The organism is Taibaiella lutea (assembly GCF_008629695.1).
GTDB classification, from domain to species: domain Bacteria; phylum Bacteroidota; class Bacteroidia; order Chitinophagales; family Chitinophagaceae; genus Taibaiella; species Taibaiella lutea.
Genome location: NZ_VWSH01000001.1, coordinates 1,301,091 through 1,358,761 on the forward strand (window position 1 = coordinate 1,301,091; position 57,671 = coordinate 1,358,761).

Sequence of the window (57,671 nt, forward strand, 5' to 3'; positions counted from 1 at the left end):
TTCCATTGCTGCTTTTCCGGCCACACAACTCAATGGATGCCCACCAAAGGTCGTAATATGACCCAATACAGGCTTATCTGCCAAAGACACCATTTTCTCCTGAGATGCAATAAAAGCCCCCAAAGGCAAACCACCGCCCAGCGCTTTTCCTAACAATAGAACGTCAGGAATGATATCAAATTGTGTAAAGCCCCAAAGGCTGCCGGTTCTTCCAAAACCAACCTGTATTTCATCCAGTATTAATAAAGTTCCGGTTTCATCACATCTTTCGCGTAAAGCTTTCATCCATGCTGTGTCTGGAACCAACACGCCGCCTTCAGCCTGTACCGGTTCAAGAATAATACAGGCTGTTTTTGTAGTTATATATCGAAGAGATTCAAAATCATTATGCCAGACATGACGTATATCCGGCAATAAAGGCCTATAAGCATTGCGCCAGTATTCATCGCCAATAATACTTAAAGCACCTTGTGTAGAACCATGATAACTATTGTGACAAGCTAATATTTCCGTACGGCCGGTAACTCTTTTAGCCAGCTTCATGGCTCCTTCCACTGCTTCTGCACCGGAATTGGTAAAGTAAACAGAATTAAGTGTTTCAGGTAAATGCCGTGTCAACAAAGCTGCATATTGCACCTGCGGGCTCTGAATTACTTCACCATAAACCATAACATGCAAATATTTCTCTGCCTGTTCCTTAATGGCTGCTACCACTTTTGGATGGCAATGCCCTACATTGCAAACACTGATGCCTCCAATCAAATCAATATATTCATTGCCTTCATCATCAAACAAACTACTGCCTTTCGCCTTGCTTATGGGCAATGCCATAGGTTCTAAAGATGTTGGCGCCAAATGCTTTTGAAATAATTGCCTGTCGTTCATGCCGGGTATTTTGAGAAATTGTGCAGTTTAAAAAATGTCTTTAAATAATTCAGAAGCTTTTATCAGGCTTTCAGGTTTTCCTACATCCAAAAGCAAATCGCCCGAATGATCTAAACCTGCAATTTTCTCAGTAACGCACAAATCAAGATAAATATCTACTAAAGAAAATTTACCTTGTCTGTTGATTTTTGAAAAAATATCCTGATCCAAAATCTGTATCCCGCTAAAAGCATATTGCTTAACAGAATCTTCCGCTATAGCTGGTTTACGCTCTCCTGTGTTAACATTCTCCCACCCTTTTAATTGCATCTCATCATCGAATAGAAAATAGCGGGAAGAGCTACGTTGCTGAACGGCCAAGGTTACCAAAGTGTCGTTTTTCTGATGTTGTTGAATCATTTCTCTCAGATTTGCATTGGTCAGCATATCAACATTCATCACCAGAAAATCTTTTTCATCTTTAAAGAAAGGAGCTGCTTTTTTTAGCCCGCCGCCTGTTTCCAACACCTCGTCACTTTCGTCAGAAATCTGAAACCTGCTTCCAAAACCATTTTCATGCTGTAATTTCTCTACAATCTGCGAAGCAAAATGATGCACATTCACTACCACATCATAAATACCGAATCTTTGCAGGTTACGGATATTAATTTCCAGAAGGCTATGACCGTTTACAGGTGCCAATGCTTTCGGATGATTATCTGTAAATGGCTTGAGCCGGGTGCCTAATCCGGCAGCTAATAAAAGTGCTTTCATATGTAAGCCGCAAATTTAGTTGAGTAATTCAGAACTTAGTCCTTTATTTACCTAATATTTCAATCAGAAGCATGAAAATCAGTTCCTGAAAGAATTAAAGGTATCGCCGATAGGCCTTATAGAATCATTCCATATTCACGCGTGTATTTTCCTTAATTTTGACGGCTGAAAGGAAATTTTTCAAATTAACAGAATTGCTTTTTCCATGAATGAATACCGTCCGGGCGGATTCCAGATTCTGCCCCCAGTAGTTAAGAATCTTTTGATTATAAACGTATTGGTATATGCTGCAACCTATATCCTGCAAAAAACGCACATTGTCGATTTAGATTATTATCTGGCCTTATTTCATTGGAGTTCGCCATTGTTTAAGCCATGGCAAATTGTTACGCACATGTTTATGCATGATCAGTCAAATATCACGCATTTGCTGTTTAATATGTTTGCGTTATGGATGTTTGGAAGTGCCATTGAGAATACCTTAGGACCCAAAAAGTTTTTAATATTTTATTTCGTTTGTGGCATCGGTGCGGCAATATGCTATTCTTTGGTTTTTACATGGGAAAATGCTGCGGATATCCAATGGTTTCACCAGTTAAGCAATTTGCAACAACACCAAATTGTTGACCAGCTTGTCGCTACAAAATATGGCCCAAAGCAAGCCTTCCCTATGGTCAGTCCGATGTTAGGCGCATCAGGAGCTATTTTCGGTTTACTTTTTGCCTTCGGATATTTATTTCCGGATGCAATGATTTATTTGTATTTCTTCGTCCCAATCAAAGCAAAATATTTTGTTGCGATATATGCAGCTATTGAATTATTCTCAGGCATCAGAAATAACCCGGCAGACAATGTAGCGCACTTTGCACATATTGGCGGTATGATTTTTGCGTATCTGCTGCTTTTGTTTTGGAAGAAATCAAAACGTTTTGTCCGTTATTAAAAATTAAATTTCCAACATCGGGAACTTTAGTAATTCATTAATGTTTAGTAATGAAAATATTCTTGAATTATAAGTAAATTGCTATAGATTTTTTTGAACAGAGATTATGAAAACAGCTTTCAGCAGAGGTAACTTGAATAAATTGTCGAATTATGGTCAAAATGCACTAATGCAGCTTGTTCTTGCATCTGCCATCGGATTTATCCTTTCTTATATTATTTGCGTTATTATTATTGTTATTACACCCGGCCAGCAAATTTTGGTTAATGGTTCTCTTGAAACAGTCAGTTTTAGTAATGTAATCAGTCCGCACATAGCATTACAACCATTTTCAGCATTCATTCATAAACCCTGGGTTTTGCTTACCTATCCCTGGGCGCATACTGGTCCTACTATATTTGCGGCTTTTTTCAACCTGTTAAGCAATATGCTTTGGCTTTACTGCTTCGGTTCTGTAATACAAACATTGATTGGATATAAAGAAATCATTCCGCTTTTCATCTTTTCATATATCCTGAGCGGCTGTATTTATTTAGGCGTTACGGCTATCTGGCCCGATATACCCGGCAGTACAATGGCTTTAGGGGCCCTGCCAAGCATTACAGCTTTTGCAATAGGAGCGATTACACTTTCACCGAAATACAAATTCTATTTAGGAGAAAGATTATCTATTCCTTTATGGGCAATACTTGCCTTGTTTTTATTATTGAATATAGGTGTATTTTCAAATGGAAATTACAACATGCTGATATTGGCAGCCGGTGGGGCTTTAGTGGGTTTTACCTATATTAAATTATTGAAATCAGGTTATCAGCCGGGCGGCATCCTTTATGGTATTTCATCAAAGATTCAAAGCTGGTTTTCACCTGAGGAATACAACGAAAAATATCATCAACGTAAAAGGCAGGAAACTTTCAGGCAATTGCAACCCAAGCCGAAATCCAATGAAGATTCCATCGACTCTATCCTGGACAAAATAAACATGAAGGGTTATGATTCGCTTACTGCCGAAGAAAAAGAGACTTTGATGAAAGCAAGTAAGGAAAGCTAGATATTCCTTGTTATATTTACGGCCGATAAGGCCTATGACAATAGTAAATATAATACAGCTTTTAAACGTTGAAGAAATCCTTTTCATTCCCTAAATTTATCCGCAGTACCTACGTTGCTGTCAATACCATATTTGTTATATGGTTGCTGTTATGCAAATGGGTATCTTTTCACGATCCGAGCAATAGCCCTACCTCATTAAGCCTGATAAGCTTTACCTGCCTCTTTGCAGCCTTCGGTAATGTGGCCTTTATTTTTCTATGGTTATTTACAAAAAAGAAACTCAGGGCTTTATTTTCAATTATTGCTATTGCAATTTGCTGGAGCGTTTGCAGGCCGTTAATCGGTTTAAATTATTTTGGCAGGAATAATATATCGTCTGCAGAAACAACAGGTTTGAAAGTCATGACATGGAATGTACACATGTTTGACCTTGGCGAGTGGACTAAAGACAAGGCTTCTAAAGCAAAAATCCTGAAACTGATTGAAGATGAAAACCCTGATATTCTTTGTCTGGAAGAGTTTTATTGGGATTCAAAAGAACCAACAGAACCTTATACTGATATTCTGCAAAAATTAGGTTATCCGTATGTAAAATTGGTTACCGAAAATATTAACAGAAAAGAAATGATCACTTCTAATGCATCTAAAACTGATATGATAAATGTAGGTCATGCCATTTTCTCAAAATATCCTTTAAGAAATGAACAACACTATGAAATACATAGCGAGAACAAAAAAATGCTCGGTGTTGAGGTCGTAGTTGACAGTAATAACATTTTCTGTTTGAATGTCGTTCACCTGACGTCTGTTGGTTTCGGAAGAAAAGAAATGGATTATATTTCGGATGTAAAACAAAAGGGTGTAGAAGCACAGGATGAAGATCAATCAAAATCATTATTAAAAAAACTCAGGAATGCTTCTGCCAGTCGCGCAGGTCTGGCTAATAAGATCGATTCTTTTAAGAAGACAATGGATTATCCTGTTATCATATGCGGTGATTTTAATGATGTGCCGGGCTCCTATGTTTATAGCAAAGTAAAGGGTGATTTGCGGGACGCATTTGTTGAAAAAGGCGCAGGCTTAGGAAGAACTTACAGAAACATATCGCCCACTCTTCGCATTGATTACATTTTCTACGATAATGAAGCATTACAAATAGAGGGCTATAACAGACCTAATGTTGCCTTATCTGACCACTTTCCGGTAATTGCTAATTTTTCTTTAAAGAAAAAAACAATAAAAAATTGATTAACAACAAAAAATAAGTTTAAAATAATTTTATTTATTTAAAACCCAACGGCAAGATGTGCCGCTTCGTCTATATTGTTGACAAAAGGCATAAAAAGAAAATTATTCATTAATTAACTTTTCATTTGCTGAATAGTATATATTTGCCACCTCAAACCTTAAACGCTTATAGGCTCATACTTTTACAACATTTTTTTAAAATCAATTACTGCGCAAGCACACACGACGCTTTATTGTTTAAAATTGTTGAATCAATCCATATGACAAACAGCCTGAAGCAACATTCAGACCAAGATTTAGTACAGTCATTCCGCCTTGGCGACGAAGCAGCAATAACCGAATTGGTTCATCGCTATCAAAGTAATGTTTATACTTCCATATACATTATGGTTAAAGATAAATATGTAGCAGAAGATCTTTTTCAGGATACATTCCTGAAAATAGTGAACAACATCAGGAATGATAAATATTCCGAACAGGGAAAGTTTTTACCCTGGGCTTTACGGATTGCGCATAATCTTTGTATTGATCATTTCAGAAGAATTAAACAGCAAGTACGGATTACTTTGTCTGACGGGACTGATTTTTTCTCTTTGCTACCGATGAAAGAAGAGAATGTTGAAGAGCGTATCATGCGGCAGCAAACAGAGTTTAGTGTTCAACAAATAATTGATCATCTTCCGGAAGAGCAACGAGAAGTTGTGGTGATGCGTATTTATGGCGAAATGAGCTATAAGCAAATTGCCGAAATTACCGGTGTGAGTATTAATACAGCTTTAGGCAGAATGCGTTACGCCCTTATCAATTTACAAAAAATGATTAATGAATATAAGTTGGTTCTTAGGTAAATCCTTCTTACCATAAAAATATAAAGCGGTTACATTTCAAAATGTAACCGCTTTATATTTTTATGATTGTTTAAATCCAAAAGTAGAATAACAATATATTATTTCACTTCTTCGTAATCAATATAATCTCCATCTACTCTTTTGGATTGTTTTTGCTGTTGCTGTTGTTCCATGTTTTCCATCTTCCTGCGCATTTCGCCCATCTGATGATGCGTCATTTTTGTAATCTTCAGAATCGGCATCAGATATCGATTTACAAATCGTACAACAAAATAAATAATAATTACAAATAAAATGATTCTTACTTCCATGCACCAAAGATACTAATCTTTAAAAATCTCCTGAATTATGAATGTTCTTTTAACATACCAATATTCAATTTGCCAATATGCTTTCTTTATTAAAGAAGGTTGAACGCAGCCCTGATACCAAAGCTAAACTGACTTAAGTAAATCTTCTGCTGCCCCACTGTATTGAAATTTTCATCTTTATATTCCATCAACGAATAGCCAGCATTCGAGTTAGACATTGGCAATGTGGCCTGGATACCCAATGAGAATTTGTTTAGAAATTCATTGTCTGTTTTCTGCCATTTTAAGCCCACGTAAATATTACCCACCACACTTCCGAAAACACCCGGATTACCATAAACGGCGCTTTGAGCAAAATAGTATTTGTAGGTATAAGCCATTTTTCTTTCCGTAACAGTACCACCTGAAACTTTTACCGAATCGCCATTATGACCCAAATATGTCTGCAGACCAACACCTGCTCTCACTTCTATTAAATACATATCCTTAATAGGTCCGAAAATGTAGCCCAATTCAACCTGCGGCTGCACAAAGCTTGTCGGGTTTTTGGTCTTTTCATATTTATTAAACCCTGCTTTAGTTCTCGGTTGATAATCCAATCCGATGCTATCATATTCAGAAGCATATTTATATGCATTAGACATGTGCCCTAAAGAAAAGCCGACTCTTACCGACAATCTATTGCCAATTCCTTTCTGATAATAAATGCCAATGACCGGGACTGTACTGATTGCCCCTTTTCCAGTGTTGGAATATCCAAACGTATTGTGAATCAGGGAAGCGGAAGAACTAAAAGATAAAGAGGTAAAAATTCCTATGTTATCTTTATTGCCGTTAGGATCAAGGCCATAAATACTTTGTGCATCTGATCTATAAAAACTCAATAAAAACAACCAACCTAAAAGGCAATATTTCATTATAATTTATACTTTAATATCAAAATAAAACAAAGTTCTCCACACCACAAAAAAAAGGCAGATATATATAATTAACTATTGTAATTTTTAAGACAACTGCTGCTCCTGTGCCATTGCTGTGGTATACATCTTGTGATAAACGCTTTGTTGTGATAATAAAGTATCGTGTGTACCTTTTTCTATAATAACTCCTTTCTCAAGGACAATAATCTGGTCAGCTTCTCTGATGGTTGAAAGCCTGTGTGCTATTACAATTGCAGTTCTTCCGGCAATTAATTTTTCTATAGCTTTCTGAATTAAAATTTCAGATTCAGTATCTACTGAAGCAGTTGCCTCATCAAGTATCAGTAATGACGGATTGTATAATAACGCACGCGCAAATGACAATAGTTGGCGCTGCCCCTGAGAAAGCATATTGCCGCGTTCTCTGATATTGAAATGATAATTATCAGGCAATTGCATAATGAAATTATGAATATCAAGCAGCTTGCATATCTCAATTACTTTTTCTAAAGTAATTGCATCATTTCGCATAGTTATGTTTTCATAAACAGTTCCGGAAAACAAAAAGACATCCTGTAATACAATGCCTATATGCTGGCGCAGATATTCAATATCATAATCTTTCAAATCATGCCCGTCAATAAGAATTTGTCCCGACTTTATTTCATACATGCGATTCAGTATGCTGATAATAGAAGATTTTCCGGCTCCGGTATGGCCCACCAATGCAACAGTCTGGCCCGGTTGTACTTCAAAAGAAATACCACGTAAAACGGGAACATTCTCTTTGTATTCAAATTCAACGTTCCGGAATTCAACTTTACCTTCCAGTGATTCAGGTTTGAGGTGTCCATTCTCCTGCATAAATTCAGGACTGTCCAAAACTACCAGAACACGCTCTGCTGCCACCAATCCCATTTGCAATGTATTGAATTTATCCGCAAGCATCCTCAACGGGCGAAACAGCAAATTGAGATACATGATGAAGGCAATAATAACGCCTTGCGTAACATGCATATCTAACATTTGCGAAGCGCCATACCAAACTAACAAACCCGTAGAAATGGCAAGAATAATTTCAACTATAGGAAAGAATATGGAATAAGCAAAGATGGCTTTGATGTTGGCATCACGGTGGTCCTTGTTGATTTCAGTAAATTTTTCCTGTTCCCTCTTTTCAGCCGCAAACACCTGTACCACATACATTCCTGCTATGTGCTCCTGCACAAAAGCATTCAGTTTTGCTACTGCATTCCGCACCTGATGAAAAGATTTGTTTACGCTTTCTTTGAAAAAATAAGTTGCGAGAATTAACAAGGGAAAAGCTGCAAGACTTATAAGCGTTAATTTCCAGTCGGTGTAGAACATGATAGCGATAATAGCAATGATAGTCAATACATCTGCAATAATAGAAATAAGCCCTTCGGAAAAAATATCATTAATAGCTTCAATGTCATTGACCGTCCTGGTCGTCAGCGTTCCGATAGGGGTATTATCAAAATAAGACAGGTTCTGATGAATGATTTTCTTAAATACGTCTTGCCTCAGATCATTCACAACCGTTTGTCCAAGCCAGTTTGTAATATACATAAACACAAAACGCAATAAACTTTCTGCCAGTAAGATCCCTAACTGGATAAGCGTTATATCAATCAAAGCCGCCAGCATCTTATGAATAACAAATTTATCAACAGAATACTGAATGAGATAAGGACGTACCGGTGCCAGTACAGCAAGAATTATAGCCAGGGCCAGACTGGTGACCAGCCTTGAACGATAAGGTAATGTGTAAACAAAAATTCTTTTTAACGAAGTAAAACCACCGCCCTTCTTAGGTTCCAAAATAAATTATATTTAAATTGCCAATAAAATAGCTAAACGTTTGCCAATATTTTTCAGGATTCAAATGCAATCCAACAATTCAATATTTTCGCAAACAGGTGCAAAGTTAAGGCTAATTGTGGCATGTATCCGACCGACAATGGCCCGATGAATTCTATCTATATTCATAAGAATTAAGATTACTTTTGCCTGTCCGTATTTTACAATAATTACAATAGGATATTACAAGAACAAATGGCAGCAACGAAAACGAAGAAACCTACTGAAAACACAACTAAGAAAGCACAATCAGCTCCTAAGGCCGGCAAAACTGTTGACCCTGCCATAAGAAAGAGAAATATTCGTCTGGCAATAGGTTTTATTTGTTTGCTGTTGGGAAGTTTTTTCACGCTTTCCATTATTAGTTATTGTTTTACGTGGCAGGAAGATCAAAATAATTTAATATCCTCTCAAGGGGTTTTTAATTTTTTGTTTCATGATAAAAGCCCCGTTGAAAACTGGTGCGGCAGGTTAGGTGCTGCAGCAGCACATTTACTGGTTTTTAAAGGCGTTGGTATTGCATCTCTGCTGTTTACAGTATGGCTGGGAGCCTGGGGCGTCAACCTCATCAATGGCAGTAAAATTATTCAAACCGGAAAATGGATACGCTGGATGGCTTTAGGCTTTTTATTCCTTTGCCCGTTCCTTTCCTTTACGTTCGCATCAGGTTCATTTCCGTTAGGAGGTGCATTAGGCAATGGTTTGGTAAATTGGAGCAACGGCTTTATAGGCAAAGCCGGAAGCATTTTCATGCTGGTAACCGTGTTTTGTTTTTTTGCATTCATTGTATTTCAATGGGATATCAAACCCTTATTGCATCGTGCCAAAAGCCTTATTCCCGCTAAAAGAGTGGACGTAGAAGATGTGCCGTTCAGCACCGATGAAAAGAAAAATAATGAAGAAGCAGAAGAGAAATTTAAGGGATATAAAAATTATCAGCCTGAGCCAGAGGCCAAAGAAGACAAACAGGAGATGACTATTGCGGGCAATAGCAATAATAAGCTAAAAGAACCCGAGTTTGAAATTAACGGATTACAGGCTGAAGAAGATTATGAGCCGGAAGATCTGGAAATGACAATGATTGAAAAACCAATGGAAGAATCCAACAAGACATTGGAAATCAATAAAGGCGGTATTCATTTAGAACTCCCGCAGGAAGCACTTTTCCTGACAGATGAACTTGAAGAAGATATTTCATTGAAGGAGGAAATGCCGGAAACCGAAGAAAATGAAGAAGGTCTTGATTTTGAAATAAAAACCGTGGAAGAACCGGCGAAAGTACCAGCAAACGGAGCACACATCACAGTTCAGAGCGGCGAACCTTACGATCCTTCTTTAGATTTGCCGAACTACAAATTTCCGACTTTAGATTTGTTGGATGAAATGGAGCAAAGCGCTATTTCATTTGACAGGGAGGAATTGGAAAAAAATAAAAACCAAATCATTTCTACCTTAAGAAGCTTTGGTATAGAAATTCAACGTATTACAGCAACAGTCGGCCCAACCGTTACACTATATGAAATTGTTCCTGCAGAAGGTGTGCGTATTTCAAAAATCAGGAATCTGGAAGATGATATTGCGCTAAATCTTGCTGCGCTTGGCATTCGTATCATTGCTCCTATTCCCGGAAAAGGTACCATTGGTATAGAAGTACCCAATACCAATAAGCAGATCGTATCTATGCGCTCTTTGCTTGCAAGCGATAAGTTTGTAAATAATAAGATGAGCCTGCCCATTGCCTTGGGTAAGAAAATTGACAATGACAATTATATTGTCGATCTGGCAACCATGCCGCACTTATTGATGGCCGGTGCCACAGGTCAGGGTAAATCGGTTGGTATCAATGCTATTCTTGTCTCTTTGCTGTATAAAAAACATCCGTCGCAATTAAAATTTGTAATGGTTGATCCTAAAAAGGTGGAACTTTCCATTTACAGATTGATCGAAAAGCATTATCTGGCCATGCTTCCAAATGAAGAAGAGCCGATTATTACCGATACCAAAAAAGTGGTGAATACCGTTAATGCATTGTGTATTGAAATGGATAACCGTTATGAATTATTGAAAGATGGCGGTGCGAGAAACATTAAAGAATACAATGACAAATTCATCAAACGCAGATTAAATCCTAATAACGGCCATAAATATTTGCCATTCATTGTTTTGGTAATAGATGAGTTTGCGGATTTGATTATGACTGCCGGAAAAGAAGTGGAAATGCCGATTGCCCGTTTGGCGCAATTAGCGCGTGCTGTCGGAATTCATATCATCATTGCTACACAACGTCCGTCTGTCAACGTTATCACCGGTATTATCAAAGCGAATTTTCCTGCCCGTATGGCTTTCAAAGTTTCTGCAAAAGTAGACAGCCGAACCATTCTGGATGCAGGCGGTGCAGACCAGCTGATTGGCCGTGGAGATATGCTGGTTTCTCACGGCAGTGAATTATTGCGTATCCAATGTGCTTTTGTTGACACACCCGAAGTTGAAAGAATTGTAGAATTTATAGGTAATCAGCAAGGCTATAGCTCTGCTTTCGAATTACCCGAATATGAAGGTGCGGAAGATGACAGAGTCGAAAAAGAATCGGTGGATTTATCCAAACGAGATAAAATGTTTGAAGAGTGCGCACGTATGGTTGTAAACTCACAAAGTGGTTCTACATCCATGTTACAGCGAAAATTCAATCTTGGTTACAACCGGGCCGGAAGAATTATGGATCAACTGGAAGCAGCCGGAATCGTCGGTGGTGCATCGGGCAGTAAACCAAGAGATGTTTTAATAACTACGGAATATGAATTGGAAAGACATCTGGAGGAATTATTTTAATTTATCAAGTATCAAAGAAGTCAAGTTTTGAAAACTTGACTTCTTTGTATTTTTCAGCTAAATGGATGTCGTTTTAAAAAATTGATTGAATATGAAGCATTTTTTTTCAGTATTGGTTTTGACGCTCTCTGTAATATCGTTAAATGCACAAAATAATTATCCCCGGAATTATTTCCGTAACCCTTTAGATATTCCCGTAAGGCTTGCCGGAAATTTTGCAGAATGCAGGCCCAATCACTTTCATACAGGCCTCGATTTAAAAACCAATGAACAGGAAAATATGAATGTTTATGCCGCAGCAGATGGCTATGTAAGTCGCATATCCATTTCTCATAGCGGTTACGGAAATGCTGTTTATATAACACACCCAAACGGATATACTACGCTGTATGGTCATCTCAATGATTTCTTTCCGGCTTTGCAAACTTATGTATTGAATCAGCAATACAACAAAGAATCATGGAATCTGGATATCAGCCTTACGCCACAACAATTTCCCGTTAAGAAAGGGCAATTCATTGCTTATTCCGGTACGACGGGTGGCAGCACAGGGCCGCATCTGCATTTTGAAATAAGAGATACAAAAACGGAACACGTGCTGAATGCTGCTTTGTTTGGCATTCCTTATGAAGATAATATAGCCCCGGTTGCTAAAAGTATTGCTATATATAATTCACAAAACATTTATGAACAGAGCCTCAAAATATTTCCTCTAAAAAAGGTTGGCAAAATTTACACGACATTGAAACCTGTGGATATTGCAGGAGGTTCAATAAGAATAGCAGTTAAAGCGGACGATTATATGAACGGCAGCCCAAATACATTAGGGGTTTATGAAATGAAATTATACATGGACGATTCGTTGCAAGCCGCATGGAAGCTAAATGACATTGACTTTGACGAAAACAGATACGTGAATGCTTTTGCCGATTATAAATTGAAAGAGGAAAATAAAGGGTGGTATCAGACTTTATTTAAAACATCAGGCAATAAATTGAGCAACTACACTTTTCTCAATAAATATAACGGTGAATTGATGTTAGGTGCTGATAAAAAGCATGCTATAAGGATTGAATTATTTGATGTTTTAGGAAATAATGCTACCATAAAATTTGATGCCGTCAGCAATTTGGCGTTGGCCACCAAAACCGGCAATTGCAATTATTGGAGAACAAGTGAAATACATTCCATAAACACAAAAACACTTTCGTTCCAATGCAATGCTGCCGCTTTGTATGACAATATATGTTTCAAATATTCAGAAGAAGATTCTAAAAAGGGAATTTCAAAAGCAGTGCAGTTAATGAATACCAAAGTTCCGTTGCAAAATGAAGCAATGTTAAAGGTGAAACTCAATAAAAATATATCCGGTTATTTGCAGAGTAAACTTGTATTTATACATCATGTAAAAGCGGCAGCATTGCCCGGCAATAATCCGCAAGATGCTGCCGCTGCAAGCTTCGAAAACGGTTGGGCAAAAGCTTCAATAAAAACGTTCGGCAATTATTATGTTGATATTGATACAACAGGGCCGGCAATTAAGCCTTTGCAAAAAGAAGGCGACTTAGGTACGGCAAAAACTATCCGGTTTACGGTAACGGACAATCTTACTTCTGTACAGAATTTCAGGGCAGAATTGGATGGAAAATGGTTGCGTTTTGTTCGTGTGGGCGATACTTACATTTATACTTTTGATGAACATTGTGATTCAGGTAATCATAACCTGACCGTCAAGGCTTCGGATGAAAATAATAATGACAGTAAGCTTATCTTTACTTTCAGCCGTTAGGTAATATGATGAGCTTCTAAAAACGACTTTTTGAGTATTTAATATCTGAATTTAATTTCCAATTGTGCAGCAAGATAAAATCATTTTAAAATTATTAAGACCGGGCAATCAAAAGATGCGTATGTACGGATCATGGATTGCATTATGTATCGGTTTGCTATTGCTTTTCATTGCAGCCCTTGCCTGGTTTGATTTCCGGAGCATCCTTTCCAATAAAGGGAAAGAAGACAGCATGGCTTCTTATCTGGTAATCGGCAAGAAAGTTACCAATGAAAGCATGATGCGAAATCCCGAAGACAATTTATTTACACAAGCAGACATTGAAGGATTACAGCATTTAAAAAACGTAAATGAAGTTGGTTCGCTCAATTCCAATAACTATCCTGTTTCAGCAAGTATGGGTGGGCATCTTGGATTTTACACTGAAATGTTTTTGGGTTCTGCTGACGATAAATACCTGGACGTATTGCCGGAAGACTGGTCATGGCAATCTGGTCAGCAATCTTTACCTATTATAATGTCCACAGACTTTCTGAATTTGTATAATTATGGTTTTGCGCTGAGTCAGGGCTTACCGCAGCTTTCCCAACAATCCATCAAAGCACTGCCTCTGGAAATATCCATTGCAAGAGGAAAAGAAAAGTATCGCGCTCAGATTGTAGGTTTTACTGACAGAATAAGCTCCGTATTGGTGCCTCAGAATTTCATGGATGAAATGAACAAAAAGTATGGCGTAACTGCAACGCATAAGCCATCCCGTTTAATATTAAAAGTGCAGGATCCTTCTGAAAAAACATTTGTTTCCTATTTAAAAACAAAAGATTATACTACCAATGAAGAACAATTACGCTGGAATAAAATAAGAACCATCGTGCAGGCAATCGTCACTTCTGTCGGAGCAATTGCTGTTATTGTAGTTGGCATGGCTTTGCTTTCTTTTATTCTGTTTATAGAGATAACGGTACAAAAAGCAGCAGGCCACATCCGATTGATGAAGCAAATTGGTTATGCACCGGGTAAATTGAGAAAAATATTGAATCGTTTTTTCCTGCCTTGGGTAAGCTCTGCAGTTATAGTTGCAGCAATCATAGCATTTGGCATTCATGTTTTTATGGTGCAATGGCTTAAAACATTAGAACTTCATTTAAACATCAGCGATGCATGGATTATCGTAGTGTTGGTTCTGGCGTTATTGAGTTTGTTATTTTTATTACTGAGAAAATCTGTAAAAAATATTCTTCAAAAAGTATAATTATCAACTAATAAATATATCTAATCATTTGTCTTACAGAATCCTGTTGCTTAAAGTGACAGAATATTTTTTGTCTATATGCTACCAACTTAGTTCTGCTTTGTATCTGTCTTTTTTAGCGTAATTTTGAATGCCTTTTAATGATATACTATACGTACTGATTTTACGTTATAACTAATATAAAGGGCTCTAAAAAGAATAGGAATGAAAAAATTTATTTTGTGTGTAAGTCTGTTGATGGGATTTAATATTGCTTTGAACGCGCAACAAAGCAGTAGAAGTTTACATCATACAGTCAGTGATGTAGATATTTCCAATCAGGGAATTGCTTCTCAAAAGATAACCCTTACAAGTAATAGCACACCATTAGTAAAATTAGCCAATATACAAACCACACCGGTTGCATCATTGCCTTTAGGTGCAAAAGCTTCCAATAGTTTTGAACCCGATGTTATTCGTACAAGTGAGCGCAAGAAACAATTTGCGTTTATAAATGTCCCGGTATTCAGAAAAGTAAACGGCCAGTTAGAACAGCTGCTGAGTTATGATTTAGAGATAACCGAATTTCAGGACGGAAGCAATAATCACACAGCTCAAAAACCTACAGGCGTTGAAAATTCTGTTTTAGCTTCCGGAACCTGGTTTAAAATTGCAGCGCCGACAAGAGGTGTTTATAAGATCACTTATCAGTTCCTCGAAAGCCTTGGCATTAATCCTGCATCCATTAATCCTAATAATTTCAGGGTATATGGCAACGGAGGCACTGTTCTTCCTGAAAAAGCATCTTCCGAGCAACCGGACGATCTTATTGAGAATGCCATTTATGTAAGCAGCACCGGCAATACATTCGGCACGAACGATTATATATTATTTTACGCTAACGGCCCGATTTTATGGGAAAATGATACCACTAACCATCTTTTTGACCATATATCTAACTACTACGAAAATCAGAGTTACTATTTCCTGAATTATGATATTGGTCAGGGAAAACGTATTCAAACGGAAACCGCTACAGGCAATGCCGATTATGCTGTAACAGGAGTAGATGATTACATGCTTATTGAAAATGACAGCGTTAACCTTAACAGGATTGGCAAAATATGGTGGGGAAACAGGATGAGTTCTTTGAGTTCCGCTTATTTAAGCCAGAATTTCACGCTTAACCTGGGAAATGTTACTGGACAGGTAAAAGCAAAAAGCGCAGTAGCAAGCGACTGTTCAGAATATGCAAATATGGCTGTGAAGGTAAATGGTACTACTGTTAAAACTTATACAATACCTCCCAACAGCTCTAATGTTCCGATTGGAAATGTGTCAGAGCCATATCAATTCACAGCTCCATCAGGAAACTTCAACTTGAGTTATACTTATGGCACTTCAGGTTCAGGAAATGGTTATATCGATTATATTGAATTGAATTATCGCAAATCGTTGCAATTTCAAAATGCGCAATTCAATTTCAGGGATTGGCAGGCATTTTTACAACCTGCGGGTCAGAATGCAGCCTATAATATTCAGAGCGCAAACGCAAATTTAAAAGTATGGGATGTTTCAGATCCATTGAAACCAATCGCATTAAATGGTTCATTTAACAACAATACTTATACCGTTATTCGTCCTACACATACATTGAGTGAGCTTGTGGCATTTGACGGAAGCGATTTCCGGACTCCTGTCAAAATAGGCGCTGTTCCTAATCAGGATCTTCATGGGTTATCACAAACAAACCTGCTTATTATTGCTCCCGATTCTTTTATGGATGCAGCCAATGAACTGGCAGAATTTCACAGGCAGAAAGACAATATTCTTGTAACCGTTGTGCAGGTTGACAAGATCTATAATGAATTTTCTTCAGGCGGACAGGACATTGCAGGTATCCGCAATTTTATCAAGATGTTTTATGACAGAGCACAGGACGATGGTTCAGATATACCTGAAAATGTATTATTCTTTGGCGCTGCCTCCTTTGATTATAAAAACAGAGTAGCTCCGTTTTCCAATTTTGTACCTACCTACGAAACATACGAAAGTATGAATGCAGATGCTCCGTATTCTTCCGACGACTTTTATGCAATACTTGCCGATGGTGCCAGTATTGACAATAATGGTTCAAATGATGTTGCAACAGGACGTATTCCGGCACATAACAGAACCGAAGCCGCGCAAGCTGTTGCAAAAATTAAAAATTATGTAAGCAGCAATTCTTTTGGTCCGTGGAAAAATACGGTAACTTATGTAGCAGATGACAGAGACCCGAATCAGGGAATGAACCACATGGGAGATTGCGAAACAGTAAGCGAATTTTTTGTTGACAGCACTCCGGTGTACAATGTTTACAAAATATACTCAGATGCCTATCAGATTGTAGCAACTCCAAGTGGCGGGCGTTATCCGATGGTGAATAAAGCAATTGACGATCAAACCTATAATGGCACCTTCCTAATGAGTTACAGCGGGCATGGAAGCCCCGACAGATGGGCTACTGAGGCTATCTTAACCTCTGACGATTACGGTAACTGGACCAATATCAACAAACTTCCTGTTATGGTAACGGCCACCTGCGATTTCGGAAGATTTGACGACCAGGTACATCCTTCAGCCGGAACAAAGCTGATGCTGCAACCTACCGGTGGTTCCATTGCGATGATTACCACAACGCAGGCTGTTTATCAAAGCCAGAATACTGCATTAAGCCAGCAATATGTAAATGCCCAGTTCACAAAGGATAGCAATGGTAAATGGAGGACGATAGGTGAAGCATTAAGAACAGCAAAAAATGCATTTACATCCGGATTCTCCAATAACCATAAATATGTTGTACTTGGAGATCCCGCTTTGAAAATGGCAATGCCTGTTCATAATGTGGAGACAGTAAAACTGGAATTTATTAACGGTAATGTGCTTACCCCTACAGATACGATCAAAGCATTAGGCCGATACTTGTTATCCGGAAAAGTTACGGACGCTAACAATAATATAATTACGGATTTTAACGGACCGGTTTACATAACCATTTTTGACAAAGTAAAAAGAATTCACACCGTAAATAGCGAACAAACCGGCCCCGGCTCCACTCCTGAATTCGATCTTCAGACAAACATTGTTGCCAAAATGAAAGGAACAGTTGTCAATGGGTTATTTTCTGCTTCTTTCGTAGCGCCGAAAGATATCAATTATAATTATGGCAATGGAAAAATTAGTTATTATGCTAATACACAAAATACTGATGCAGCAGGCATAGACAATCATTTTACGGTCGGAGATTATAACCATGATGCTGTTGATGACAACACGCCTCCTGTAGTAAAGCCTTATATTGACAACGATAAATTCAGAGATGGAGGCGTTACAGATCCTAATCCTTTGTTATACGTTAAACTTTTTGACGAAAACGGTATTAATGTATCAGGTACTTCCATCGGACATGATTTAGTAGCAATTTTGGACGACGATGTTCAGAATCCTTTTGTGATGAATAATTATTATGAAACAGTCCAAAATGATTTTAGCAATGGTTATGTAAATTTTCCGATGTATAATTTACCTGAAGGAAAGCATACACTGAAAGTTATTGCCTGGGATACGTATAATAATTCAGGAGAAGGAACCGTTACATTTGAAGTAAAAAACAAGGACAAAGGTTTTATAAGTGATATTTATAATTACCCGAATCCTGCATCGGATTATACTACTTTCGTTTTCCAGCATAATCAGAAAGGAGAAGAAATGGATGTTTCTATATTGATTTATACGGCAAACGGCAGATTGATTAAAACAATTAAACAACATATTTTGCCTGATGCGAACAGGACTGAAATACCCTGGGATTGTACTGCAGACGGTCTTCCGTTGGGAAGAGGCCTTTACTTTTACAAATTAAATGCAAAAACTACTGAAGGAAAAACAGCAACCGCATACCAAAAGTTAGTTTTATTGCGTTAATCATAATATTTCATTGGTAGTGCATATTTTGTTTGTGCTACCAATGTCCAAAAATTACTTTGAATTATTATAATATCCTTATCTTTGCCCCTCCCAAAAAAGGGGGTTATTTTAAAAACAACTACTCACACAGCCTATTGTAGCAATACCTCTACACTTTTAAAATTAAAATTATTAACTAATAAGAAGAAGAATGGCTAAACGCATTGCAGTTGCCGGGTTAACGGTTTTGTCCGGTTTGATAGGGTTTCAATCTTTTGCACAGACAGCTTTGGACGGTAGAGTTGGTGCTATTACCACCGCAGTTCCTTTTTTACGTATTTCGCCTGATGCCCGCAGCGGTGCAATGGGAGATGTAGGTATTGCTTTATCACCTGATGCAAACGCTCAGTATTGGAACGTAGCCAAGTTGGCAATGAGTCCGAAAGATGCCGGTATTTCCGTAACATATACTCCATGGTTGAAAGATTTGGTGCCCGATGTGTTTTTGGGTTACATATCTGCTTACAAAAAACTAAATGCCACCAGTACTATCAGTGGTTCATTAAGATATTTCAACCTCGGTAACATTGATTACACCAATGACCTTGGCTTTAATACAGGAAGCGGAAAACCAAGAGAATTTTCTTTTGATTTCGGTTATTCTATCAAGTTATCGCCAAATTTATCTACAGGTGTAACATTACGTTATATATCATCAAATATTGCTGCAGGCGATCCTAATCCGGGTACAGTTTACAGCCCGGGTAAAGCATTTGCTGCAGATATCGGAATTTTCTACACCAAAACACATGAGATTACCGAAGACCGTAGCGGTACTTTCAATGCAGGTGCAGTATTATCTAACGTAGGTTCTAAAATCAGCTATTCCCAACAGGAAAAAGATTTTCTTCCTATTAATTTAGGTATCGGCGTTGCTTACACTTATAAAGTGGATGCATACAATAAAATCACGGCTTCGCTGGATTTAAACAAGGCGTTGGTACCCGCTCCGAGATATTACCTGACTGTTAATGGCGAAGATTCAACTGCAGGCTATATTCCTAATGATGGTATTATTTCCGGCATGTTAGGTTCATTTACAAAAGCGCCTCCGGGTTATGGTACAACTGTTTCTCTTGGTGGTGAATATTGGTATCAGGATCAATTTGCAGTAAGGGCGGGTTATTTTTATGAAAACAAAAACAATGGAGACCGTCAATACTTTACCTGTGGCCTTGGAGTGAAATATCAAGTCTTCGGTTTGAATTTCTCTTACCTGATTCCTTCAGGTTCAGGTGTTGCAAGAAACCCATTGTCAAATACGCTACGTTTCTCTTTATTGTTTGATTTCGACAAACTGGCTTTTTCAAAGAAAACATCGGACGAAGGTTAATCCCTTTGAATTATTAAATTATAAAAAAGCCTTCTTTACGATATTTGTAAAGAAGGCTTTTCTATTTTTGCCTAAATTTTATATTTAATACAATCATTATAAAAAAATAAATTACGGTCATGCAAATTAGAATTGGTAACGGCATTGATTTCCATAGGCTTGAAGAAGGCATCCCTTTCTGGTTAGGAGGCGTAAAGCTCGATCATCATAAAGGAGCAGTAGGACATTCAGATGCGGATGTTTTACTTCATGCTATTTGTGATGCTATGTTAGGTGCCTGCGGACTTGGAGACATAGGAGTACATTTTCCGGATACGGACATGCAGTATAAAGGTATTGACAGTAAAGTTCTTTTACGCCGTAGTTACAACCTTGTAAGAGAAGCAGGTTACTGGATTGGCAATATTGATACGACGCTTTGCCTGCAGGAGCCAAAGATCAAACCATATATACCTAAAATGATTGAAGCAATTGCTTCAACGTTGGGCATTCCACGTGCGGATGTTTCTATCAAGGCTACTACTACCGAGAAATTAGGGTTTGTTGGAAGGGAAGAAGGCGTAATGGCCTATGCTACTGTTTTGTTAACTAAACACTAAATCTTTTTACAGATATATTCATTCATTCTTGTTTATTCCGTAAGAATCTAAAAAAGCACTCGCATAGATTTTTACGAAATAAACGCTTTTAATGATGCGCTTCATGAACGTTGTGATGCATCCCGGCAATACCGCCACTTACAGCAAACTTCATTGCTTCTGCCGCATTCATGCCCTCTACAGGTTTTACTTCATCAATTGAAACGATAATAACCCAGCCGGAAATAGCATAAGAGTGCGGCAGATAAACTGAAACTTTATCCGGTTGACCCAAATCGGTTAAATCATTCTGGGTTAAAAACCCGATACGCCATATTTCAGGATTGGCATTGGTACGCACCCAAACCGGATGGTTGAATTTCTTTTTGTCGCCCACAAAAGAATCCATTACATCTTTAACGGAAGAATAAATATGTTTGATGCCGGGCGTATGTTCCAACAGATAACTGAAACCTTCTACCAGCCAACGGCCAAAAAAGAAACGTGTTCCCGAATAACCAACTATAGTAATGAAAGCTACAATAATAAGGAAACCTATGCCCGGCGCTTGTTCTGAAAACCAGGGCAACATGCCGTCCAAGCCTCTGAAAACGAAGATAATAGCATAAGCAGTTATACCTATCGGACCTAAAATAACTATGCCCTGAAGAAAGGAACGAAACAGGAAACCGGCAATTCGGCGCATGAAATGAATATTTAAAAATACAGTTATAGGAAATTGCTAAGCCAATATTAACGCAGGATTTATTATTTTTGTCAATTATTTTTCAGCTACAATATTGAAATGGCAAAATTAACTTCTTTTATCTGGTCGGACAACCCTGAACCACACAAAGCTCGCACTAAAGAGATTATTCAAAAGCATCCTGAAATCAGAGGCCTGATCGGACGTAATCCTTACACTTTTTTAGTTATTTTATTGTGCGTTGCTGTCCAGGTTGGCCTTGCAGCGGTAATCTATTCGTATAATCTGCCTTGGTGGGCTGTTTTTGTGGTATCCTACCTCGTGGGTGCTTTCGCTTGCCACACTTTGTATGTGTGTGTACACGAATGTTCGCATAACCTTATTTTCAAAAACAGGACTTTAAATATTATAGCAAGCCTGATTGCTAATTTGCCGCAGGTTTTCCCAAGCTCTATTTCTTTCACCAAATACCATCTGAAACACCACTCTTTCCAAGGTGTAGAAGCGGTTGATGCCGATATGCCTTTCCGTTGGGAGGCCAAGCTTATCAATAATGCTCCGGTTGGTAAAACTTTATGGTTGCTATTCTACCCTGTGTTTCAGGCATTGCGCCCGTTGCGCCTGACCAAAGAAATCAAAATCTTTGATGCATGGACAGTGGTAAACTGGCTTATCCAGATCGTTTTTATGGTGGCTATTTTCAAATTCCTGGGCGTGAAAGCAGGTATTTATTTAATAGCAAGTTTCTTCTTTTCTATCGGCCTGCATCCGTTGGGCGCACGCTGGGTTCAGGAACACTTCCTTACACATGGCGATCAGGAAACTAAGAGCTATTACGGACCTTTGAATACTGTAAACCTTAACGTTGGTTATCATAACGAGCATCATGATTTCCCTTCTGTTCCATGGAATAAGTTACCAAAAATCAGAGAGTTTGCAGGGCATTATTATAATACTTTGGGCTACCATACTTCATATACTGTTTTGTTGTTTCAATTCTTGTTTAATAAAGAAATATCGGTTTATTCGAGAGTCGCGCGCGACAACAGAGGTAAAAAGAAAGTAGAAAAAACCAATGCGAAAGACGTGGTTTTAGATAGTAACGATTAATTCTAATATTGAATAAATATTTTAAAAAAGAGACCTGTTTGGTCTCTTTTTTGTTTTGGCATTTATATAACCTAAGAAAAAGCAAAGGGATACCTATAAAAAAGCAATGGGGGTACCTAAGAAAAAGCAAGGCACTACCTAAGAAAAAGCAAGGTACTACCTAAGAAAAGGTAAGGTGATACCTAAGAAAAAGTAAGGTACAACCTAAGAAAAAGCAAGGTATTACCTAAGAAAAAGCAAGGTACAACATAAAAAAAGTAAGGTACAACATAGGAAAAGGTAAGGTACAACATAAGAAAAGGTAAGGTACAACCTAAGAAAAGGTTAGGTTATACCTAAGAAAAAGCAAGGTACTACCTAAGAAGAAGTAAGATACTACCTAAGAAAAAGTAAAGTACTACCTAAGAAAAGGTTAGGTAAGCTGTATTTTGAACATATACTATCTAATTGGTTCATTAATAAAAAATCCCGACGCATCAAAGACGCACCGGGATACTGTTCACTCATCCTTAATCAAAAATCGTTATTTCCACCAGGCCCATTTCAGGCCAAGCGTCACCCAACGTCCGGGCATAGGAACTGCCGCAGCTTCAATGTATTGAACATCGGTAAGATTATTAACCTCAGCATAGATATTGAACCTTTGAATCGCATACGAAACTTTGGCATCCAGCAGGAAATAATCGATATAATTAACCCTTTGCTGATAACGGCCTGCAAGCGTTATGTTCAGGGTATGGAAAAATTCAAAATTAGCATTGGCACAAACCTGATTCCTTAAATTCTGCAATGCGTAGTTAGATAATTTTGCATCACCGTCAAGGCTCTGGCTCCCTTTTGATTTTACATCAAGATAAGAATAAGAAAACCCTGTGATGATAGCAACCTTAGCATATTTGGCATCCTCGCTTCTCCATCTGTAATCTACAGCAAAGCTAATCCCTTGCGTGTTTATTTTCTGGTAATTTACTGTGGTCCAGGGGTCGGTAATAGTATCTTTTACCCAATCAATAAAACCTTCTGTACGACGGTTAAAATAACTGATGGAAGCATTCAATTGCTTGTCGTTATACTTCAATCCCCCTTCTACATTATAAGAATATTCAGGCAGCAGATTCGGATTGCCGATATTGGCCGGACCTTTATAATAAAGGTCCGTATAAGTTGGCAAACGTTGACCCACCCCTGCATTTGCAAACACACGTAATCCGCTGTAAATACGGTACCCGGCATCAATACCCGGCATTACTCTCCAGCCAAAATCAGAATTGTAATTCGCATAAGCGCCTATGTTGACCAATAATCTTTCTATTTTATTGAAACTATATTCACCAAAAAAACCATAGTTATCCCTGTTCCTTTTTCCGAGACTGTTACTGTTTATTTTATCGTTCCTTAACTCAAGCCCTAAACCGAAATCACCAATGTCTGTATTAAAAGTATTATTCAACTCGGCATCAATCACATTTGTTTCATGACGGTTGTTATATACTGCAGGTTTCTGGCGTATATAGATATAATCATCATTATTGTAACGATAGCTCACTCTCGGCTTGATAGTCCAGTAAGGCGTTGCCTGGATAGTTGCACCGATACCTGCAAGACCGGTCTGTACCGTTTCTTTTGATTCTTTATCGCCGGGCGCAGAATAGAACGCATTGGCACCAAAACTATTATAAACAAAGCCTCCCATAAGCTGAAGGCTTACAGCTTTGCTTAGAGTTGTCTGGTTCTGGTAATAAACCTTGTCGTTATTGAAAGCGGTATTATATCTGTAACCCGAAGCCTGTTGCCTGCTGAAAGACAATAAATGCTGTGTATAATCTCCTGCAAGGCTCGCAGAAACCTCTGCACCATAGCCGCCAAAGAGCTTACCATTACTGGTATCTTTATTAAAGCTGCTTCCGGCATATACATTGGCCATTATCCCGGTTTGTGTCGGTTTCTTTGTAATAATATTGATAGCGCCGTTCAGTGCATTCACACCATAAATCCTTGCCGCCGGACCTCTCAGCACTTCAATCCTGTCAACGGCACTAAGCGGCACAGGTATATTCATCATATTATGCCCCGTTTGCGGGTCACTGATTTTAATACCGTCTATTAATACCAGGGTTTCGTCAAATGTTCCTCCGTCAATGCCTATATCCGCCTGTGTTCCCCAGGGGCCGCGCTGACGCACATCCACACCGGCAACATAGGTCAGCAATTCATTGACAGACTTTACCGGAAGCGTTCTGATAATGCTTTGGTCAAGGATAGTAATATTCCTGTTTTGCTTGGCAAAAGGAATCTGCAACCTGTTTTCCTGAATGGTAATTTCATTCAGCGGCTGGATATAATACTTTAAATCCGAAGAAGTATCTGCAGGCCCGTTAGAATACAAGCTATCATCTTCGCCCATCACAGGATTATCATATTCCGGGTCATCATCGGTCTTGATGGGTATTTGTGCATGAGCCTGCTTTATTCCGAAAACAGAACAAAATAATAATGCTGTAAAAATGTATTTCATTTCTTTTTGATTGTGGGGCGCAAAGTTAGCCGGCTTTTACCGCTAAAAAAATTCCGCCGGATGCAAATATATTAATATATATTCTGAAGTATGTTTTATTTGCTCTTTAGATAGCATTGCTAACTAAAATGAACAGAACAATTGGTTTTTCATTCAATTTGCACGACTTTTGCGCTCCGGTAGTTAGCATTGCTACCTTTTACAAATAACCGCTATTTTACAAATCATTAACCATTGACATGGCAAAAACCGTATTTGAAAAAGCGTTTCTGCAAAAAGACATTAATGCCATATTGGTGTTAAGCTTGGAGAAACTAAACCAGTCTATTGACGACCTCTTGTGGCGGCAGGCTATGGAACACGGATTAAGTCCTTTACAAATCCGGTTATTGCTCATAATACGGCACAAAGCCGAAATATTTACAGCAAGCCAGTTAGCTGCTGAACTGAATGTGGCTAAAGCGACTATAAGTGTAGCCTTAAAACCATTGATAGAAAAGAAACTCATCTTAAAAAGAAAATCGGCAACAGACAACAGGGCTTCTGCACTGAAATTAACGGAATGGGGCGAACAGATTGCACATATTGCAGGTTTCTATTTCGAGCCTTTATATCAGTTAATAGTTCCCATTGACAAGTCAGAAAAAGAATTGATGCTAAAGAATATATCAGGAATTTTGGGGAAACTGAACGCTTTGAAAAAATAATAGAAAGCTTTCTTTCATGAAAAAAAGGATCCGGTATAAAAAAGGGATGTTACAACCGTAACATCCCTTTTTTTATTGCTATAATCTTCAATTTACTTCAGAACAACTTTTTCTGCACTACGCTCACCTGTATTTTCATTTACTACCTGAATCAGGTAATTACCTCTTGCAAAAGATCCAACCTGAATATTGGTTTGATCCTTAACTTGTCCGGACCATACCTGTTGACCGATTATATTGTACATTACAAGCTTAAGAGTTGTACTGGCAGTTTTATTTGTAACGGTTATCTGATTGTTTGCAGGATTCGGATAAATGGAAACATTGCTCACAGCGCTGACTTTCGGAATGCCTGTAACGGTTCCGTTAATCAATATTTTGCCTTTGGCAATATCAAAATAAGCATTACCCACGCCTTTCACTTTTACTCTGCCTTCAGTTGAGTAACCAACATCAGCAGGCACTGTAAATGTGTATGACCCTGCAGTTCCATTTGCATTTGAAACCAATAGCTTAGGGAAAGTAACACCATTATCATAAGACAGATAGATATTTACCCAGTTACATTTTACAGAATCAGGCACAGTAGGCTGATCTTTCGGAACTACCCATTTTACTGTTTTTGTTTCGCCCGGATTCCAGGTTTCATCTGCACTTGGTTCAGTTGCACGGAAATCATGTACATTCGGGTCTGTTTTAAGATAAACAGTATTATCCATAAAGCGGAAGGTACCCCAACCTTGATAGATACTTCTTACAGACAATTTAAAATTAATATCACGGGAAACTTTCGAAATTCTTTGTCCTGCTCCTGTTGCACCGTCACCATAAGTACTGGCATTAATATTAGTATATTCAGGATAAGAACGAATCCTGCTGGTAGTAGGATAATAAGATTTAAATAATGGCCCTTTTGCTGCGCTGGCTGCATTGGCTTCAACCGGATCCGGTGTAGCAACAGCATCCAAAACATCCCATTGCTCCCAGTTAAACAATACAGATGTTTGAGTGGGGTTGGTAGGCGCCGTAACTATCGGTGCTGTTAATTCAAACGGCGTATTTCTTGGTATGTAAAAAGTATCTTTGATATCAGGAACAGTAATCGGGTTTGTGCCTGTAGCAGTTGTACCGCAACTTGAGCCCTGGCCGGCAAGGAAATTGCCGATTTCAAGTAATGAACTTACATGGAAATAATCATCTGAAGGTCCTCCGACATTATTAGGGTCGCATAAGCCTGAATAAGACATGGTGCTGATACCACCGCCCGGTTCATAAGCCGTAGCATCTCCGCGATTACCGTTACATCCACCTGTATTTGCACTGAATGTATGATTGGATCCAAATTGATGTCCCATTTCATGCAATGGCACGTGTATATCATTAGAACCACCGGAAGAGCTGGTACCTCTTGCTTTTCCGCCGCCACATACAGCACTCAACTGTGCAAGACCGCCACCGGCTGTGCAAAGAATGTGCCCGATGTCATAATTGGCATCGCCAATGACATTTCCGATTGTAGTGTTAACTTCTCCAATCAGACAGTTAAGATTGTTATTGCAGGCATAAGGATCTGTTGTAGGATCAAGGAAAATGACAGCATCGTTGTTTCCTATAAGATTCATAGAAACAGAAAATTCTCTTTCATAATATCCATTGATACGATCTACAGTGACACTCATTATGGTCAGAATCTGAGATACGGTAGGATTGGCGCCTCCTACAGCTATAGCATATTCACCGGTACAGCTTAATGCCAAACGATAAGTATGACGCACGGAACCATTTACTTTATTCCCGGTCACGCCATCATCACCTGTATTTATTTCCGTCGGAATTCCATTATCAGCAGGTTTTATCTGATCTGCTTCCGTAACCATGCATGGCACTGACTGGATGGTTGAATAAAAATCTTTTTTATAATAAGCAACGTAATAACCGTCAACATCTTTGTTATAAGCGTCAATAAAGAAGGTATTTGCGCCGTTATAAACCAATGCGCTGAAACCAAACATGGTATATTCTACTTTGGCGGTAACAGAAGGATCATCATCAGAAACTGCAGTAAAAGTCTGAATATCCGGGTATTTATCCGCCAATGCTTTTTCCATCATCGGAGTTTTCCAGATATGAAAATTCATAAACTTATGATCAGGAGTGGGAATGATTATCGCTTGCGCCTGATTTGGATCCGTACCTACATTGGAAAGGAAGCTTTTCATTGCATTCTGATCCAATGAAAAAACAGTGTAATCTCTTGTGGTTACTGCCAGTGCATGACGTGACGGAGGTGTTTTTCCGTCAAAATTTTGCCAATAGTTGGTTGCCGCAAAGCTTTGGCTACAAGCAAGCACCATTAAGCCCGCCGTAACTTTTATGAATAAATTTCTAATCATTTTGAATGTTACTTTTTTATGCTGTAATAACCTTAAGTATGAGAATATAACAATAGCAAGATAGCAAATTATTAATAAAAAGTTGGGTACGAGGCATATTTTTTAATTATCCATAAAGTCATCCAGATCCCTGCGCTGCAATTTTGTAGGCCTCCCTACTTTGCTTAATCGCTTTCCTGTATAGAAACTTGATGCCTGACTTTTATTAAAATCCAAATCTTCTTCGGGAGTCAAATCTTCATAAAAATTAATAGCCTCAGAATATGCTTTCCGGTTATGCAATAAGCCCGTTACTTTTATAGTCCATTTTCTGTCAGGAGTCCTTATGTCATATTGTTCACCTATATGTACTTGTTTTGAAGCTTTTACTGAATTTTCATTCCATTTAACTCTTCCGCTATCACATGCATCTGCAGCCTGGGCCCTCGTCTTAAATATCCTGATAGCCCATAAATATTTGTCTATTCTTAATTTTTCGTTTTCCATTGTTTAAGATTTTAGATTTGGAATTGGGAATTTCAAATCATGCATCCAGTTTCCAGTTAATTTCAGCCTTGCCTTGTTGTTTCAATAGCTTGTTAGTCTTACTGTATGGCATAGAGCCGAAAAAACCCTGCGCCGCAGAAAACGGAGAAGGATGTGCAGACTTTAGAATGAAATGTTTGCTTGTATCTATCAAAATCTCCTTTTGCTGTGCAAATCTGCCCCAAAGCAAGAATACTACACCTTCCAGCTTATCAGAAACAGTTTTAATAACCGCATTGGTAAATTGCTCCCAACCTATCTTGGCATGCGACATGGGTTTTGATGCTTCAACAGTTAAAGACGCGTTCAGCATTAAAACGCCTTGCTTCGCCCATTGCTCCAGATATCCATGACCCGGCGGGGCTATGTTCAGGTCTGCCTTCAGTTCTTTGTACATATTCACCAAAGAAGGCGGGACAGTAACCCCTTTCTTTACCGAAAAACTAAGCCCGTGCGCCTGGCCCTCACCATGATATGGGTCTTGTCCTATGATGACCACTTTCACTTTTGAGAAAGGAGTCAGTGTAAAAGCGCTGAAGATATCAGGGCCCGCAGGATAAATGATTTTACCTGCTTTTTTTTCGTCTTTTAAAAACTCAACTATCTTTTCGAAATAAGGTTTATCAAACTCATCTTTGAGCGCTTCGCCCCATTCCGGTTCAATCTTTACATTCATAGTCTCTTAATAATTATTTTCTGCCGAAGGCCTGACATCAATGACTTTCATTTGAATACTTTTATTGCCGTTCCAGTCGTTTTCATCCAAAGTATATAAAATATCAAATGGCTGACCTGAAGCAATAATATCATATTTATCTGCCATTCCGAAACCGATTCCGGAAATCGTCGCGCCTTTATCCTGCTCTATTACAAAGCGGATATGCATTTCTTTTACTACTCTGGTATATCCCTTATAATTGCTTACGTTTCTGCTTATGAATACAGGCCTTAAATTGGTCGGTCCAAACGGTTCAAACTGACGAATAATATTATAAAAACCGTCATTAATGTCCTTCAATCGTAATTCGGCATCAATTTCAATAACAGGTTTCAATGATGTTGACTCTATCGTGTCGCATACCACCCGCTCAAATTTTTCCTGAAAAGCGATAAGGTTTTCAGGGCACAAAGTCATACCCGCGGCAAAAAAATGGCCGCCGTAATTTTCCAGCAAATCACCACACTGATGAATTGCTTCATAAATATTAAAGCCGTTTACAGATCTTGCCGAACCCGTTACCTTACCATTAGACTCTGTCAGAACAATCGTAGGGCGATAGTAATGATCTATCAACCTCGAAGCTACTATGCCGACAACACCTTTATGCCAATGAGGTCTGAAAAGCACTGTGGACATGTGGCTTGACATTGCAGTATCATTTTGCAAAATGTCCAGCGCTTCGTCCGTCATATTTTTATCTACTTCCTTTCTGTCAAAATTATCGGAACAAAGTATTTCGGCAAGTTCCCTTGATTTTACCGGTTCTTCTTCAATAAATAATTCAATGGCCTTACGCGCATCATCCATCCGGCCTGCCGCATTGATACGTGGCGCAATGATGAACACAAGATCGGATATAGTAAAATTGCGGGTAACGCCTGCTATTTCTTTTATGGTTTTTAGCGCCAGAGATGGATTTTCATTTGCACGTATAATACCAAAAGCCGCTAATATCCGGTTCTCGCCATCCATCGGAACAATATCTGCGGCAATACTTGTAGCAACCAAATCAAGATATCTTTCGGTAGTTTCAGCAGGCAAATCTCTATGCTGTGCAATCGCTGAAATAAGTTTATAACCAATACCGCAACCGCTTAATTCTTTAAATGGGTACGCACAGTCTGTCTGTTTAGGATTTAATATAGCAAGAGCTTTCGGGATTTGCGTTTCATCCGGAGTATGGTGGTCGCAGATAATAACATCTATTCCCAGACTGGCGGCATAATCAATCTTATCTGCCGATTTAATGCCGCAATCCAAAGTTATCATCAGACTTACACCCTGTTCAATGGCAAAGTCTATTCCTGCTGTGGAAATGCCATAACCTTCGCGATAACGGTGTGGTACGTAAAACAATATATTGGCACCGGGATTTGTTTTCTTCAAAAAGGAAAATACCACCGCAACAGCCGTAGTACCATCTACATCATAATCGCCATAAACCATAATAGTTTCATTGCGCTGAATAGCTTTTCCTATACGCTCAACAGCAATTGCCATTCCTTTCATCAAAAAAGGATCATGTAATTGGCATAAAGCAGGACGAAAAAATGATTTTGCGCTTTCGTAATCTGCAACTCCTCTGAATGACAATAATTTGCAGATAACAGGATGAATCTTCAATGCCTCCGCAATTACGTCCGTTATCTGTTCATCTGCCTGCTTTATCTTCCAGATTTTAGTCATGTGATTTGTCTTTATGGCGCTTCTTTTGCCGGTCGGGCTCTTTTAAATTAGGTTTAAACGTTGTTTTAAGCCTCTTACTACTTCATTACACCATCAATCGGCGCTTGTCCATCCTGAAGGCGCAATACAGGAATGGCATCCTTAACGTACTGATACATACCATTTTCCCATTTCAGGCCATCCATCTGTCCTGTGGGAATATAAGTGCCTTTTCTGTTGGGTTCTGTCACTTCGGAAGCGATGCGGTTGTAAACAATCATTTTTTTGTCGGCATCATAATTCAAATATACCTGCGCTGTCTTTTTATATTCAAGAATAATCCTTTGAGGCTTTTCCATCCTGCCGGTCACCTGATTAGGCAATGAAAAAATAGGCGCACCGAAGCTTACGCCATCCTCATTGACATTCAATACATCAATCATTTTTTTATTGCTGCCTAACCCATTGGAATTGAATCCGAACAGTAAATACACTTTTTGTCCGTTTACATTCTGATCCATTATCCTGTAAATTTCATTGCCATACCAATGCTTATTATCCAATGTTTTTGTAGCTATATCATTGCCAAGTTCAGAAGCTGCATCCAGTAAAGGATAATATTTAGGTTGTTCCGAGTCCATCTGAACAACGCCATAATACCTTCTGATTTCTGTTGTGGGAGCTATCAGCCAATTAAATATGCGAAAGGTTTTGTCTTCGGAATAAAGGATGTGGATTTTTGCTGCAAGTCTCGTAAAAGGGTAATTGAAGGAATTAGGTATTTCCAAAGCATTACGCAGGAATTTGGTAAACCTGACACAATAATCAATTTTATAATCCGGAATGGCATTCATCATAGAATCCGCCATCACCAGCAGGGAATCTTCTATACCCGACAATTGAGCGGTTGCATCTGCATCTAATTGCGGTTTACCGGCATAAGAAGGGGTTACAAAGATTCCAACTAAAAAAAAGAATATAATAAGGACAAATTTACATTTCGCCATAGCCGTAATATATTTTGAACAATTTTAAGCGAGGTAAAGTTAAGGCAAATATCTCAGCGAAAGAAGGGCATAATTACCTTAGACAATTTCATTGTTTTGGCTCTTCTGATAGTTTAGTTTTCCTACATATTCAGGCAGGATAGTATTCTGCTTAAAACAATAAAACTTTTTAGAATAGCTACGCCAACTTAAAAATAAATTTCAATGTCTTTTTAACATAAGTTATCAAAAGTTTATTTTTTTATAATTATCTTACTCCTGAAAACATATCATCAAACCAAATTTCAAATGGGTTCTACTTTTAATTTACGTCTATCTTGTTTGCTTTTTTTACTATTGATTAGTAATATATCGCGGGGCCAAATGCCTTCTTGTGGCACCAACTCCTTAATATATTATATAACAGGCAGCACAATTTATAATTGGAACCCTGCTTTGCCTTTCTCGGCTACCAATCCGGTGCCTAACAGCATTGCGCCTCCTGCCGGTGCCAACTCACTCAGTTTTTGCGAAAATATTAATGATCCCACTGCCCCATCTCCAACGTTCTATACTGTTGTAAATGGAAATTATACCTATTATAATGGCACTACCTGGGTAAATACAGGCCATGTTTCCGGTTCAATCAATATTGGTGGCGGAGGTGGTTACATTTATGGTATGGTTGGCGGCACAAGCCCCGGGGGATTAGGCATTAATCATTATGACGGCACCGGGAATGCTACATTTTTGGTAGACGTTCCTAATTATAATGGCGGAGGACCTGCCGATTTACAGGCGGAGAGTCCTGACGGCAGCTTTTACGTAGTAAAAATAGCAAGTCCGGCATGGTTGAGAAAATACAGCAGCACCGGAACTTTAATTCAGGAATGGACTATCATCGGAGGACCCGGTACGGGAGCCGGAGGTGGCTTTGCTGTTGTTAACAATACACTCTATTCACTTTGTTTAGGTGCCGGGCTGTGGAGCGGTCCAATCGGAGCCACAACAATTAACCTGACCGAAATCACAGGTGTGCCGGCTACACTCACAGCTGCACTGGATTTTGCCGCCTGTTCCGGATCCCTCGCTCCTTTGGACGCCAATGATACATTATACTTCTGTAACAATACAGGAACCGTTACCGCAAGCGGAACCGCTTCTTATTCCTATAATGTATTAAACGGGAACGCAACCCTTACAGGTAGCGGCCCTAATTATAATGTTACATTATCCACGGCTTCTACTGTCCTGTTGCACTCTACTGCTGTTGCAAACGGCAATACTCATAACCTTACAGATACTTTTCTCATCATACCGCCACCTGTCATAGATGCGGGCCCTGATGATACTTTGATGGGATGCGCTGCATATACAGGCCAGTTAATTGGTACAATAACAAATACTGCGCCGTGGGTAACCTACAATTCTATGTGGACACCTGCCGCTACCATTACAACCGGAGCCAACACACTTACGCCTACGATACAACCAACCGCAACAGGATATTATGTGCTGACAGTCAGCACCGGTAGCGGAAATGGCAATTGCAGTTTAAGGGATTCTGTAAAAATTACAACTATCGACAGAACGGTAACTACTGATTTCAGCTACAATATTACCAATGGCTGTGTGGCTGATACGGTAGTATTTACAAACAACTCCCAGCATGCAACACACTATACCTGGAACTTCGGAGATGGTTCTCTTCCTGACACCACAACAAACCCTACACATATTTATACGACACAGAATGTTTATAATGTCAATCTCGTTGCGGGCAACGGCACCTGCAATGCCAACGTAACAAAATCTGTTGATGTGCAACACCCTCTTGCCGCCATGTTTAATACAGACAAAGATTCCCTTTGTGAAGGCGGTACCATTGTTTTTACAGATGCATCCACCGTAACCAAACAACCGGCCCAATATCACTGGGATTTTGGCGATGGGGGGTCTTCGGACATGATGAGCCCTACATATACCTATAACTCGGCAGGTTCTTTTCAGGTAAGACTGATTTTAAACGACGCTATTCCTTGTTATGACACTGCTTATCATACCATTACGGTTGATTCTATCCCGTCGCTGAGTCTGCAACTCGATAAACGCAGTATTTGCGCAGGTGAGCTGGTTAACTATAACGCAGTTTACAGTCAACAGGGCATTAAAGGATTAGTATGGGATTTTGGTGATGGTACGGTATTCAGCAATACCAATAATGTAAAACACGCTTTTGACCGTGAGGGCACATTTTGGGTAAATCTTTCTGCCGATTACCGCATCTGTCCCGATTTAAATCTTTCGGATTCTGTAGTTGTTCACCCTTACCCTAAAGTTGACCTTGGTCCGGACACTACTCTTTGCCTGCATGGAAATCCAATACTGCTTGCCAATCAGGTTCCTAATTCCGGCAATGTAAGGTACCAATGGAATAATGGAGATACCACCGCAACCAGCATGATACAACATGATGGTATCTATCAATTGACCGTCAGCAACAGTTTTGATTGTAGTACCACCGATGAAATTGAAATTAAAAAAGATTGCTATACCGATATTCCTAATTCTTTCACACCAAATGGAGATGGCGTCAACGATTATTTCTTCCCCCGCCAATTATTATCACAAGGTGTTGTCGGCTTCAGCATGCAGGTGTTTAATCGCTGGGGACAAGTAATATTTGAAACAGCCAATGCAAATGGCAGGGGATGGGATGGCAAGTTCAATGAAAAAGAACAGCCACAGGGAGTTTATATTTATCAGATACAAGTAGCACTAAAAAACGGCAGATCTGAAAACTATAAAGGTAATGTTACACTAATCAGGTAATTTTTCAGCAAAACAAATCATAAATTAAAAAAACATAGAGAGGCTGTCCTGTTTTGGGCAGCCTCTGTTATTGTTATGCGATTAGATAATTGGTAAATCTTCAAATTCAATACCTTTGCCCGAACCATTTCTTTAATCATTCCCATGTCCGTTGCTCCAGGTATAAAAAAGTTTTTCACCACAGAACTATTAAAATGGAATATTGAGGAAAACAACCGGCAATTACCCTGGAAAAACGAAAAAGACCCTTATAAAATCTGGCTTTCCGAAATCATATTACAACAAACAAGAGCCGAACAGGGAAGGCCTTACTACGAACAATTCATTTTACATTATCCTGAAGTGCAGCATCTGGCAAATGCGCTGGAGGATGAGGTATTCAGGCTTTGGCAAGGCCTCGGTTATTACAACCGTTGCAGAAACCTGATTGCAGCAGCCAAAACTATTACACAACAATATAATGGCGTTTTCCCTGAAAACTATGATGAGATATTGGCGCTGAAGGGCGTTGGACCATATACTGCAGCTGCAATAACATCATTTGCATTCAATCTTCCCTATGCCGTTCTGGATGGAAATGTTTACAGAGTCTTATCACGTTATTTTGGCATTGACATACCCATCGACAGTACAGAAGGTAAAAAGTATTTTCAGGATATGGCATCTGAACTTCTGGATAAAAAACAACCGGCGGCTTTTAATCAGGCGATCATGGATTTTGGCGCTTCTGTATGCACACCGCAATTACCCGATTGCGAACACTGTCCTTTGCAGAGCAAATGCATTGCCTTCAGGCAAAATATGATTTCCTTATTGCCGGTAAAAACGAAGAAACTTATTATTAAAGAACGGAATTTTGACTACCTCGTCCTTACAACCGAACACGAAGTTTACATTCAGCAACGCAGCCAAAAAGATATTTGGCAGGGACTTTATGAGTTTTACCTGATTGAAAATGAAAAAAATTATCAGGAGACTTCCATCTGGCAACAACTGAAACCTTATATTCAGCAAAACATTGACATTGAGTTTGAGAACAGGCAAAAGCTTACACATCAACTCATTAGAAGTAAATTCCATCTTATCCTGCTCAAAGCCAGGCCATCATTTCTGACGCAGGGTATTTGGGTTGAAAAAGATTCCTTAAAAAATTATCCGTTTCCAAAGACAATTCTTTCTTTTTTAAGCAGAAAAAAGTATTTTTAGATTCCCGATAAGGCGATATTACAGGAGTTAACTATTTATTCATGCCGATATGACTAAGCAAATTTAACCGCTATAAAGCCATTGAGTTTGCCGGAATAACAATAAAAAAGTTAAACGGATAGTATTGACCGATAAGGGTAAAAGAAGATTTTGTAAACAGATAAATAGATTCAACAATGAGAGGTGTTAACAAAGTAACATTGGTGGGCAATCTTGGTCGCGATCCGGACGTTCAGTATATTGAAGGTGAAATTCCGGTAGCAAAATTTCCGCTTGCTACTACTGAAATGAGAAAAGAAAGGAATGGCAATGTGGTTTCTGAAACGGAATGGCATACAGTTGTTTTATGGCGCGGGTTAGCTGAACTGGCAAGCAAGTATTTACACAAAGGCAGCCTCGTTTATATAGAGGGGAGATTGCGTACACGCAGCTGGGAAGACAAAGATAAGAACCGCCGTTTTCAGACAGAAATCGTAGGTGAGAATCTGGTAATGCTGGAAAAACGCCGTGACCATGACAACCACAGCGCAGAAGTACATACCGAAGCTGTAAAAACCATTACGACAGACGACCTTGATTTCGGGTTCACGAAAGACGAAGACGACATGGGTACTAATACATCTTTACCGTTCTAAGTTTTTATCATCCTTAACAACAAGCACCTTATATTTGCCGCAACTTTACTACAACGGGATTTAACTCACATTATGAATGACTTTTTACCGGCTGTTTATTTACAGGCCGCTCCGGTTATATTGCCCGCAACGCATGTTACCGGATTCATCATACTGATATTAATCTTATTGTTTCTGGCAGCCATAGCGGCCGGAGCTGAAGTGGCATTTTTTACATTGAAGGTAAAAGATATCAATTATCTTAAAACAAAGGAACAACCCGGTTCCCGTCAGGCTATTCAACTACTGGATGATCCGGAACTATTATTCTCTACCTTGCGTGCATCAAAATATACATTGGCCGTAGCCATAATTCTGGCATGCAATTATATGACCAAGATATTTTTACCGCCTCAGAAGAACCTTCTCTTATCGCTTGCAGTAAATCTTGTCGGCATCACATTTCTACTATTACTCTTTGCAGAAATCCTGCCTAAAGTATATGCACGTCAAAACAATGTACGCCTCGCACTTTTTTCGGCGCCTATTGTAAAAGTAATGTTCAGCATTTTCAGGCCAGCTGCCAAAATGCTTACTGACTCCAATGAATACAGTAACCGTAAGAAAGCCCAGAAGAAACTATTGGAAATGGACAGCCGTGAGTTTGAAGAAACCATCGAACTAAGCATGGGCCACACCGCTACCAAAGAAGAAGTCGAAATCTTTAAAGGCATTATGAAGTTCGGTAGGATTACCGTGAAGCAAATCATGCATCCGAGGCTGGACATCAGCGCTATCAGGGAAAGCTGGCTTTTTCCGAAAGTAAGGGAAAAGATATTAGCTGCCGGCTATTCGCGCATGCCCGTTTATAAAAACAACATTGATGAAATTGCGGGTATGGTTTACACCAAAGACTTTTTGCCTTATACCGAAATAGAAGACTTCGACTGGCATTCATTAATCCGTCCTGCCTATTTTGTACATCAGTATAAATTGATTGAAGACCTGCTGCATGAATTTCAGGAAAGCCATAATCATTTTGCCATTGTGGTAGATGAATTTGGCGGCACCTCCGGCATCGTCACGCTGGAAGATATCATGGAAGAAATTATAGGCGATATCAAAGATGAATTTGACGAAGAGGAAATGAATTACCGTAAAATTGATGAAGAGAATTACATTTTCGAAGGTAAAATGCTTATCAATGATATGTGCCGCGTGATGGGTGTTTCATTTGAAACATTTGAAGATGTGCGGGGAGAAAGCGATTCACTGGCCGGGCTTGTGCTGGAAATTTCCGGAAAATTCCCGACCGTCAATGAGAAAATCAGTTATGGCAAATATGATTTCACCATTCTTTCCATTGAAAAGTTAAGGATTGGCAGGGTAAAAGTGGAAAAAGCGAATTAATATATCAAGACGAAGAATTACCATACAATATTACGGCTGCAGATGTGGCCGTTTTTTTTATTTCAATCAATGCACTGCTATGAACCAAAACGCAGCAACATTTCTGGCTAATTACGAAGACGTTGTTTATGAAAACGCCATGCATCTGCGCGCGCTTTTGCTCGATAAGTTACCAGGCATAACAGAGCAGGTTGATATCCCTGCAAAAATGATAGCTTATTGTTACGGTCAGAAATACACTGAATTAATCTGCACCATCATTCCCTCAAAGAAAGGTTTAAAGCTCGGCTTCAACAGGGGCACTGAATTGCCTGATCCAAATAATTTACTGGAAGGCAACGGAAAGATTTCGCGCTATGTAGTTATCCTTGATAAGGGGATGATAGACTAAAAACCATTGGAAGAAATGCTTACGAAAGCTTTAGAAGCTTATAAGGAAAGAATAGATACTAAATAGTTTTAACCCCCTATTTGTCGCGCCGTGTCTCATTGCATCGCATTTTACCTCACTGTCGTGAGCAATCACAAAAGGTCATGCTTTAGATTTGACAACTTTTCGAAAGTTGTCAAATCTTTTAAAAAAATCATGTCTATATTGAGACGAGAACTGATATCGGCAATGTCCTGGACGATAAGTCGCTTCAATTCTGCTAAATGTCCATCCCAATAATGGGAAATCAAAAGAATAAGAAGGGCCGTCCAATGTTTTTTGGACAGCCCTTTTTAAAAAATATATTTAAACATTAATCCTTTTTCACTGCTCTGTTTTTCTTAGCCTTATCCATCCAAAGCAATAATGCTGGCTGCAGCGTAAGATTGAAAACCATTGCCAGTAATAAGGTTAACGATGTGAGATAGCCAAGCGATTTGGTACCGTCAAATTCGGAAACAGCGAAAACAGCGAAACCTGCAATCAATATAAACGAAGTGAAGATGATGCTTAAACCTGTATCGCGGATACTACGGCGAACCGTCATTTCTATATCTTCATTATGTGTGGACAATTCCTGTTTAAAATTTACAAGGAAACGTATCGTTACATCGACCGTAATACCAAGCGCCACACTAAATACCAATACAGTAGATGGCTTCAACGGAACGCCCAACCAACCCATTACCCCTGCCGTAATAAGCAAAGGCACAATATTCGTTATAACAGCAATCAATACAATTCTCCAGTCACGGAATAATACCACCATACAAACCAGTATCATGGCAAAAGCCCATATTAAACTGTCTCTCAGACTGTTGATGATAAAACGGCTGCCTTCCAGGAAGGTAATGCTCGTACCCGTAAAAGTCAGTTTATAATCAGCCGTATCGAAAAGCGCCAATGCCTTTGGCTGAATTTCATTCAACAATTTTGGCATCGCAACAGAACCGATATCGGCTACATTCACGCTTAACCTCAGGCTTTGAATATTGGTATCTACATAAGAGAAAAGCACTTTATTCAACTGATTTGGCGAATTATTGTCCCTTTTGCGCAAAGCGCTGATAAGCATGGGGCGAATGCCTCCGAATTGAATTTCATCCGGCAGGCTGTAATTTTCCACACCTCCTCCAAGCATACCTTGTTTTACGAATTTTATGCCTTTAATAAGGTTCAGGCCACCACCTATTTCAGGACGGCTTTCCAATAAGGTTGTCAACGAATCTACCTTCTGCCATGTTTCAAGTGATTTCAATGCACCGTATTTCTTTTTCGTATCAACAATGATTTCCAGAGGCATTACACCTTTAAAATTCTTTTCAAAGAATTTTAAATCGGTATAAATCTTATCGGAATGCGGCAAATCATCCACAATATGCCCTACTGCTTTAAGGCGCAACATGCCGACAACAGATGCAGCACAAATAAGGATGGTAACGGTGTATAAAAGCTTACGGTTATGAAAAACCAATGTGGTAAGCGAATCCAACAGGCTGTTCATCCATTTGCTTTCAAGATAGCTCGTATGGCGTGTATTGGGTGCAGGAAGGAAACTGTAAACAGCAGGAATAAATACAAGTGAGATAAAGAATAATCCCATAATATTCAAACCGGCTACAAGGCCGAATTCTTTCAGGATTACGCTTTTTGTAAAATAAAAAACACCGAAGCCAATGGCCGCCGTAAGATTGGTAAATAAGGTAACGATACCCATTTTACCTACCATGTTTTTAAGAGAAGGTATCTTGATACCCAGTTCACCAAATTCAGTATGGTATTTATTAAGGAAGTAAACACAGTTGGGAATACCAATAACCACTACCAATGGCGGAATAACGCCTGTAAGCAATGTAATTTTATACCCAATCAGCCCTAATGTTCCGAAAGACCAAACCACGCCGATTGCCACAACAATCATGGAAGTCAGGACCGCTACAATGGAACGGAAGAATATCAACAAAATGACCGCAGTCAGTGCAAAAGAAAGCAGCAGGAATATCTTCAACTCATGCTGCACCTTATTAGCCATTTGAGTACGGATATGAGGCAGGCCCGAATAATGCACTTCGGTATTGTATTTCTTACCGAATGCGTCGCCCAATTCTATAATTTTATTGATAACACGGGTACGGTCTTTGGAAGCTAAAGAATATTTGCTGATGCCGATTGCCATTACGTAAGCATGCGTCTGCGAGTTGTACAACAATCCTTTGTAGAATGGCATGCTCTCAAAAATACCTTTCAGGCTGTCCATATTCACATTGCTCAAATCCTCGGGAAATATTTTCTGAACGCCGATTTTTTTTACGGTATCAGGTACGATTCTTATTGCTGCGGGAACACCAAGAACATTTGTAACGGAATCTATTTTGGAAATATCATGTGAAAGTGTTGCATAATCTTTAAACATTGCCGGAGTAAAAAGCTGTGGCGATTGCACACCCAGCATCATGGTAGAACCATCTTCACCAAACATCTGGCGGAAACGCTGATAATCCTGATACTTGGGATTGTCGGTAGGAATAGCACTGGTAAAATCATAACTCAACTCCACCTTTGATGCAAAATAACCCATTACACCGGTAATGGCAAAGAGAAGTACTAAAAGGATAATACGAAAACGAAGAACGAAATCAGCAATACGTTGCCACATAGAGGAGCTTTAAAAATTGTGCTAAACTGCTATTCAACCAATAAATTATAACGAGCGGGGCTACATTAATAATCAGGATGACATTTAAGTTAATAAAAAGTTCAAATAAGACCGCAAAAGTAATATGATTTGGGTGATTTCTGATACTATTTTAGAAATCAACTGTGTTCTTAGTTGTTTTAAAGCAAGGTATCCATTTCTTCCGGTTAGGTTACCGGACCTCAAAACACATGTTCATGCATTTGTTAATGCAATTTGCTTATATCGGCATTGTCGTATTTTTATCTCCTTTTAAAATATACCAAACCAAAGCCATGAAAAAAAAGCTGTTTCTTGCCGGCTTATTAATAAGCCTCTTTTCCATAAATGCGAAAGCCTCGATTGTATATGTAGATAGCAGCCATGTTGGCGGCGTACAAACGGGAACCTCCTGGGCCAATGCTTTTTCCAGTTTCCAAAGCGGCATTGATGCTGCCAATGCAGGCGATAGTGTCTGGGTGGCAAAAGGCACTTACATTCCTGCAACAGATAATTCATTTATCCTGAAACCGGGTATCAGAATATTTGGCGGCTTTCTTAACTCTTATAATAGCTTTGCCCAACGCAACTGGCAAACCAATATTTCTCTTTTAAAGGGTAATGGCACCAGTGTTGTGCAGAATAATGGCAACAATGCTATGCTTCGGGTTTATCTTGACGGATTTTCCATAACAGGCGGCGCATCCAATATCATTAACAATGAAGGCTTTGGTGCAGGCATTTACAGTACAGCCCCGCTGCAGGTTGAAAATTGCAATATTAACAGGAATGCAGTAGCTACGCTTCCTACAGCATACTTAGGATCTGTATATGGCGGTGGTATTTACAGCGCAGGCAATCTGATAGTAAAAAATAGCATTATTGCCGCCGATTCCGCTAAATCACCTTCCTTTGTCAATGGTGTAAAATCATTCGGAGGCGGAATATATAATGCTGATTCGTTACAGTTAATCAACTCCACTATTTCCGGAAACATTGTAATTTCAGATTCATCCAGAGGTGCAGGCATTTACAATGCAAGCGTGTTGAGCATTACAGATTGCAACATTATAAATAATTACGGCAGTTCTACTTCTACATTTACCGCAACATACGGAGCCGGTATATTTAATGCCGGAACATTATTTTTAAGCGGAGGCGTTATATCCAATAATACAGCCAGCAGCAGTTCTACCACTACAGCTTCATCTTCACATGGCGGCGGCATCTTCAATCAGGGAATTGCAAGCATTGCCGACAGCTGTATTATCAAGAAAAACACAGCTTTCAATGGCGGTGGCATTTTCAGCAGCGGCAGCTTATCTATTGAAAGCTGCAAAGTAGATTCTAACCGCGCCTGGGAATACGGTGCAGGAATCAGCAGCAAGGAATGGCTTATGATAGTTGGCACGAGTATTTCCTATAATTCCATATTAGGTTATTATTCATCATACGGCGGAGGTATAGCCAACTACGACACGCTTTACATGAATGGGTGCCAGGTTATTGGCAATCTTAGTTCTTCTTCTAATTATTATGGATTGGGCGGAGGTATATTCACTAATAAACTATTGACTATTTACAACAGTATAATCTCAAACAATAAAGACACTTCCACTTACGGTTCTTATGGCGGAGGTATCAGTAATTATGGAGCACTCGAAATTTTTTCAACTCAGGTTTCAAATAATGTTGCAACCAATCATTATAACAGTTCCAACGGCGGTGGAATTTATAGCAAATGGATATGTATTACAGGTGTAGTCGCTGACATTTCAAATAACAGGAGCGATAATGGAGGAGGAATGTTTATCGATTCCGTTCAGGGAGCGCCTCAAAGCATGCTTATAGATAAATTTACTTTTACCGGTAATAAAGCAAGATTTTCAGGAGGCGGAATGTTCAATAAAGATATTACTTCCCAATCCAAAATCAGTGAGTGCATTTTCAGTGCAGATACAGCAAAGAACGGTGGCGGCATCTATAACCTGAAAGCATCGCCCGATATGATAAATATGTTGTTCTCAAGAAATATTGCAGATACATTCGGAGCTGCTGTTTACAACAAACAATCTTCGCCGAAAATCATAAACAATACCATGGCTCTCAATGTGGCAACCGTTGATGGTGCAGGCATGTACAATGTAACGAGTTCAAATCCGGTTGTTGACAACACTATAATCTGGGGGAATAGTTCCGGAACACTCAACACAGGCGGTTCATCCATGACCAATAAATATAGTTTAATACAAGGCCTGGCGGCAAACACGGCCAATCATACCATCGATGGTTCTGTCGATCCATTATTTACAGATACTTCTGCGGGAGTAAACAACTATCAGTTACTGCCGGGGAGCCCCTGTCTCAACACGGGAAACAACAATGCATTGCCGACAGGATATGTTTTTGATATCGGAGGGAACGCCCGTATCAGTGGCGCTTCTATTGACATGGGCGCTTATGAATTGCCCATTACTCCGTTTGTGAATCTGGGACCGGATACGGTATTATGTGCGGGTACTACATTGATACTGGATGCTCTGAACTACGACTGCACTTATTTATGGAACACAGGAAGTACGGAACGTACATTAGCGGTAACAACAAGCGGCACTTATTTTGTAACGGCTACAAGCAATCTCGGCTCTTCTACCGACACTATTGTAGTTACTTTCAACCCTGCGCCTGTAGTGAATTTAGGTAATAATATTACGGTAACTACAAGCTCCTACACATTGGATGCCGGAAATCCGGGGGCTGCTTATTTATGGAATACAGGTGAAACCACACAGACAATTACAGTAAACTCAAGTGGCAATTACAAGGTAAGAGTTACCAATTCAAATGGCTGTAGCGCAAGTGATTCCATTAATGTAACGTTCCAGACCACGGGCATCGGATCGGTTTCGAAAAATGCAAACAATTTAATCATAAGCCCTAATCCCGCAACGGATGCTATGACAATAGATATCAGCAATGCTATGACGCTTTTACATTCATCCATAACTATGACGGATGCAACAGGAAGAATCGTAAGAACTTTTGCTATAGAGAACAAAATACAGGCATGTCCGCTAACAGGAATTGCGCCGGGCATGTATTTTCTCAGAACTATTGATGGCAGTAGCTTTAAAATTATAAAACAATAGGAAACAACAAATAATTATAGTAAATAAAAGATAAGGCATCGCAATTGTGATGCCTTCTTTTATGTTGGTTAACGAATCTTGCCATTAACACTAATTAACCTTGATTATGAAGCAAGGCCCATTCGTTACGCTACTTTTGTCAGCAAATGACATTTACTGACATCTTTAAAAGAGCCTTATTATTTATTTGTATACTGAGTGGTATGATCGTTCATGCCCAGTACAACATTCAGGGAGACATTACCGATTCGCAAAACAATAGAATCGGTAATGCTGTAATACTGTTATTAAATGCGCACGACAGTACTTTAGTTCAAACGTTTATTACTGATGAACAAGGCCGTTACTTAATAGTAACGGATGATATAAAAAACAAAATAATAAAGGTAAATGCATTGGGTTTTTCGGAAGTATTGCAGCCGATTGAAGATATTACGAGCGGGAAACAAACACTGAATTTCACATTAAAACCTGAAGCAGGTAAGCTATCTGAAGTTGTAGTGACAGGTACAAAGAAAACTTTTGAGCGAAAGATAGACAGGATTGTTTTCAATGTAAGCAAGGACATCACAACGAACGGAGAGAATGCTCTGGAAGTAGTAAAGAAATCGCCGGGCGTTATAGTACGCCAATCGGATAATACAATCAGCCTGGCAGGAAAGGGTTCAGTAAGTGTTATGATTAACGACAGATTGCTGCAACTTTCTGGTGAAGATCTTATAGCTTATTTACAGGCTATTCCGGCAGACAATATAGACCGCATTGAAGTCATTACGGCTCCGCCCGCAAAATATGATGCATCGGGCAATTCGGGCCTGATAAATATTGTTTTAAAACGACAGAATAAAAATGGCATCCAAGGCAACATACGCGCAGGTTACGAACAGGCATCTTACGGCAAAGGCATCGCCGGTGGTGACATAAATTACAGAATAGACAGACTTAATGTTTATGCCAATGCAAATTATACAAACGGCGCGAATCATAACAATGAACGATTGGCTACGCCTTATCCTGAGCAAATATTCAAAGTACATGATGATTATAAAAAAATAATGAAGCCTTTGCAATATACCGTAGGAGCCGATTACAATCTTAATAAGAAAAGCGTTATAGGATTTCAATGGAATAACACAATTGTAAACAGAAAAGATATTTCAAACAGCGGTATTGAAGTATATCATTTACCTGCAATGATGCTGGATTCCACTATGTTGACAAAGGGTGGCAATAGCACAAGGAACAGCAATAATCTCTTGAACCTGAACTATACTTTCAACATTGACACCAGCGGAAAGAAAATATCTTTTGATGCCAACAGTTTATGGTTTGATGGTAATCGCAGCAATGATTTTGAGACGACTAATTATTATGATGCCTTTAAAACACCAACCGGCATATATAGCCACAATAAAACAACAGGAAAACAAACCATACAAATCAAGACCATACAGACCGACATTGAATTGCCTTATCAATGGGTTTCTTTATCAATAGGCGGAAAGTTAAGTTTCATTAATAACCAAAGCAATAATGCCTTCGGGTACATTGATGACAATGGCTATCATGAAGACCCTGATATTTCAAACGGTTTTGATTATAAAGAAAAGGTACAGGCACTTTATATGTCAGCACAAAGAACAATCAACAAATGGTCTTTTCAGGCAGGCCTCAGAGGAGAATTTACACAAACAAAAGGCTATTCCAGAAACCTGAATCAAACCAACATTAATCAATACTTCAATTTATTTCCGACAGCCTTTGTACAATATCAATTGAATGATGATAATATCTGGAATATCAACTATAGTAAGCGCATTAACAGACCGGGTTACAGAAGCCTTGACCCATATAGATCTTATGCCACGCCTTATCATTACAGCGAGGGCAATCCTTTCCTGCAGCCATCTTTCAATCATAATTTTGAATTGAATTACACTTTCAAATCCAACTATTCGTTAAGTGCATTTTATCAATACGAAAAAAATCATTTTTCGGATGTATGGATGATTGACGAAACAAATAATATTACTTCAAGTTTTACTGAAAATTTTGCTGATGCCATCTCTTACGGGTTGAACGGAATGGCTTCGATAAACCCGTTTTCGTTTTGGGATGCCCAGATACAGGCTGGCCTCCAGATACAGGAATTACAATCCAAAATCTATACAGCAACAGAACAATCTTACAAAAACACATCTTACTATATAGGATTGAATAATGCTTTCAAACTAAATAAAGCTAAAACGTTACTGGCAGAATTGAATGTTTACTATTTAAGCAAATACAGGGAAGACTTTCTTGAGATAAAACCTTTAGGGAATGTTGATGCAGGATTGAAAGCGCTGCTGTTTGATAAGAACTTAAGTATAAGCCTGAACGCTTCTGACATCTTAGTAAGCCAGAAAGCAAGGGGCGTGCACATTGTTACAGGACAGGTAATCGACAATTATTTTGACACTCGCAATCTCAGGCTGACTTTGCAATATAGGTTCGGCAACAACAGAATTAAAAGTAAACGTGAACGTAACCTGGGCATTGAAGAAGAGAAACAACGCATGTAAATCCGTTATTCCTTTACAAATTTGGTATCATTTCCCGCTGCGTCGCAGCGAGAAAGTGGGAAATGGGTCTATTTTAGATTGAGCAATTAAATGAAACAAAAAAAAGAAACCTCTGTATAGAAATACAAAGGCTTATTCTTAAAACAGAAAAATTAAGAAAATCGATCAAGGTTTATTCCTGTCAATCATTTCCTGCAAGTTGCGCCAGTCGTAGTAATGAAATACTTTCCCATTACTCATTGCAACAAACATGCCTTCCGGAAATTGATTGTTCAAGTGAATATTTGTAACATCAGAACCATCGCTTTCAATGGTAGAAACAGGAATTTCGGCAATAAGGTCATGTGCATTTTTGTTATTCGGGTTTCCTTCTCTGCGGTAAACCATGAAAGTGTTTTTTTGCTGGTTGGATACCAATATATAACCTGTACTGTCAGATGTTTTATAAATGGAAATGCCTTCATGATCAGATACAAAGCCAGTTGTAGCGAATAAGGATAATTCCTGGTTTCCTTTTTCGGGATCGGCGTAATACTTATGTACGCCATAAGTTTCATCTGAATAATAAACATAACCCATTTCGTTATCGACAGCAATGGATTCTATTTCTTTCTTGCCACTGTATTTACCAAACTTACGCACCAATGTTCCTTTAATATTGCCTGTACCGTCATCTTCCAGTTTATACTGATAAAGATAACCATCGGCCGGACCGGTCTTTCTTCCGACTATTGCAAATATAGCATGGTCTGAAAGACGCGTGTATAAAGCAATTCCCATCGGCGCCTTATCTGTTTCATCAGCAAAAACATCTAATCCGCCATTATCAACCGGCTTCATGTCAGGAACGCTGTACATTCTCAGGTTATTGGTTTCGCGTTCGGTAGTTGCAACAAAATCCGTAGCCACACCATTGAGCATTATCCCATAAGCAACGTCCACATTATTCGGACGTTTAAGGTCGGTTACTTTATTTACTATTTTACCATTAAGGTCAAATACATATAAACCACCGTTAGCATCTTTGTCCGTACCTATTATCAGGCTTTTTGAGGTATCGTTTTTATTAATCCATATACATGGATCGTCTGTATCATAAGCTGTCTGATCTGTTACTATGGAAGGTTTCAAGGCAAGGGTATCAATATCGTTATTCTTGCCTTCGGTGGAACCTTTAGTAGATGTTTTACAGGCCACATTGAACAAGCTCAATATGCCGATTGTAAAAACTAATTTCTTCATCGGGAATCTTTAAAAAATTTAAATAGTGGAACCGGAAAGAGATTACTTCCGGCTGTTATACCGGAAGCAATCTTGTATTAAGAATTAATTAGTACCCCATGCACCAATGTAATTAGCCGGTGCAGGAGATGTATAAGTAGATCCGTTTCCGAAGCTAAGGCCTGTACTTACGAAGAAAGATGTAAAGTTTGTCTTGCCATGACCAACTGCAGGAGAGCCTGATTGCAAATGGAAATCCCATGAAGTATTGAATGCTGCGCTGCTCATATCATTGCTCAGCGGGAAATTGACAAACTTAGGATCATTAGCACCGACAACTGTAGAGATGATATCGTCAACACCTGTTATAATATCTTCTGAAGGCTGGAACTGATCAACAGTAGTCTGATTATAACCGTAATACAAAGTGTTTCCAAATTTTGAAGCAGCGTTCTCTGTATTTGTTTTATCTCTTTTGATACCGTAACGATCGTTTACCAATAAGTTGTTGTATAATTCAACAATTACACCTTTTTCCACCCAGATAGAACCGCCTTTAGTTGTTGCTCTTCTCCAGCCACAGTTAATGATGGTATTGTTATAACCGTAGATGTATGCGTTGATTGGACGATCACCTGAATTGGAAAGTTTTAATGCATTGGTATTCGGGCTATAAACTGTGTTGAAAGCAACATCGGCATGAACACCTGATTTGATGTTGATAGCATCACCGTTATCAAGGCCTGTTGTATAAATAGTGTTATGGTCAACAATTACACTACCACCTTCAATGTAAAAACCATCTTCACCAAAGTTACGAACAGTACAATGTGTAACTACAACTTTACCTGTACCGCCATACCATAATACAGGAACACGGTCACCTGCTTCTGCTTTATAAAATTGAGCATTTACTGAAGCAGAGGCTTCTGTTGTAACATTTCCACCTTGTTCGATAATGCAATGATCCAGAAGGATTTCTCCGCAGGTAGGACCACCCATTATACCACCCCATTTCATGCCCCATGTACTTTTCTTATCATCATCAACCGTAAAAATAACAGGTTCGGCATCGGTACCTACTGCATATAAATTACCTTTTACAAGGAATTCAGGTTTTGCCGTAGTATCGAATATTATTTTAGCGCCGGCTTCGATAGTCAATGTTTGTCCTTCAGGCACTATAACATCACCTGTGATATGGTATGTTCCGTCTTTAGCCCATGTACCTGATACGTTTCCGGAAAGAGCTGTATCAACCGGATTAACAGGATCCGGGTCAGGTGTTGTTTTGTCTTTTTTACTGCAGCTTGTCATCAATAAAGTGGCAGCTGTAATGGTCGTTAAGAATAATGGTAAAGTTTTCATTTTTGCTTTTTTAGAATAAATGTTTGTGATTTTGTGTTTATATTATAATTTATATCGTAAGCCTATTAAATAGGAGCGTTGATAATAGTCGCGTTGTACAAGCGTATTGTCTTTCAGGTCTTGTCCGGGTGTATTGATATTTGATTTCTTAGGATCATAATTTGTCTTTCCTTTAATGAAGGTTTCCATCGGTGTATTCAGAATGTTGTTGACTTTGGCAAAAACCGCAAAGCCGTTATGAAATGATTTTTCCATTGAAAAATCCATTTGTATAAAAGCTTTCTGCCAGATATCCCTGTCAATAAACTGCGAAACGGTTGCAATTCTTGAACCTGTGTAATTGCCTGCCAACTGGGCGTCCCATCCATGTTTTACATCTTTGTAAAGCAGCGATAAATTAGCAATGTGTGCTGCCTGACCGTAAAGCGGTCTTGTCTGTTCCGGATAAATATTATGAGTGCCGGGAGAACCATCTGTATTGGCAACACGTTGTGCTTTGGTAGTCGTTATGGCTGAGTGAGTATAGGTATAGTTTCCTTTAAAGCCTATCTTATTGAAGAACTTTACGAAATCAAGTTCCAGCCCATAGTTATTTGCAGTACCGTAGTTGGCGGGACCATAAAATTGGTCTTGTCCGCGGATAGGGTCGATTTGCAAAGTGAACTCAATAGGATTCTGGATGCGTTTATAGAATGCACCTAACAGGAAGCTTTCTCCGGCATGAGGAAACAATTCATAACGCAGATCCACATTGTCTGCTACGGCATGTTTCAGGTTGTAATTGCCTCTTTCCTGATAATCTTCATTCACTATTTTGTAAGGAACTATTTCAGCAAAACCTGGACGATTAATACCTCTGAAGTAAGTAGCACGTAGATTGGCTTTTTCATTCAATATATATTTGAAGTTCAGTGACGGCAATACATCTGTATAAATTTGCTTGCCATCAGGATGATCTTCTGTGATTGGGGGATACAACATATTGTAACCCTGATCTGTATGCTCTACCCTTACGCCGCCTACCAATTCGATACGTTTGGTATAAATATTAAACTGAAAATAACCTGCTGCTATCTTTTCGGATGCCTGATAGGTCAATGCAGAGTTTACTGCACCGCCCGGGGTCGCAACAGTCCATTCAATCTGGTTGTAAGCATCAAAATCCGTACCATAACGCGCAAATTTATCAGCGGGGTTAAAACTATAATTGTTGAAGAAATTATCGCGGGCTTTATCTCTGTAGAGACCTCCTATTTTCAATTCAACAGGTATGTCTTTTATAGATTGCTTATAAGTAAGGTTAAGGTATCCGGCAATGTCGCGGTCGGAATTATGTTCCCATCTGCGTGTCATACCGGAAGGGAAGGTGACGTATTGCTGATCATGCAACTCAAAACCGCTCAGGGAAACTTCTGTGTTTTCGGGTCTTTCATTTGTGGCTTTGGAATATACAGCCGACCAATCGACCTTGAATTTATCAGTGAGCTGATGCTCGCCCTGCAAGGTGCTGTTGTATATATGCTGATTAGTCACCCTGGAACGTGTACTGAAACCAAGCGTAAAAGTATCTCCGCTTTGCCCGTAGCTCAATTCCTTACCGACTTCGTCTCTCACCTGAATATTGTTCAGGCCCATATAGGCATTATACCATTTCAGTTTATTACGGCTGTTCAGCCTGTAATCCAGTTTTACGTGCAGGCCGCTCCTTGTTTGCTGTTCAGAAAAAAATCTGTCACTCTTTTTGGTGATGCTTACAACACTGTAAGTATCCACCGTTTCCTGATCATATAATGTGCTGCTTGCCCCACGATAAGTGTTTTGATAACTTCCGGCTACGATTATGCCGAATTTGTTATTGAAATAGCGGTTACCGAATGAGAAACCTCCAATAAGATTTGGCAAAGGTTTTTTGTTGGTATAATCTAATGGAGCTGAAGGAAAGTCGGTGGGTGCAGCCTGATACCTTTTACCGTTAATTTCCCAGGGGCTTGAGCTGTTGATGCCGCCGTTGTCGAATCCTTTAAAATCGTGGTCAAAAAATAATTCGCTGTAGCCTGTGGCAAGGTTTGCAGAAAATGACAATTGATTGGGAGCATCTTTCATTACCATATTGATGGCGCCGCCGATTGCATCGCCTTCCTGAGATGGCACCAGCGATTTATATACTTCCAGTCTATCGAGTAATTCTGCCGGAAAAAGATCGAGCGGAACGTATCTGTATTTGTTATCAGGACTCGGAATTTTCACACCATTTACCATAGTGTAGTTATATCTTTTATCCATGCCTCTCAAAATGGCGTGCTGTCCGTCGCCATTACTGTTACGTTCGATAGAAACTCCGGAAACGCGTTGTATTACATTAGCAACTGTAATGTCGGGGGAGATTTGTATGGCTTTTGCAGAAACAATGTTCATTACCTGATCGGCCTTTTGTTCCATCCTGCGTGCGGTTTTTTCACTTCCGCCGTCCCTTTTATCACCAATAACCACTTCATTCAACTGATGATCTGTTTTTTCGCTCATTGCTATTTCCAGTATCAACGGCTGTTCTCCTTCTATATGAATGTCTTGTTCATAAGGCGCACTGTTTATATAGGTGACTACCAATATATAATCGCCATCGGGAATTTCATTCATTTCAAATGAACCATCCAGTCCTGCAACGGCATTGTAATTGTCATGATCTTTAATATAAATGGTTGCACCAACCGCGGTTTCACCATTACTTTTTTCTGTTACCTTACCCTTGATGCTGCCCGCCATACATACTTGCGAGAGCAACATAACTGAAAGAAGAAGGTATAAAGATGACCTCATGATTGCGTTTGATTTTTTGTTGACGCAAAGGTGAATTGATTACTGAGGGAATGCAAATTTCAGGGGTTAACAAAAAGGAAGCAGCGTTACAAACGACGTGAACCAAGCGTGAACAATAGCAACTTTATTACTTCAACTAATTGATTAACAAAGCATTTGGTTGTAACAAAAACGTCATTAACTAATTGTTTCCGTAACATTACCTGAATATTACCTAATTGAGCGCCTGCAAAAAAGAGCTTAAATTTTCGCCCTGATCAAGGTTTAATTTTTTGCGTAAACGATACCGTGCAACTCTCAAACTATCTAAGGAAATACCCAAAATAGTAGCCATATCATTGGAGTTGAGGTTCATTTTAAGCAATGAGACGAGCCTTATTTCAGAAGCGGTGAGGTCGGAAGCATATTGCTTCAGATTATTAAAAAAGGAAAAGTGAATCTGCTCAAATGTATTGCTGAATTCTTCCCAATATTTGTCGTTATTGAAGTTTTGGTTGATTTGCTGAATGATTTCGCGTATCGGTTTTTTCTGGTCGCGCTTATCTTCTTTGGCCATAACTTCTAACCTGCCTTTAAGGTTTTCCAGCAAATGGTTTTTCTGGATAATGTGCAAAGTATGGGTACTCAGTTCTTTTGTTTTGGTATCGATAAGTTGCTTGAGGGTTTCTTCTTCCAGATCGCGGTTCTTTATTTCTGCAAAAAGCTTTTCCCTTTCCAGTTGCCTGTTCAGTATTTCTGTTTTAAGCTTTTCTTCTTCCAGTGTTTTTGCTTTTAATTCTGCTTCATTAAGCTTGTTTTGCGTTTCTAGCATTTCACGTTCACGGTCGTGTACAAATTGTTCGTTTTTTATTTTAAGGCGTTGCCTGCTTATAATGGCTATTCCCAGGACAACCAATAAAACAATAACAATGATTACAGAAACGGTTACAATAATATTAATACGTTTTTCAAGTTGGAGTTTGCTAATTTCTTTATCTTTTTTATTGATATCATATTGTACTTGCAGGAATGCAATCTGATTATTGCTTTCTTCGGAATAGATTTCCAGCAATATTTTACGACTCAGTTCCAGATAATAAAAAGCGCTGTCGTTGAGGTGCATTAAATTATATGCTTTACCGATATCGCGGTAAGCGGAACACATCTGATAACGATCTTTGTAAAGCTGGCTAAGTTGCAAAGCTTCCCTGCTGTACTGAAGACCGGTTTTAAAATCTCCTGTTTTGCGATGAATATCACCGATATTGTTCACAACTTCAATACGGCCCAACTGATTGCCTGCTGCGACATATAAATCATTTGCCTGACGGAAAAAGCTCAAAGCGGCGTCGTATTTTTCCAAATCTTCATCAATGCTTCCGAGGTTTTCGTATATTTTGGCAAGGCCGCTTTTATCATCTATGGAACGGTAATGCTGCAATGCGGTATTCTGATAATATAAGGCGCTGTCGTATTGTTGCTGTTTCTCAAATAAATGACCTATTCTGCCATAGGTTTCTGCAATTCCTTGTTGATCACCGAGTTTTTTAAATATTATTATTGCTTTTTCATATTGCTCACGGGCGTTTTTCATATCCTTATTGTAGTAAAAAAGAATGCCCATTTCATTGGCGTTGTATGCAACATGTTTATATGCTTTCAGGTTTTCAAACAGCTTATCTGCCTGAAGGTAATATTCGAAGGATTGGTCGAAATGACCGAGATGATAACATAAACTACCTAATTGCTGCAGGGTAATGGCGGCATTGAGTTTGTTTTTCTCCAGCAGTTGCGCGGGCAATGCGGTTTTTAGCCTTAAAAATTCACTGCTTACATTGGTATGCGGATTATTTTCAAAACGCTCTATATGTAGTTCTTTATCATCCTGGGCACGCACCAGACAAGTGAGACAAAGCAGAAGGATTAGGATTGGTAATGAATTCTTAAACATAATTTAATGCATTATTTTCCATAAAATCAGGAAAACGGATAATGCAAAGAACGGAATTCAATATTATGTAAAGGTTAAGAGGGGATGACTGTATTCAGGCTATTGGGTTCTTAAAGGTTTTAGCAGATATTCAAGGCCATTGAGCTTTATTTCGTACATGGTTTCCAAAAGCATACCGAGTTTACCTTTGGGAAATCCTTTTTGCCTGTACCATACAAGGTAAGGTTCAGGTAAATCGGCAATGACTCTGTCTTTATATTTACCGAAAGGCATTTTGAAATGAACGAGTTCGAGCAGGATTTCGGAATTCATGGGTTAAATAAAGCAGTTATATCAATTATAAATTAAACAATTCAATCAATAGCAGACAGAGGTTATTGAAATGCTTCGTGCCTCATCATTCTGCCTGGGCGTTGAATTTTTCGGTATGCACCTTAAAACTTCCGCACAGGTCTTGCATCTTTACGCATGCACGTTAGAACTTTCCGCACAGGTTTTGTAGCGATTATTCCAACTCTGTCACTGAATCACTGATTTCGTAATAAAACCAATCTTCAAACAAATCAATATTAAGAGGTTTCGGCCATTTTGCCTCATTGTCTGTGATATTTTCCAACTCGGCTTTAAATATTTGCTTAAAATACTTTTCTAACAGCAGGTCAGGATCATCAAATTCAACTTTAACAAGATAGGTACTTGATTCTCCCAGCATATTTTCTTCCATTGGTAGCTCGGGGAAAATTTTATTGTTCCAGTCAATGAATGGCTTCTTGTAGGAAATTGTAATGGCGCTTTTATATATCATTCTGTGTTTTTCGGATTGTGTTTCTAAATAATAAATGGCAGGTTTCAGTTGACATTCTTTTCTGAGAATTTTACAATTTAACTGTATTCCTTTTTATCCATGATAGAATATCATCAAAAGAGATTCTACCTGAAGCAATTTCTATAATTAAATTATATAAATCATCGCCAAGGTCTTTCAATACTGGATTTTACGCCTTCGATGTCTCTGATACCCGATGCACCGCCATAATCAGTAATACTCAATTCATGCAGTAGCAGGATATCCTTAATATCAATCATTCTGCCAGGCGTTTAAGTACGTCGCCATATTCCTGCTTAATAGCAGCATAATGAGAGGCCAAATTTGCTTTTTGTTTATCGTTTTCATTCAGATGAGAAAGATAATCCAATACTTCTTTGAGTTCATCTTCCCGTTCTATAGCTTCAATCTGTTTGATAGCTAAAGCTTTCATTTCTTCAACACTCATAAATTTATTCTGTTTGAGTCAAAATTAATCAAAAAAGACGTGGTTCTCACCACGTCTTTCAACTCTTATTTAATAAAGATGGATTTTACCGCTCGTTATTGTCAATGGGTTTTACCTATTGTCGATGGGTTCTACCTATCGCTTTTTTTGTCTTCCACCCTTTCAGGGTTCTTAAAACCAGCTTCCGTTAAATGCATCATTTACTTTTTCAGCATTCTCCGTTCTGTTCTTTCTACGTTTAACGTCTCTTCTATGACGTATCATTGTTATAATCATAAGTATTGGGAAGGCCAAAAATACAAGTAGAGAAATCATTATATTTCCGCCCATAATTGCGATACCAATTGCCATTACCGGGAAAAAGATAGCACCAAAACTTACCCATTTGCCTCCAAAATGCCTGCGCATCGGCCTTCTCAATCTTTCTGCAATCAGATACATTCCGGGCACCATAATCAATGTCATAAAGAACGCGAATGCAAGACCAAAGATGATGGTCCATGAAAGCGGTTTCCAGAACGTTACGTTGTCTCCGCCAAAGAATATATGCGGATTCAATTCGGAGAAGAGTGTAACGAAGTTGATGTTGAAACCAACTGCAAGCGGTATCAATGCAAGGATAGCTGCCAATGCTGTAAGCAATACCGGAATGATACGTGTCTTACCGGCTTGTATCAAGGCTTCACGAGTCTTCATGCCTCGGCCTCTCAATTCGTCTGCAAATTCAATTACAAGAATACCGTTCTTCACAACGATACCTGCCAGACCTACAATACCGATACCTGTCATTACTACGGAAACGGTCATGCCTGTCAATGCAAATCCTAATAACACACCGATTACACTGAAGACAATTTCCATAAGGATGATTACCGGTTTGCTCATTGAATTAAATTGGATAGCCAGAATAAGAACGATCAATAATAATGCAATTGCTAAAGCTTTACCAAGGAATGCTCCTGTTTCCGCCTGTTGCTCACCTTCACCTGTTTGCTTGATGGTTACGTTATCAGGTTTTTCTTTAAAGGCGGCTATTTCTTTTGCCAGTTGTGCATTAACGGCAGTCGGCGTATATCCTTGTGTCAATAATACATTGGAGGCAAGTGTAATAACCCTTTTCTGGTTTTTACGTTTTACGCTACCTAAAGTACTTGTATAATCCACGTTTACCAATGAACTGATAGGTATGCTTTTAAATTGACCTGAAGCCATATCCAGAAAGCTCACTTTAAGGTTCAATAGGTCAACAAGGTTATTTCGTTGGTCAGACTCATTACGTAACTGGATCTTGTATTCATCTTCGCCTTCTTTTACTTTGGAAACTTCTCTTCCGAAAAGGGCGGTACGGATGGCCATACCTACTTGTGCAGTTGAAACGCCTTCTGTCATAGCGCGTTCCCTGTTAATGGTAAGGCTGATTTCCGGATTACTTAAATCCACGTCCATCTTTAATTCTTCCACACCCGGAGTCTGGATAGAATCAAGATAGTTTTTCAGTGAAACGGCGGTCTTAATCAAATCGTCAAAATCCTCACTTGCTATTTCAATATTAACCGGCGGGTCTGTAGGCGGACCGTTTTGTTCTTTACTTACAGATATCTGCGCACCGGGAATACCGCTCATTGCATGACGGATAGAATCCAGATATGGCGCCGTTAATGTGCCATGACGTTTTTCAAATTCCACAAAAGAAACCTGAATACGGCCTAATTCCGGACGGGTACTTCTGTCGCCGCTTTGAGGGTCGGAAGCACCAATCGCAACGTTCGTGATAACACTTTCTACAACCGGGTTCTTTTTCCTTTTACCATCGGGCTGCATAGTCATGCCCAGCACGTTGTAAACTTTGTTTTCCAGCGTGCGTGTTATGGAATCCGTATATTCAACTGTTGTTCCTACAGGCAGTTTGAGATAAACATAAATCTGATTGGGCGCGCCGTCGGGGAAGAACACAACGGGTACTTTACGTGCACCAAAGAATATGAATGAAAATATAAGCAAGCCTACTGTTCCCAATAATAAATGAACAGGTCTCCAACCATTCAATGCCCAACGCAAGAGGTTCTCGTAATGGCTCATAATCCAGGGTAGCACTCTGTTCTGGAAAGCATGTATCCATCCGTCAAGCACATATTTATTCAATACCACGAGGAGCGAAAAGAATATCATCATGTTACCGAACAGGAAGAAGTTAGCGCCTTTGGAAACGACTTCTGCACCGGGCGTTTCAGCTACAGCAGGACC

Annotated in this window: 40 protein-coding genes (2 of these 40 cut by a window edge); 19 read left to right on the forward strand and 21 right to left on the reverse strand. The window is 39.1% G+C overall.

The window, feature by feature from the left end; genetic code table 11:
* A protein-coding gene (locus F0919_RS05655; RefSeq protein ID WP_150031733.1) for an aspartate aminotransferase family protein crosses the window boundary here: on the reverse strand, positions 1 to 885 show its 5' portion. Its footprint begins 336 nt before the window's first position; the window shows 885 of its 1,221 coding nt (coding positions 1–885); the start codon lies at positions 883 to 885; the stop codon falls past the left edge of the window.
* Between the two features lie 27 nt (positions 886 to 912).
* Positions 913 to 1,638 carry a nucleotidyltransferase family protein gene (locus tag F0919_RS05660; protein WP_150031734.1) on the reverse strand — a complete coding sequence of 242 codons (726 nt, stop codon included), beginning with the start codon at positions 1,636 to 1,638 and terminating at the stop codon, positions 913 to 915.
* Positions 1,639 to 1,843: 205 nt separating this feature from the next.
* Between F0919_RS05660 and F0919_RS05665 the strand changes: the two genes are divergently transcribed.
* From F0919_RS05665 to F0919_RS05680, 4 genes are all read left to right on the forward strand, one after another.
* A complete protein-coding gene (locus tag F0919_RS05665; protein WP_150031735.1) occupies positions 1,844 to 2,581 on the forward strand; it encodes a rhomboid family intramembrane serine protease in 738 nt (245 codons plus the stop codon).
* A 169-nt stretch (positions 2,582 to 2,750) separates the two neighbouring features.
* On the forward strand, positions 2,751 to 3,632 hold the full coding sequence (locus F0919_RS05670; protein ID WP_190277278.1) for a rhomboid family intramembrane serine protease: 882 nt from the start codon (positions 2,751 to 2,753) through the stop codon (positions 3,630 to 3,632).
* A gap of 68 nt (positions 3,633 to 3,700) precedes the next feature.
* Positions 3,701 to 4,882, forward strand: coding sequence for an endonuclease/exonuclease/phosphatase family protein (locus F0919_RS05675; RefSeq protein ID WP_150031737.1), 1,182 nt, complete (start codon positions 3,701 to 3,703; stop codon positions 4,880 to 4,882).
* A 260-nt stretch (positions 4,883 to 5,142) separates the two neighbouring features.
* Positions 5,143 to 5,730, forward strand: coding sequence for an RNA polymerase sigma factor (locus F0919_RS05680; RefSeq protein WP_150031738.1), 588 nt, complete (start codon positions 5,143 to 5,145; stop codon positions 5,728 to 5,730).
* Between the two features lie 98 nt (positions 5,731 to 5,828).
* Here the strand turns inward: F0919_RS05680 and F0919_RS18410 are convergent, their stop codons facing one another.
* The 3 genes from F0919_RS18410 to F0919_RS05690 form a co-directional block, all read right to left on the reverse strand.
* Positions 5,829 to 5,972 carry a hypothetical protein gene (locus F0919_RS18410; RefSeq protein WP_190277279.1) on the reverse strand — a complete coding sequence of 48 codons (144 nt, stop codon included), beginning with the start codon at positions 5,970 to 5,972 and terminating at the stop codon, positions 5,829 to 5,831.
* Positions 5,973 to 6,130: 158 nt separating this feature from the next.
* A complete protein-coding gene (locus F0919_RS05685) occupies positions 6,131 to 6,958 on the reverse strand; it encodes a hypothetical protein (RefSeq protein WP_150031739.1) in 828 nt (275 codons plus the stop codon).
* Positions 6,959 to 7,045: 87 nt separating this feature from the next.
* Positions 7,046 to 8,803 carry an ABC transporter ATP-binding protein gene (locus F0919_RS05690; RefSeq protein WP_235903461.1) on the reverse strand — a complete coding sequence of 586 codons (1,758 nt, stop codon included), beginning with the start codon at positions 8,801 to 8,803 and terminating at the stop codon, positions 7,046 to 7,048.
* Positions 8,804 to 9,037: 234 nt separating this feature from the next.
* Here F0919_RS05690 and F0919_RS05695 point away from each other — a divergent pair, with 234 nt between their 5' ends.
* From F0919_RS05695 to ispF, 6 genes are all read left to right on the forward strand, one after another.
* Positions 9,038 to 11,671 (forward strand): FtsK/SpoIIIE family DNA translocase, encoded by a 2,634-nt coding sequence (locus tag F0919_RS05695; RefSeq protein WP_150031741.1) that lies wholly within the window; start codon positions 9,038 to 9,040, stop codon positions 11,669 to 11,671.
* A 91-nt stretch (positions 11,672 to 11,762) separates the two neighbouring features.
* Positions 11,763 to 13,460 carry a M23 family metallopeptidase gene (locus F0919_RS05700; protein WP_150031742.1) on the forward strand — a complete coding sequence of 566 codons (1,698 nt, stop codon included), beginning with the start codon at positions 11,763 to 11,765 and terminating at the stop codon, positions 13,458 to 13,460.
* Between the two features lie 64 nt (positions 13,461 to 13,524).
* Positions 13,525 to 14,712: a hypothetical protein gene (locus F0919_RS05705; RefSeq protein ID WP_150031743.1), complete on the forward strand. Its 1,188-nt coding sequence runs from the start codon at positions 13,525 to 13,527 to the stop codon at positions 14,710 to 14,712.
* A gap of 204 nt (positions 14,713 to 14,916) precedes the next feature.
* Positions 14,917 to 18,657, forward strand: coding sequence for a type IX secretion system sortase PorU (gene porU, locus F0919_RS05710; RefSeq protein ID WP_150031744.1), 3,741 nt, complete (start codon positions 14,917 to 14,919; stop codon positions 18,655 to 18,657).
* Positions 18,658 to 18,850: 193 nt separating this feature from the next.
* Positions 18,851 to 20,032, forward strand: coding sequence for a type IX secretion system outer membrane channel protein PorV (porV, locus tag F0919_RS05715; protein ID WP_150031745.1), 1,182 nt, complete (start codon positions 18,851 to 18,853; stop codon positions 20,030 to 20,032).
* A gap of 119 nt (positions 20,033 to 20,151) precedes the next feature.
* Complete coding sequence (gene ispF / locus F0919_RS05720) at positions 20,152 to 20,631, forward strand: 2-C-methyl-D-erythritol 2,4-cyclodiphosphate synthase (RefSeq protein WP_150031746.1); 480 nt, start codon at positions 20,152 to 20,154, stop codon at positions 20,629 to 20,631.
* Positions 20,632 to 20,719: 88 nt separating this feature from the next.
* Here ispF and F0919_RS05725 read toward each other — a convergent pair whose 3' ends face one another.
* Entirely contained in the window at positions 20,720 to 21,316 is a 597-nt protein-coding gene (locus F0919_RS05725; protein ID WP_150031747.1) for a DUF502 domain-containing protein, read from the reverse strand.
* 99 nt (positions 21,317 to 21,415) lie between these two features.
* Here F0919_RS05725 and F0919_RS05730 point away from each other — a divergent pair, with 99 nt between their 5' ends.
* Positions 21,416 to 22,426, forward strand: a complete 1,011-nt coding sequence (locus F0919_RS05730) for a fatty acid desaturase (RefSeq protein ID WP_150031748.1) — start codon at positions 21,416 to 21,418, stop codon at positions 22,424 to 22,426.
* Positions 22,427 to 22,949: 523 nt separating this feature from the next.
* Here F0919_RS05730 and F0919_RS05735 read toward each other — a convergent pair.
* Positions 22,950 to 24,941 carry a TonB-dependent receptor plug domain-containing protein gene (locus F0919_RS05735; RefSeq protein ID WP_150031749.1) on the reverse strand — a complete coding sequence of 664 codons (1,992 nt, stop codon included), beginning with the start codon at positions 24,939 to 24,941 and terminating at the stop codon, positions 22,950 to 22,952.
* A gap of 239 nt (positions 24,942 to 25,180) precedes the next feature.
* Between F0919_RS05735 and F0919_RS05740 the strand changes: the two genes are divergently transcribed.
* Positions 25,181 to 25,648: a MarR family winged helix-turn-helix transcriptional regulator gene (locus F0919_RS05740; protein ID WP_150031750.1), complete on the forward strand. Its 468-nt coding sequence runs from the start codon at positions 25,181 to 25,183 to the stop codon at positions 25,646 to 25,648.
* A 92-nt stretch (positions 25,649 to 25,740) separates the two neighbouring features.
* Here the strand turns inward: F0919_RS05740 and F0919_RS05745 are convergent, their stop codons facing one another.
* The 5 genes from F0919_RS05745 to F0919_RS05765 form a co-directional block, all read right to left on the reverse strand.
* Positions 25,741 to 28,041 carry a reprolysin-like metallopeptidase gene (locus F0919_RS05745; RefSeq protein WP_150031751.1) on the reverse strand — a complete coding sequence of 767 codons (2,301 nt, stop codon included), beginning with the start codon at positions 28,039 to 28,041 and terminating at the stop codon, positions 25,741 to 25,743.
* A 102-nt stretch (positions 28,042 to 28,143) separates the two neighbouring features.
* Entirely contained in the window at positions 28,144 to 28,527 is a 384-nt protein-coding gene (locus F0919_RS05750) for an RNA-binding S4 domain-containing protein (RefSeq protein ID WP_150031752.1), read from the reverse strand.
* 37 nt (positions 28,528 to 28,564) lie between these two features.
* Positions 28,565 to 29,242 (reverse strand): uracil-DNA glycosylase, encoded by a 678-nt coding sequence (gene ung, locus F0919_RS05755; protein WP_150031753.1) that lies wholly within the window; start codon positions 29,240 to 29,242, stop codon positions 28,565 to 28,567.
* A 6-nt stretch (positions 29,243 to 29,248) separates the two neighbouring features.
* Positions 29,249 to 30,973: a single-stranded-DNA-specific exonuclease RecJ gene (gene recJ / locus F0919_RS05760; RefSeq protein WP_150031754.1), complete on the reverse strand. Its 1,725-nt coding sequence runs from the start codon at positions 30,971 to 30,973 to the stop codon at positions 29,249 to 29,251.
* A 77-nt stretch (positions 30,974 to 31,050) separates the two neighbouring features.
* Positions 31,051 to 31,959 (reverse strand): hypothetical protein, encoded by a 909-nt coding sequence (locus F0919_RS05765; RefSeq protein WP_150031755.1) that lies wholly within the window; start codon positions 31,957 to 31,959, stop codon positions 31,051 to 31,053.
* A 363-nt stretch (positions 31,960 to 32,322) separates the two neighbouring features.
* On the opposite strand from F0919_RS05765, the gene F0919_RS05770 reads away from it, so the two are divergent.
* From F0919_RS05770 to F0919_RS05790, 5 genes are all read left to right on the forward strand, one after another.
* Positions 32,323 to 34,770: a PKD domain-containing protein gene (locus F0919_RS05770; RefSeq protein WP_190277280.1), complete on the forward strand. Its 2,448-nt coding sequence runs from the start codon at positions 32,323 to 32,325 to the stop codon at positions 34,768 to 34,770.
* 144 nt (positions 34,771 to 34,914) lie between these two features.
* A complete protein-coding gene (gene mutY, locus F0919_RS05775) occupies positions 34,915 to 35,976 on the forward strand; it encodes an A/G-specific adenine glycosylase (protein ID WP_150031757.1) in 1,062 nt (353 codons plus the stop codon).
* Positions 35,977 to 36,152: 176 nt separating this feature from the next.
* Positions 36,153 to 36,611: a single-stranded DNA-binding protein gene (gene ssb / locus F0919_RS05780; protein ID WP_150031758.1), complete on the forward strand. Its 459-nt coding sequence runs from the start codon at positions 36,153 to 36,155 to the stop codon at positions 36,609 to 36,611.
* Positions 36,612 to 36,683: 72 nt separating this feature from the next.
* Positions 36,684 to 38,000 (forward strand): gliding motility-associated protein GldE, encoded by a 1,317-nt coding sequence (gldE, locus tag F0919_RS05785; protein ID WP_150031759.1) that lies wholly within the window; start codon positions 36,684 to 36,686, stop codon positions 37,998 to 38,000.
* A gap of 79 nt (positions 38,001 to 38,079) precedes the next feature.
* Entirely contained in the window at positions 38,080 to 38,391 is a 312-nt protein-coding gene (locus F0919_RS05790) for a DUF1801 domain-containing protein (protein ID WP_150031760.1), read from the forward strand.
* Positions 38,392 to 38,743: 352 nt separating this feature from the next.
* Here the strand turns inward: F0919_RS05790 and F0919_RS05795 are convergent, their stop codons facing one another.
* Entirely contained in the window at positions 38,744 to 41,086 is a 2,343-nt protein-coding gene (locus F0919_RS05795; protein WP_150031761.1) for an efflux RND transporter permease subunit, read from the reverse strand.
* 314 nt (positions 41,087 to 41,400) lie between these two features.
* Here F0919_RS05795 and F0919_RS05800 point away from each other — a divergent pair, with 314 nt between their 5' ends.
* Complete coding sequence (locus F0919_RS05800) at positions 41,401 to 44,253, forward strand: T9SS type A sorting domain-containing protein (protein WP_190277281.1); 2,853 nt, start codon at positions 41,401 to 41,403, stop codon at positions 44,251 to 44,253.
* 203 nt (positions 44,254 to 44,456) lie between these two features.
* Positions 44,457 to 46,817 (forward strand): TonB-dependent receptor domain-containing protein, encoded by a 2,361-nt coding sequence (locus F0919_RS05805; protein ID WP_190277282.1) that lies wholly within the window; start codon positions 44,457 to 44,459, stop codon positions 46,815 to 46,817.
* Positions 46,818 to 46,982: 165 nt separating this feature from the next.
* On the opposite strand, the gene F0919_RS05810 is transcribed toward F0919_RS05805, so the two are convergent.
* The 8 genes from F0919_RS05810 to F0919_RS05845 form a co-directional block, all read right to left on the reverse strand.
* Entirely contained in the window at positions 46,983 to 48,059 is a 1,077-nt protein-coding gene (locus F0919_RS05810; RefSeq protein WP_150031764.1) for a phytase, read from the reverse strand.
* Positions 48,060 to 48,143: 84 nt separating this feature from the next.
* On the reverse strand, positions 48,144 to 49,406 hold the full coding sequence (locus F0919_RS05815; RefSeq protein WP_150031765.1) for a right-handed parallel beta-helix repeat-containing protein: 1,263 nt from the start codon (positions 49,404 to 49,406) through the stop codon (positions 48,144 to 48,146).
* Positions 49,407 to 49,448: 42 nt separating this feature from the next.
* Positions 49,449 to 52,223, reverse strand: coding sequence for a TonB-dependent receptor (locus F0919_RS05820; RefSeq protein ID WP_150031766.1), 2,775 nt, complete (start codon positions 52,221 to 52,223; stop codon positions 49,449 to 49,451).
* Between the two features lie 214 nt (positions 52,224 to 52,437).
* Positions 52,438 to 54,153 (reverse strand): tetratricopeptide repeat protein, encoded by a 1,716-nt coding sequence (locus F0919_RS05825; protein ID WP_150031767.1) that lies wholly within the window; start codon positions 54,151 to 54,153, stop codon positions 52,438 to 52,440.
* A 99-nt stretch (positions 54,154 to 54,252) separates the two neighbouring features.
* Positions 54,253 to 54,465, reverse strand: a complete 213-nt coding sequence (locus F0919_RS05830) for a DUF3820 family protein (protein ID WP_150031768.1) — start codon at positions 54,463 to 54,465, stop codon at positions 54,253 to 54,255.
* Positions 54,466 to 54,658: 193 nt separating this feature from the next.
* Complete coding sequence (locus F0919_RS05835; RefSeq protein ID WP_150031769.1) at positions 54,659 to 54,958, reverse strand: hypothetical protein; 300 nt, start codon at positions 54,956 to 54,958, stop codon at positions 54,659 to 54,661.
* Positions 54,959 to 55,235: 277 nt separating this feature from the next.
* Positions 55,236 to 55,427, reverse strand: coding sequence for a hypothetical protein (locus F0919_RS05840; RefSeq protein ID WP_150031770.1), 192 nt, complete (start codon positions 55,425 to 55,427; stop codon positions 55,236 to 55,238).
* Positions 55,428 to 55,598: 171 nt separating this feature from the next.
* On the reverse strand, positions 55,599 to 57,671 hold the 3' portion of the coding sequence (locus F0919_RS05845; RefSeq protein WP_150031771.1) for an efflux RND transporter permease subunit. Its footprint extends 1,662 nt past the window's final position; only the last 2,073 of its 3,735 coding nucleotides appear in the window; the start codon falls outside the window, past its right edge — the gene reads right to left on this strand; the stop codon is at positions 55,599 to 55,601.

Coding starts and splice junctions, on each gene's coding strand:
- F0919_RS05830 (WP_150031768.1), bottom strand. CDS start 54,465: ATGAATTCCGAAATCCTGCTCGAACTCGTTCATTTCAAAATGCCTTTC.
- F0919_RS05670 (WP_190277278.1), top strand. CDS start 2,751: ATGCAGCTTGTTCTTGCATCTGCCATCGGATTTATCCTTTCTTATATT.
- F0919_RS05730 (WP_150031748.1), top strand. CDS start 21,416: ATGGCAAAATTAACTTCTTTTATCTGGTCGGACAACCCTGAACCACAC.
- ssb (WP_150031758.1), top strand. CDS start 36,153: ATGAGAGGTGTTAACAAAGTAACATTGGTGGGCAATCTTGGTCGCGAT.
- F0919_RS05765 (WP_150031755.1), bottom strand. CDS start 31,959: ATGGCGAAATGTAAATTTGTCCTTATTATATTCTTTTTTTTAGTTGGA.
- F0919_RS05745 (WP_150031751.1), bottom strand. CDS start 28,041: ATGATTAGAAATTTATTCATAAAAGTTACGGCGGGCTTAATGGTGCTT.
- porV (WP_150031745.1), top strand. CDS start 18,851: ATGGCTAAACGCATTGCAGTTGCCGGGTTAACGGTTTTGTCCGGTTTG.
- F0919_RS05660 (WP_150031734.1), bottom strand. CDS start 1,638: ATGAAAGCACTTTTATTAGCTGCCGGATTAGGCACCCGGCTCAAGCCA.
- F0919_RS05735 (WP_150031749.1), bottom strand. CDS start 24,941: ATGAAATACATTTTTACAGCATTATTATTTTGTTCTGTTTTCGGAATA.
- F0919_RS05695 (WP_150031741.1), top strand. CDS start 9,038: ATGGCAGCAACGAAAACGAAGAAACCTACTGAAAACACAACTAAGAAA.
- F0919_RS05750 (WP_150031752.1), bottom strand. CDS start 28,527: ATGGAAAACGAAAAATTAAGAATAGACAAATATTTATGGGCTATCAGG.
- F0919_RS05840 (WP_150031770.1), bottom strand. CDS start 55,427: ATGAGTGTTGAAGAAATGAAAGCTTTAGCTATCAAACAGATTGAAGCT.
- F0919_RS05725 (WP_150031747.1), bottom strand. CDS start 21,316: ATGCGCCGAATTGCCGGTTTCCTGTTTCGTTCCTTTCTTCAGGGCATA.
- mutY (WP_150031757.1), top strand. CDS start 34,915: ATGTCCGTTGCTCCAGGTATAAAAAAGTTTTTCACCACAGAACTATTA.
- F0919_RS05795 (WP_150031761.1), bottom strand. CDS start 41,086: ATGTGGCAACGTATTGCTGATTTCGTTCTTCGTTTTCGTATTATCCTT.
- F0919_RS18410 (WP_190277279.1), bottom strand. CDS start 5,972: ATGCCGATTCTGAAGATTACAAAAATGACGCATCATCAGATGGGCGAA.
- F0919_RS05680 (WP_150031738.1), top strand. CDS start 5,143: ATGACAAACAGCCTGAAGCAACATTCAGACCAAGATTTAGTACAGTCA.
- ispF (WP_150031746.1), top strand. CDS start 20,152: ATGCAAATTAGAATTGGTAACGGCATTGATTTCCATAGGCTTGAAGAA.
- recJ (WP_150031754.1), bottom strand. CDS start 30,973: ATGACTAAAATCTGGAAGATAAAGCAGGCAGATGAACAGATAACGGAC.
- F0919_RS05805 (WP_190277282.1), top strand. CDS start 44,457: ATGATCGTTCATGCCCAGTACAACATTCAGGGAGACATTACCGATTCG.
- F0919_RS05790 (WP_150031760.1), top strand. CDS start 38,080: ATGAACCAAAACGCAGCAACATTTCTGGCTAATTACGAAGACGTTGTT.
- F0919_RS05665 (WP_150031735.1), top strand. CDS start 1,844: ATGAATGAATACCGTCCGGGCGGATTCCAGATTCTGCCCCCAGTAGTT.
- porU (WP_150031744.1), top strand. CDS start 14,917: ATGAAAAAATTTATTTTGTGTGTAAGTCTGTTGATGGGATTTAATATT.
- F0919_RS05700 (WP_150031742.1), top strand. CDS start 11,763: ATGAAGCATTTTTTTTCAGTATTGGTTTTGACGCTCTCTGTAATATCG.
- F0919_RS05770 (WP_190277280.1), top strand. CDS start 32,323: ATGCCTTCTTGTGGCACCAACTCCTTAATATATTATATAACAGGCAGC.
- F0919_RS05740 (WP_150031750.1), top strand. CDS start 25,181: ATGGCAAAAACCGTATTTGAAAAAGCGTTTCTGCAAAAAGACATTAAT.
- F0919_RS05825 (WP_150031767.1), bottom strand. CDS start 54,153: ATGTTTAAGAATTCATTACCAATCCTAATCCTTCTGCTTTGTCTCACT.
- F0919_RS05835 (WP_150031769.1), bottom strand. CDS start 54,958: ATGATATATAAAAGCGCCATTACAATTTCCTACAAGAAGCCATTCATT.
- F0919_RS05820 (WP_150031766.1), bottom strand. CDS start 52,223: ATGAGGTCATCTTTATACCTTCTTCTTTCAGTTATGTTGCTCTCGCAA.
- ung (WP_150031753.1), bottom strand. CDS start 29,242: ATGAATGTAAAGATTGAACCGGAATGGGGCGAAGCGCTCAAAGATGAG.
- F0919_RS05685 (WP_150031739.1), bottom strand. CDS start 6,958: ATGAAATATTGCCTTTTAGGTTGGTTGTTTTTATTGAGTTTTTATAGA.
- gldE (WP_150031759.1), top strand. CDS start 36,684: ATGAATGACTTTTTACCGGCTGTTTATTTACAGGCCGCTCCGGTTATA.
- F0919_RS05810 (WP_150031764.1), bottom strand. CDS start 48,059: ATGAAGAAATTAGTTTTTACAATCGGCATATTGAGCTTGTTCAATGTG.
- F0919_RS05800 (WP_190277281.1), top strand. CDS start 41,401: ATGAAAAAAAAGCTGTTTCTTGCCGGCTTATTAATAAGCCTCTTTTCC.
- F0919_RS05815 (WP_150031765.1), bottom strand. CDS start 49,406: ATGAAAACTTTACCATTATTCTTAACGACCATTACAGCTGCCACTTTA.